This window comes from Streptomyces sp. CA189 (genome assembly GCF_056428985.1).
Genome location: NZ_JBWJVM010000059.1, coordinates 1 through 54,773, shown reverse-complemented (window position 1 = coordinate 54,773; position 54,773 = coordinate 1). Strand labels below are relative to the sequence as shown.

56 protein-coding genes, 2 pseudogenes and 1 riboswitch (1 of these 59 running past the window's edge) are annotated in these 54,773 nt (G+C 71.6%); of the genes and pseudogenes, 30 read left to right on the top strand and 28 right to left on the bottom strand.

Annotated elements, in window-relative coordinates:
* Positions 1-407: the 5' portion of a hypothetical protein gene (locus AC061S_RS32205; protein WP_478689412.1), read on the bottom strand. 547 nt of this gene lie to the left of the window's left edge; the window shows 407 of its 954 coding nt (coding positions 1-407); its start codon is at positions 405-407; its stop codon lies off the left edge, out of view.
* An 86-nt stretch (positions 408-493) separates the two neighbouring features.
* Here AC061S_RS32205 and AC061S_RS32200 point away from each other — a divergent pair, with 86 nt between their 5' ends.
* The 3 genes from AC061S_RS32200 (at position 494) to AC061S_RS32190 (ending at position 5,239) form a co-directional block, all read left to right on the top strand.
* Positions 494-2,983, top strand: a complete 2,490-nt coding sequence (locus tag AC061S_RS32200) for a helicase C-terminal domain-containing protein (RefSeq protein ID WP_478689411.1) — start codon at positions 494-496, stop codon at positions 2,981-2,983.
* A 59-nt stretch (positions 2,984-3,042) separates the two neighbouring features.
* A complete protein-coding gene (locus AC061S_RS32195) occupies positions 3,043-3,657 on the top strand; it encodes a DUF4291 domain-containing protein (protein WP_478689410.1) in 615 nt (204 codons plus the stop codon).
* Positions 3,658-3,970: 313 nt separating this feature from the next.
* Positions 3,971-5,239 carry an LAETG motif-containing sortase-dependent surface protein gene (locus tag AC061S_RS32190; RefSeq protein ID WP_478689409.1) on the top strand — a complete coding sequence of 423 codons (1,269 nt, stop codon included), beginning with the start codon at positions 3,971-3,973 and terminating at the stop codon, positions 5,237-5,239.
* Between the two features lie 229 nt (positions 5,240-5,468).
* On the opposite strand, the gene AC061S_RS32185 is transcribed toward AC061S_RS32190, so the two are convergent.
* Both AC061S_RS32185 and AC061S_RS32180 read right to left on the bottom strand, forming a co-directional pair.
* Positions 5,469-5,966 carry an N-acetyltransferase gene (locus AC061S_RS32185; protein ID WP_478689408.1) on the bottom strand — a complete coding sequence of 166 codons (498 nt, stop codon included), beginning with the start codon at positions 5,964-5,966 and terminating at the stop codon, positions 5,469-5,471.
* Between the two features lie 9 nt (positions 5,967-5,975).
* Positions 5,976-6,575: a peroxiredoxin-like family protein gene (locus AC061S_RS32180; RefSeq protein WP_478689407.1), complete on the bottom strand. Its 600-nt coding sequence runs from the start codon at positions 6,573-6,575 to the stop codon at positions 5,976-5,978.
* A gap of 85 nt (positions 6,576-6,660) precedes the next feature.
* On the opposite strand from AC061S_RS32180, the gene AC061S_RS32175 reads away from it, so the two are divergent.
* The 5 genes from AC061S_RS32175 to AC061S_RS32155 all read left to right on the top strand — a co-directional run bounded on the left by AC061S_RS32175 (position 6,661) and on the right by AC061S_RS32155 (position 11,677).
* Complete coding sequence (locus AC061S_RS32175; RefSeq protein ID WP_478689406.1) at positions 6,661-7,269, top strand: TetR/AcrR family transcriptional regulator; 609 nt, start codon at positions 6,661-6,663, stop codon at positions 7,267-7,269.
* A gap of 7 nt (positions 7,270-7,276) precedes the next feature.
* Complete coding sequence (locus AC061S_RS32170) at positions 7,277-7,933, top strand: HAD family hydrolase (protein WP_478689405.1); 657 nt, start codon at positions 7,277-7,279, stop codon at positions 7,931-7,933.
* Between the two features lie 75 nt (positions 7,934-8,008).
* Positions 8,009-9,028, top strand: coding sequence for a GlxA family transcriptional regulator (locus AC061S_RS32165; RefSeq protein ID WP_478689404.1), 1,020 nt, complete (start codon positions 8,009-8,011; stop codon positions 9,026-9,028).
* A gap of 144 nt (positions 9,029-9,172) precedes the next feature.
* Positions 9,173-9,928 (top strand): MBL fold metallo-hydrolase, encoded by a 756-nt coding sequence (locus AC061S_RS32160; RefSeq protein WP_478689403.1) that lies wholly within the window; start codon positions 9,173-9,175, stop codon positions 9,926-9,928.
* A gap of 105 nt (positions 9,929-10,033) precedes the next feature.
* Positions 10,034-11,677, top strand: a complete 1,644-nt coding sequence (locus AC061S_RS32155) for a DNA repair helicase XPB (RefSeq protein WP_478689402.1) — start codon at positions 10,034-10,036, stop codon at positions 11,675-11,677.
* On the opposite strand, the gene AC061S_RS32150 is transcribed toward AC061S_RS32155, so the two are convergent.
* Both AC061S_RS32150 and AC061S_RS32145 read right to left on the bottom strand, forming a co-directional pair.
* On the bottom strand, positions 11,635-12,399 hold the full coding sequence (locus AC061S_RS32150) for a glycosyltransferase family 87 protein (protein WP_478689416.1): 765 nt from the start codon (positions 12,397-12,399) through the stop codon (positions 11,635-11,637). The two genes, AC061S_RS32155 and AC061S_RS32150, sit on opposite strands and share 43 nt — an antisense overlap.
* A gap of 26 nt (positions 12,400-12,425) precedes the next feature.
* The gene (locus tag AC061S_RS32145; protein ID WP_243339576.1) at positions 12,426-12,611 is read right to left on the bottom strand and encodes a hypothetical protein; all 186 of its coding nucleotides are present in this window, start codon (positions 12,609-12,611) and stop codon (positions 12,426-12,428) included.
* 321 nt (positions 12,612-12,932) lie between these two features.
* Between AC061S_RS32145 and AC061S_RS32140 the strand changes: the two genes are divergently transcribed.
* Entirely contained in the window at positions 12,933-15,044 is a 2,112-nt protein-coding gene (locus AC061S_RS32140) for a HelD family protein (RefSeq protein ID WP_478689401.1), read from the top strand.
* Positions 15,045-15,144: 100 nt separating this feature from the next.
* Here AC061S_RS32140 and AC061S_RS32135 read toward each other — a convergent pair whose 3' ends face one another.
* Entirely contained in the window at positions 15,145-15,840 is a 696-nt protein-coding gene (locus AC061S_RS32135; RefSeq protein ID WP_478689400.1) for a copper homeostasis protein CutC, read from the bottom strand.
* A gap of 110 nt (positions 15,841-15,950) precedes the next feature.
* Here AC061S_RS32135 and AC061S_RS32130 point away from each other — a divergent pair, with 110 nt between their 5' ends.
* Both AC061S_RS32130 and AC061S_RS32125 read left to right on the top strand, forming a co-directional pair.
* On the top strand, positions 15,951-16,637 hold the full coding sequence (locus AC061S_RS32130; protein ID WP_478689399.1) for an HD domain-containing protein: 687 nt from the start codon (positions 15,951-15,953) through the stop codon (positions 16,635-16,637).
* Positions 16,638-16,703: 66 nt separating this feature from the next.
* The gene (locus AC061S_RS32125) at positions 16,704-17,930 is read left to right on the top strand and encodes a Cmx/CmrA family chloramphenicol efflux MFS transporter (RefSeq protein ID WP_478689415.1); all 1,227 of its coding nucleotides are present in this window, start codon (positions 16,704-16,706) and stop codon (positions 17,928-17,930) included.
* A 29-nt stretch (positions 17,931-17,959) separates the two neighbouring features.
* Here the strand turns inward: AC061S_RS32125 and AC061S_RS32120 are convergent, their stop codons facing one another.
* From AC061S_RS32120 to AC061S_RS32110, 3 genes are read right to left on the bottom strand one after another with little or no spacing between them, the layout of a single operon-like run.
* On the bottom strand, positions 17,960-18,490 hold the full coding sequence (locus AC061S_RS32120; protein ID WP_478689398.1) for an SMI1/KNR4 family protein: 531 nt from the start codon (positions 18,488-18,490) through the stop codon (positions 17,960-17,962).
* Positions 18,491-18,538: 48 nt separating this feature from the next.
* Positions 18,539-18,805: a DUF4031 domain-containing protein gene (locus AC061S_RS32115; protein WP_478689397.1), complete on the bottom strand. Its 267-nt coding sequence runs from the start codon at positions 18,803-18,805 to the stop codon at positions 18,539-18,541.
* A 7-nt stretch (positions 18,806-18,812) separates the two neighbouring features.
* Positions 18,813-19,223, bottom strand: coding sequence for a hypothetical protein (locus tag AC061S_RS32110; RefSeq protein ID WP_478689396.1), 411 nt, complete (start codon positions 19,221-19,223; stop codon positions 18,813-18,815).
* Between the two features lie 102 nt (positions 19,224-19,325).
* Between AC061S_RS32110 and AC061S_RS32105 the strand changes: the two genes are divergently transcribed.
* Genes AC061S_RS32105 through AC061S_RS32095 form a run of 3 tightly spaced genes read left to right on the top strand, consistent with a single transcriptional unit; the run spans position 19,326 to position 22,846 of the window.
* On the top strand, positions 19,326-20,288 hold the full coding sequence (locus tag AC061S_RS32105) for a MurR/RpiR family transcriptional regulator (RefSeq protein ID WP_478689395.1): 963 nt from the start codon (positions 19,326-19,328) through the stop codon (positions 20,286-20,288).
* Positions 20,289-20,315: 27 nt separating this feature from the next.
* Positions 20,316-21,242 carry an N-acetylmuramic acid 6-phosphate etherase gene (gene murQ, locus AC061S_RS32100; protein ID WP_478689394.1) on the top strand — a complete coding sequence of 309 codons (927 nt, stop codon included), beginning with the start codon at positions 20,316-20,318 and terminating at the stop codon, positions 21,240-21,242.
* Between the two features lie 59 nt (positions 21,243-21,301).
* Complete coding sequence (locus tag AC061S_RS32095) at positions 21,302-22,846, top strand: PTS transporter subunit EIIC (RefSeq protein ID WP_478689393.1); 1,545 nt, start codon at positions 21,302-21,304, stop codon at positions 22,844-22,846.
* 81 nt (positions 22,847-22,927) lie between these two features.
* On the opposite strand, the gene AC061S_RS32090 is transcribed toward AC061S_RS32095, so the two are convergent.
* From AC061S_RS32090 to AC061S_RS32080, 3 genes are all read right to left on the bottom strand, one after another.
* Positions 22,928-23,509: a hypothetical protein gene (locus tag AC061S_RS32090; protein WP_478689392.1), complete on the bottom strand. Its 582-nt coding sequence runs from the start codon at positions 23,507-23,509 to the stop codon at positions 22,928-22,930.
* A gap of 489 nt (positions 23,510-23,998) precedes the next feature.
* Entirely contained in the window at positions 23,999-26,221 is a 2,223-nt protein-coding gene (locus AC061S_RS32085) for a site-specific integrase (RefSeq protein ID WP_478689391.1), read from the bottom strand.
* Between the two features lie 253 nt (positions 26,222-26,474).
* The gene (locus AC061S_RS32080) at positions 26,475-27,677 is read right to left on the bottom strand and encodes a tyrosine-type recombinase/integrase (protein ID WP_478689390.1); all 1,203 of its coding nucleotides are present in this window, start codon (positions 27,675-27,677) and stop codon (positions 26,475-26,477) included.
* A gap of 11 nt (positions 27,678-27,688) precedes the next feature.
* Between AC061S_RS32080 and AC061S_RS32075 the strand changes: the two genes are divergently transcribed.
* The gene (locus tag AC061S_RS32075; RefSeq protein WP_478689389.1) at positions 27,689-27,871 is read left to right on the top strand and encodes a hypothetical protein; all 183 of its coding nucleotides are present in this window, start codon (positions 27,689-27,691) and stop codon (positions 27,869-27,871) included.
* Positions 27,872-27,984: 113 nt separating this feature from the next.
* On the opposite strand, the gene AC061S_RS32070 is transcribed toward AC061S_RS32075, so the two are convergent.
* Positions 27,985-29,310 carry a lipase family protein gene (locus AC061S_RS32070; RefSeq protein WP_478689388.1) on the bottom strand — a complete coding sequence of 442 codons (1,326 nt, stop codon included), beginning with the start codon at positions 29,308-29,310 and terminating at the stop codon, positions 27,985-27,987.
* 151 nt (positions 29,311-29,461) lie between these two features.
* Here AC061S_RS32070 and AC061S_RS32065 point away from each other — a divergent pair, with 151 nt between their 5' ends.
* From AC061S_RS32065 to AC061S_RS32055, 3 genes are all read left to right on the top strand, one after another.
* Positions 29,462-30,079 (top strand): GNAT family N-acetyltransferase, encoded by a 618-nt coding sequence (locus tag AC061S_RS32065; RefSeq protein WP_478689387.1) that lies wholly within the window; start codon positions 29,462-29,464, stop codon positions 30,077-30,079.
* Positions 30,080-30,217: 138 nt separating this feature from the next.
* Positions 30,218-30,490 carry a CopG family transcriptional regulator gene (locus AC061S_RS32060; RefSeq protein WP_478689386.1) on the top strand — a complete coding sequence of 91 codons (273 nt, stop codon included), beginning with the start codon at positions 30,218-30,220 and terminating at the stop codon, positions 30,488-30,490.
* Positions 30,487-30,900 carry a PIN domain-containing protein gene (locus AC061S_RS32055; protein ID WP_478689385.1) on the top strand — a complete coding sequence of 138 codons (414 nt, stop codon included), beginning with the start codon at positions 30,487-30,489 and terminating at the stop codon, positions 30,898-30,900. The genes AC061S_RS32060 and AC061S_RS32055 overlap by 4 nt, the downstream gene beginning before the upstream one ends.
* Positions 30,901-30,919: 19 nt before the next feature.
* Here the strand turns inward: AC061S_RS32055 and AC061S_RS32050 are convergent, their stop codons facing one another.
* Positions 30,920-31,258 (bottom strand): GYD domain-containing protein, encoded by a 339-nt coding sequence (locus tag AC061S_RS32050; RefSeq protein WP_478689384.1) that lies wholly within the window; start codon positions 31,256-31,258, stop codon positions 30,920-30,922.
* 248 nt (positions 31,259-31,506) lie between these two features.
* Positions 31,507-31,725 (bottom strand): hypothetical protein, encoded by a 219-nt coding sequence (locus tag AC061S_RS32045; RefSeq protein WP_478689383.1) that lies wholly within the window; start codon positions 31,723-31,725, stop codon positions 31,507-31,509.
* A 116-nt stretch (positions 31,726-31,841) separates the two neighbouring features.
* On the opposite strand from AC061S_RS32045, the gene AC061S_RS32040 reads away from it, so the two are divergent.
* Both AC061S_RS32040 and AC061S_RS32035 read left to right on the top strand, forming a co-directional pair.
* Positions 31,842-32,681, top strand: a complete 840-nt coding sequence (locus AC061S_RS32040; RefSeq protein WP_478689382.1) for a helix-turn-helix domain-containing protein — start codon at positions 31,842-31,844, stop codon at positions 32,679-32,681.
* Positions 32,665-32,922: a DUF397 domain-containing protein gene (locus AC061S_RS32035; RefSeq protein WP_478689381.1), complete on the top strand. Its 258-nt coding sequence runs from the start codon at positions 32,665-32,667 to the stop codon at positions 32,920-32,922. Before AC061S_RS32040 ends, AC061S_RS32035 begins: the two co-directional genes overlap by 17 nt.
* Before the next feature lie 18 nt (positions 32,923-32,940).
* Here AC061S_RS32035 and AC061S_RS32030 read toward each other — a convergent pair whose 3' ends face one another.
* Positions 32,941-33,240, bottom strand: coding sequence for a hypothetical protein (locus AC061S_RS32030; protein WP_478689380.1), 300 nt, complete (start codon positions 33,238-33,240; stop codon positions 32,941-32,943).
* 107 nt (positions 33,241-33,347) lie between these two features.
* Here AC061S_RS32030 and AC061S_RS32025 point away from each other — a divergent pair, with 107 nt between their 5' ends.
* Entirely contained in the window at positions 33,348-33,902 is a 555-nt protein-coding gene (locus AC061S_RS32025; protein WP_478689379.1) for a SigE family RNA polymerase sigma factor, read from the top strand.
* Positions 33,899-34,894, top strand: coding sequence for a hypothetical protein (locus AC061S_RS32020; RefSeq protein WP_478689378.1), 996 nt, complete (start codon positions 33,899-33,901; stop codon positions 34,892-34,894). Before AC061S_RS32025 ends, AC061S_RS32020 begins: the two co-directional genes overlap by 4 nt.
* Before the next feature lie 154 nt (positions 34,895-35,048).
* Here the strand turns inward: AC061S_RS32020 and AC061S_RS32015 are convergent, their stop codons facing one another.
* The 3 genes and pseudogenes from AC061S_RS32015 to AC061S_RS32005 all read right to left on the bottom strand — a co-directional run bounded on the left by AC061S_RS32015 (position 35,049) and on the right by AC061S_RS32005 (position 37,272).
* Positions 35,049-35,495 carry an N-acetyltransferase family protein gene (locus tag AC061S_RS32015; RefSeq protein ID WP_478689377.1) on the bottom strand — a complete coding sequence of 149 codons (447 nt, stop codon included), beginning with the start codon at positions 35,493-35,495 and terminating at the stop codon, positions 35,049-35,051.
* 10 nt (positions 35,496-35,505) lie between these two features.
* Positions 35,506-35,781 (bottom strand): annotated as a pseudogene (locus AC061S_RS32010) (MFS transporter); the annotation flags it as partial.
* Between the two features lie 303 nt (positions 35,782-36,084).
* Positions 36,085-37,272, bottom strand: a complete 1,188-nt coding sequence (locus tag AC061S_RS32005; RefSeq protein ID WP_478689414.1) for a S8 family peptidase — start codon at positions 37,270-37,272, stop codon at positions 36,085-36,087.
* Between the two features lie 414 nt (positions 37,273-37,686).
* Between AC061S_RS32005 and AC061S_RS32000 the strand changes: the two genes are divergently transcribed.
* From AC061S_RS32000 to AC061S_RS31990, 3 genes and pseudogenes are all read left to right on the top strand, one after another.
* Complete coding sequence (locus AC061S_RS32000) at positions 37,687-38,043, top strand: protease inhibitor I9 family protein (RefSeq protein ID WP_478689376.1); 357 nt, start codon at positions 37,687-37,689, stop codon at positions 38,041-38,043.
* A gap of 152 nt (positions 38,044-38,195) precedes the next feature.
* Positions 38,196-38,378 (top strand): annotated as a pseudogene (locus AC061S_RS31995) (IS5/IS1182 family transposase); the annotation flags it as partial.
* A 231-nt stretch (positions 38,379-38,609) separates the two neighbouring features.
* Complete coding sequence (locus AC061S_RS31990; protein ID WP_478689375.1) at positions 38,610-39,224, top strand: hypothetical protein; 615 nt, start codon at positions 38,610-38,612, stop codon at positions 39,222-39,224.
* Positions 39,225-39,314: 90 nt separating this feature from the next.
* On the opposite strand, the gene AC061S_RS31985 is transcribed toward AC061S_RS31990, so the two are convergent.
* The 4 genes from AC061S_RS31985 to AC061S_RS31970 form a co-directional block, all read right to left on the bottom strand.
* Positions 39,315-39,707, bottom strand: a complete 393-nt coding sequence (locus AC061S_RS31985) for a Uma2 family endonuclease (protein WP_478689374.1) — start codon at positions 39,705-39,707, stop codon at positions 39,315-39,317.
* A 12-nt stretch (positions 39,708-39,719) separates the two neighbouring features.
* Complete coding sequence (locus tag AC061S_RS31980) at positions 39,720-41,180, bottom strand: alanine/glycine:cation symporter family protein (RefSeq protein ID WP_478689373.1); 1,461 nt, start codon at positions 41,178-41,180, stop codon at positions 39,720-39,722.
* A 110-nt stretch (positions 41,181-41,290) separates the two neighbouring features.
* Positions 41,291-42,154, bottom strand: coding sequence for a haloalkane dehalogenase (locus AC061S_RS31975; protein ID WP_478689372.1), 864 nt, complete (start codon positions 42,152-42,154; stop codon positions 41,291-41,293).
* 75 nt (positions 42,155-42,229) lie between these two features.
* Positions 42,230-43,051, bottom strand: a complete 822-nt coding sequence (locus tag AC061S_RS31970; RefSeq protein WP_478689371.1) for an SDR family oxidoreductase — start codon at positions 43,049-43,051, stop codon at positions 42,230-42,232.
* Between the two features lie 100 nt (positions 43,052-43,151).
* Here AC061S_RS31970 and AC061S_RS31965 point away from each other — a divergent pair, with 100 nt between their 5' ends.
* Complete coding sequence (locus AC061S_RS31965) at positions 43,152-43,727, top strand: TetR/AcrR family transcriptional regulator (protein WP_478689370.1); 576 nt, start codon at positions 43,152-43,154, stop codon at positions 43,725-43,727.
* A gap of 378 nt (positions 43,728-44,105) precedes the next feature.
* Here AC061S_RS31965 and AC061S_RS31960 read toward each other — a convergent pair whose 3' ends face one another.
* Positions 44,106-44,723 (bottom strand): phosphoribosylanthranilate isomerase, encoded by a 618-nt coding sequence (locus tag AC061S_RS31960; RefSeq protein ID WP_478689369.1) that lies wholly within the window; start codon positions 44,721-44,723, stop codon positions 44,106-44,108.
* A 123-nt stretch (positions 44,724-44,846) separates the two neighbouring features.
* On the opposite strand from AC061S_RS31960, the gene AC061S_RS31955 reads away from it, so the two are divergent.
* Entirely contained in the window at positions 44,847-45,437 is a 591-nt protein-coding gene (locus tag AC061S_RS31955; protein WP_478689368.1) for a Uma2 family endonuclease, read from the top strand.
* 108 nt (positions 45,438-45,545) lie between these two features.
* On the opposite strand, the gene groL is transcribed toward AC061S_RS31955, so the two are convergent.
* The 4 genes from groL to thrC all read right to left on the bottom strand — a co-directional run bounded on the left by groL (position 45,546) and on the right by thrC (position 49,764).
* Complete coding sequence (gene groL / locus AC061S_RS31950; protein WP_478689367.1) at positions 45,546-47,168, bottom strand: chaperonin GroEL; 1,623 nt, start codon at positions 47,166-47,168, stop codon at positions 45,546-45,548.
* Between the two features lie 369 nt (positions 47,169-47,537).
* Positions 47,538-47,744 carry a cold-shock protein gene (locus tag AC061S_RS31945; RefSeq protein ID WP_008743607.1) on the bottom strand — a complete coding sequence of 69 codons (207 nt, stop codon included), beginning with the start codon at positions 47,742-47,744 and terminating at the stop codon, positions 47,538-47,540.
* 393 nt (positions 47,745-48,137) lie between these two features.
* Positions 48,138-48,416, bottom strand: a complete 279-nt coding sequence (locus AC061S_RS31940; RefSeq protein ID WP_403717119.1) for a ubiquitin-like small modifier protein 1 — start codon at positions 48,414-48,416, stop codon at positions 48,138-48,140.
* A gap of 37 nt (positions 48,417-48,453) precedes the next feature.
* Positions 48,454-49,764 carry a threonine synthase gene (gene thrC, locus AC061S_RS31935; RefSeq protein ID WP_478689366.1) on the bottom strand — a complete coding sequence of 437 codons (1,311 nt, stop codon included), beginning with the start codon at positions 49,762-49,764 and terminating at the stop codon, positions 48,454-48,456.
* Positions 49,765-49,781: 17 nt separating this feature from the next.
* Positions 49,782-49,940: riboswitch (SAM riboswitch) on the bottom strand.
* A gap of 185 nt (positions 49,941-50,125) precedes the next feature.
* On the opposite strand from thrC, the gene AC061S_RS31930 reads away from it, so the two are divergent.
* From AC061S_RS31930 to AC061S_RS31920, 3 genes are read left to right on the top strand one after another with little or no spacing between them, the layout of a single operon-like run.
* The gene (locus AC061S_RS31930) at positions 50,126-51,142 is read left to right on the top strand and encodes a glucosyl-3-phosphoglycerate synthase (protein WP_478689413.1); all 1,017 of its coding nucleotides are present in this window, start codon (positions 50,126-50,128) and stop codon (positions 51,140-51,142) included.
* Positions 51,143-51,179: 37 nt separating this feature from the next.
* Positions 51,180-53,096: a DUF7927 domain-containing protein gene (locus tag AC061S_RS31925; protein WP_478689365.1), complete on the top strand. Its 1,917-nt coding sequence runs from the start codon at positions 51,180-51,182 to the stop codon at positions 53,094-53,096.
* A gap of 36 nt (positions 53,097-53,132) precedes the next feature.
* Positions 53,133-54,593 (top strand): alpha,alpha-trehalose-phosphate synthase (UDP-forming), encoded by a 1,461-nt coding sequence (locus AC061S_RS31920; protein ID WP_478689364.1) that lies wholly within the window; start codon positions 53,133-53,135, stop codon positions 54,591-54,593.
* Positions 54,594-54,773 lie beyond the last annotated feature (180 nt).

Sequence of the window (54,773 nt, the reverse complement as noted above, 5' to 3'; positions counted from 1 at the left end):
GCGAAGCCCTCCACCGAAGACCCCGGCCCGACCGTCCACCAGTCGGGCTCCAGCCTCTCGCCCTCACCCAGTTCGTCGAGCCCCGCGAGATGCGGCGGCGCCGCCCCCCGCTGCACCGGCACCGCGGGTGCGGAGGGAGCCGAGGCAGCCGCGGGAGCAACATCGGCCGCCGCCGCGCCCGTCGTCGACACCGTGTCCAGGACCTCCTCCGGCGTGCCGATCCGCTCCAGGATGCGCCGTACCGCCGCCGGCGTCTCCGGTTCGTACTTGGCCCGCCGCCGGTCGATCTCGTCCCGCAGCCCCGCCACCAGCCGCATCCGGTCCCCCGACGACAGGTGCCTGCGCTGCGCCAAGTCCCCGACCCGGCTCAGATATTCGTAGACCAGATGGTCGCTCTCGATCCCCACGCCCCGGCTCCTCCCGTGCCACCTCCAGCGAAGGTAGCGCGTGCGCCCGTGGAGCGGCCGGGGGCGCAGCGGATACCGTTGGCCGGATGGGGACCGGCCGACTGACCGGCCGACGCGACCAGGAGGCGACGACCGTGCCTGACACGAGCACCGCGGGAAGCGCTCCGCGCTCCCTCGCCGAAGCGCTGCGCGCCCGCGACGACGAGGGGCTCGGCGCCCTGTTGCGCGCCCGGCCGGACCTGCTGAGCCCCGTCCCCGGAGACGTGACGCAGCTCGCCACGCGGGCCGGGACGCGGGCTTCGGTGGTGCGTGCGCTGGACCGGCTGGACCGGTTCGCCCTGCAGGCCGCCGAGGCCCTCGCGGTGGGCCCGGAGCCCTGCCCGTACGCCGTACTGGAGTCCCTGCTCAGCGGTGACACCGGCACCACCTCCGGCGAGGACAACGGGGCCCGCGCCGAACTCCCCCGGGCCCTGGCGACCCTGCGCGAGCAGGCCCTGGTCTGGGGCGACGACGAGCGGCTGCGCCTGGTGCGCACCGCCCGCGAGCTGCTCGCCCCCTCCGCCACGCGGCCCTCCCCCACCGGGCTCGGCCCGACCGTCGCCGAGGCCACCGCGGGCATGTCGCCGACCCGGATCCAGCAGATCGTGGCGGCCGTCGGGCTGCCCGCGACGCACGACCCGGTGTCGGCGGTGACCGCGCTGACGGCCCTGTTCACCGACCCGGTACGGATGTCGGCGCTGCTGGACGAGGCTCCGGCGGAGGCCCACCAGGTGCTGGGCCGGCTCGTGTGGGGCCCGCCCTACGGGGAAGTGACGCCCCATCCGACGCCCCCGGTGCGCTGGCTGCGCGACCGGGGCCTGCTGCTGCCGGCCTCGGCGCGCACGGTGCTGCTGCCGCGCGAGGTGGCGCTGTACCTGCGCGGCGGGCTCGCGCACCGGGTGACGCAGCCGCTGGCCCCGGAGGTTCCCGCGCACCGCGAGCACCGTCCACAGCTTGTGGACGCGAACGCGGCCGGCCAGGCACTGGCCGCGCTGTCGACGGTCGAGGAGCTGGTGAAGTCCTGGGAGCACGCCGGTCCGCCCGTGCTCCGGGCCGGCGGGCTCTCCGTACGCGACCTGAAGCGGGCCGCGGCCACCCTGGACACCGACGAGCCGTCGGCGGCGTTCTGGATCGAACTGTCCTACGCGGCGGGCCTGCTGGCCAGCGACGGCGAGGCCGACGAGCGCTACGCCCCTACCCCCGCCTTCGACGGCTGGCTCGAACTCCCGCCGGCCGAGCGCTGGTCGGTCCTGGCCGCGGCCTGGCTGACCGCCACCCGGACCCCGGGCCTGGTAGGCGAACAGGACGCGAAGGGCCGCACGCTGTCGGTGCTCGGCGCGGAACTGGACCGCTCCGCCGCCCCCGAGGTGCGCCGCCGCATCCTGAGCCTGCTCGCCGCCCTCCCCGAGGGCGGCTCCCCCGACCCGGCCGTGCTCCTCGCCCGCCTCGCGTGGGAGCGGCCGGTGCGCGGTACGAGCGAACTGCGCTCCCGCCTCGCCCGCTGGATGCTGACGGAGGCCGAGGTCCTCGGAGTCACCGGCCGGGGTGCGCTCGCCGCGCCGGGCCGGGCCCTGCTGGAGGGGCGCGACCCGGCCCCGCTGCTCGCGCCGCTGCTGCCCGAGCCGGTGGACCACGTACTGCTCCAGGCCGACCTGACGGCGGTGGCCCCGGGTCCGCTGCGGCGGGCGCTCGCCGAGGTGCTGGCCGTGCTGGCGGACGTGGAGTCCAAGGGCGGGGCCACCGTGTACCGGTTCACGCCCGGTTCGGTTCGCCGCGCCCTGGACGCCGGCCACACCGCCGTCGACCTGCAGTCCTTCCTCACCGAGCACAGCCGTACCCCGGTGCCGCAGCCGCTGTCGTACCTCATCGACGACGTGGCCCGGCGGCACGGACACCTCCGGGTCGGCGCGGCCTCCTCGTACGTGCGCTGCGACGACGACGGCATGCTGAACGAGATCCTCGCCGACAAGCGGTCCGCGGGCCTCGGGCTGCGCCGCCTCGCCCCGACCGTGCTGGCGGCGCAGGCCGAACCGGCCGCGCTGCTCGACGGGTTGCGGGCCATGGGCTACGCCCCGGCCGCGGAATCCCGTACGGGGGACGTCCTGCTCTCCCGCGCCGACGCCCACCGCACCCCCGCCCGCGCCCTGCCCGTACCGGTCCCCGACGGGCCGCCGGTCCCGAACGCGACGCTGCTCGGGGCAGCCGTACGCGCGATCCGCGCGGGCGACCTGGCGGCGACGGCGGTCCGCAAGGAGCCGGCGGGGCCGTCCGGGGCGAGCGGCTCCGGCGCCCCGGGTGAACTCCCGCGCACGAGCGCGGCGGAGACCCTGGCGACGGTGCAGGCAGCCGCGCTCACCGGGTCGGCGGTGTGGATCGGCTACGTCAACGCCGACGGGGCGGCCAGCCAGCGGGTCATCGCCCCGGTCCGGGTGGAGGGCGGCTTCGTCACCGGCTACGACCACACGGCGGACGAGGTACGGACCTTCGCGCTGCACCGGATCACGGGGGTCGCCGAACTGGCGGAGGACCAGGTCTAGTCGGTGGGGCGGGGGAAATCCCCTGGCCCGGACGGGGCGCGGGCCCACACCCTGGGGGCATGTCCGACGCAACCGCCGCACCCGCAGACCAGGTACCCCGCCATCAGATCCGCGCCTCGCACACCGCCGACACCCTCACCGTGTACCAGGCGTACCACCCGCGGATCGGGGTGCCGGCCGCCCGTGAGGGCCGTTTCCCGCCCGCCTGGAAGCGGGAGCGGATGACCTGGGTGAAGCCGTCGTTCCTGTGGATGATGTACCGCTGCGGCTGGGCCACCAAGGCCGACCAGGAGACGGTCCTCGCCGTCGAGATCACCCGCGCCGGCTTCGACCGGGCGCTGGCCGGCGCCTGCCTGTCGCACTACGTCCCCGGCGTGCACGCCGACCGCGCGGCGTGGACGCGGGCGCTGCGCACCGCCCCCGCCCGTGTGCAGTGGGACCCGGAGCGCGATCTGCACCTGAACCCGCTGCCGTACCGCTCGCTCCAACTGGGCCTGTCCGGAACGGCGTCGCGCGCCTACGCCGACGAGTGGACGGTCGCCATCCGCGATGTGACCCCGCTGGCCCGGGAGGTCCACGAGCTGCTCCGATCCGGCGAACCGGAGGCGGCGCGGGCCCTGCTCCCGGTGGAGACGCCCTATCCGGCGGGGCCGCTGGAGCACTTGGGCGCGTAGCAGCGAAACAGGTCACGAGCATTCCGCTATCTCCGCAGGTCAGGCGGTGGACAGAGCCCCTTTCGGCCTGTTGCACGGCGGTGACATTCCGACGACGGATTGGAGATGTGGTCTGTGTGAAGATCAGTTCATCGCAGCAACGACCGGGGGAAACGAAACCCGGCCGCCGGCGAGAACCAAGCACCACAGGACCGGCGTTCACCCGCCGGCCGCCTCGCCCGGCCCGCTCGACCTCTGCTCGACCTCTGCTCGACCTCTCGGCCTCTCGGCCGCTGCTGCCGTCTGATCTTGATGATTCCTGGGGGAGTCCACCATGTCCGCTCGCACCGCCGCCCTCCGCACCGCCTCCGCCGCCGTCGTCGCCGCCGCCATCGCCGGTACGGTCCTGATGCCGCTGTCGGCCTCCGCCACCGAGGGCAACTACAAGGCGCTGAAGACCACGATGAGCGCGCCGGTCCCGAGCGGCCCGCTGACCCGCGGCGGTGCGACGGAGACCTTCGACCTGACGGTGACGAACACGACGGACAAGGTCTCCTCCTACCACCCGTGGATGCTCCTCGACACGCCCGGCAGCACCATGACGCTCCAGCAGAGCGACGTGGTCTTCAAGGTCGAGCCGCTGAGTGCCCCCGCGACCACGTACAACATCGGCCAGCAGGACGGCGAGTGGCAGGGCCTGTTCCGCCCGGCCGCCGGGGACGGCAGTGAAGGCTTCTCCATCCCGGCCGGCGGGAAGATGAGCTGGAAGATCACGATGGGCCTCGGCAAGGGCTACCCGACCAACACCGGTGACTTCACGCTGCGCTCCTCGTCCTACGCGAACGAGATCGCCGACGGCGGCGAGTCCTCCCTGACCTTCAAGACCTCCCCGGCCGTCATCCCCTGGAAGCTGGACACCTCGTTCGCCAACGTGGGGCCCTGCGAGGGCAGCACGGCTCCCGACTGCCGGGAGATGGACCTGCGCTACCGGGTCAACGGCACGAACACCTTCGACTACGGCCTCGCCACCTTCATCGAGCTGAACGCACCCAACGCGATCACCCCGTACCAGGCGCGCGTCAAGGTCGACGGTGCATGGAAGGACCTGGGCCAGACCAGCAACTTCCACCTTCCCGTCATTCCGAAGGGCTTCGGCAACACCTCCGGCGAGCGCGTCGTCCGCCTTCAGATCGCCCTCGGCTCGAAGTCGCCGCAGAAGGCCGCCAAGGTCCTGGTGGGTGCCTCGGTCGGCTACGCCGAAGGCAACGGCCGCCCCTTCGCGGGCACCGAAGTGACGATCGACCTCGCCCCGAAGACCGCCACCACCCCGCCCACCTCCCCGGCGCCCACCTCGCCGGCCCCGACCTCCCCCGCGCCTACCACCCCGGCGCCCACCACCCCGGCCCCGACCGCCCCCGTGACCACCGCTCCGGCGGCCACGACGACCCCGGCCACGGGCAACTCCCCCAAGCCGACCGGCTCCCTCGCGCACACCGGCTCGGACTCCAACACCGCCCTGTACTCCGGCCTGGCCGCCGCGCTCATCGGCCTCGGCGGCGCGGCCGCCTGGTTCGCCCGCCGCCGGCGCACGGTCCGCGGCTAGTGCTGTGACCGGAAGGGTTCACCGTGTCACGGCGCCCGGCACGGCACCTCGCCGCGTTGTCGGACCACGACGGTACGTCCAGTACGAGTCGCGGTCCTCCGCCTTGCGATGCACCGCACCGGACACCGCGACCCGGCAAACCTTTCCGGCCACAGCACTAGTCACCCCGTACGACGACCCGAAGGGGCCCGGTCCACGCACCGCGTGGGCCGGGCCCCTCCGGCGTTGCTCACCTCGCCGCGTAGTCGATGCGCTCCGCGTCGAACGGCCAGGCCTCGGCGAGCCAGCGCGTGACGGCCTCGTACAGGGCCTTGTCGAGCGCGGCCCGGTCGCCTCGCACCCAGGAAGTGACGTGCACGCGCCCCGGTTCGTCCTTCGCGGGGTAGATGTAGAGGCACCCGATGACCTCGCCGCCCCCGTCCCCCTCCTCCTCGCCCCGCTCCGCCTCCAGGACGCTGTAGGTGAATCCCCGCCGTTCGGCGAAGTCCCGCGCGTGGCGCACCAGGTCGGCGAGGTTCGCCTCGGGGCTCATGCCCTCCAGCGGAGGCCAGTCCCCCAGGAACCCGGGCGTCGCGCGCACGTGCGCGATGCTCCCGCTCCAGGCGGCGAGGTCCCTCTCGTTGTGCTCGGGGCCGAGGGGCTCCAGCCGGAAGCCCTCCCCGACGAGCCGGACGGGCACGTCGAACTCCTCGGCCGGCGGCACGAAACCCTGCTGATCAGTTGTCATGCGGCGACCCTACGCAGCCCCGCCCCCGGCGCCCACGGGATATCGGTCCGCCGCCAGCCGGAGCAACTCGTCAACGGACCACTGGTCGTTGACGTGCTCTCCGTACCGTACGGCCAGCACCCTCCCGTCCGGCCCGATCAGCAGGTCGGCGGGCAGCCCGAGCCGCCCGCCCGGCTGCCGCGGGGAGGGGAGCCGCTCCCGGCCCCGCACCACCTCGACGGCCGACCGGGCGATCGCCCACACCACCGGGCCCCAGGCGCGCGGGTCCAGCAGGGAGCGCGGGGAGGACTCGACGCCGAACTCCCGGTACAGCCGCTTCTCCGGGTCGGCGATCACGGCGAAGGGGAAGTCGGCGGTGTGCCGCCGCAGTTCCTCCGCGGAGGAGTGGAAGAGCACGACTTCGCGGATCCCGGCGGCCTCGATCTCCGCGTGGCGCCGGACGACGGACCGCAGGTGGAGGTGGCAGACGGGGCAGCCGGCGAAGCGCCGGAACTGCAGATGGACGAGCCGCTCCGGGTCGGGCACGGAAACGGCCCCTCCCCCGACGGACGCGCCGGACGTGACGGACGTGAGCAGGCGTGCGGGCACCACGGAACCGGGTTCGAGCATGGGAAACCCTTCCCTCGACAGGCGTAGGCGTATGTCGTACGCCTACCTCCCCAGCGTAGGTGTATCCCGTACGCTGTCAACCGTCATGCCACGCCCCCGCTCGCACACCCCGGACCAACTGGCCGCCGCCGCCCTCGCCGTCATCGACCGCGACGGGCTCCCCGGCCTCTCCATGCGCGCCGTCGCCACCGAGCTCGGCATCAGCCCCATGGCCCTGTACCGCTACGTGCGCGACCGCGAGGAACTCGAAGCGCTCGTCGTCGCGCTCGTCCTCAGCGGTGTCGACACCACCCCGCCGCCCCCCGGGCCCTGGCCCGGACGGATCACGGTCCTGGCCTGCCGCCTGCGCGACACCATGAGCGCCCACCCGGCGACGCTGCCGCTCACCCTGACCCACCGGCACCGCTCGCCGGGCGGCCTGCGCTGGTCGGAAACGGTGCTCGGCGTCCTCACCGAGGCCGGCATCGAGGCCGAGGAGCGGGTGCTCGCGCTGCGCGCGCTCATCGCCTACGTGATCGGCGCCACCCAGCTGGAACACCTCGGGCCGCTGGCCGGACCCGGAACCACCGCCATCGCCGGCCTCCCCCCGCACGAGTTCCCGTACATGACGGCCACCGCCCGCGACGCCCGCTCGGTCACCCCGGACCGGGAGTTCGAGGGCGGTCTGAAGCTGCTCCTGCGCGGCCTGGCATGATCCGCCGGTGACCAACGCAGCCACCCCTCCCGTCCCGCCCGCCCGGTACGTCCTGTTCGACGTCGACGGCACACTCGTCGACGCCGTCGCCAACCAGCGCCGGGTCTGGGCGACCTGGGCCGCCCGCCACGGACTGGACCCGGACGCCGTGTACGCCGTGGCCCTGCGGACCCGCCCGATGGAGACCTTCGCGGCCGTCGCCCCGGACCAGGACCCGCAGGCGTGCCTGGCCGCGCTGCACGAGCTGGAGGACGAGGACGTCCGCTCCGGCGACTACGCCGCCTTCGACGGCGCCGCCGCGCTGCTGGCCGCCCTGCCCCCGGGGAGCTGGGGCCTGGTCACCTCGAACTACGAGCACCGGGTGCGCGGCCGCTTCGACCGCACCGGCCTGCCCGTGCCGCCGGTACTCGTGGACGCCGCCTCCGTCACCGAGGGCAAGCCCTCGCCGGTCCCGTACCTGCGGGGCGCGACCCTCCTCGGCGCCGACCCCGCCCACTGCCTGGTCATCGAGGACGCCCCCTCGGGCGTCCGGTCGGGCCTCGCGGCGGGCATGACGGTCTGGACGGTCAACACCCCCGGCCCCCACCCCGGAGCCCACCGCCACTTCCCCACCCTGCGCGCGGCCGCCCCCGAGATCCTCGCCTTCGCCGCCGGGCGGGCGTAACACCGCTCCCGGGGTGGCCGGATGTGACAGAACCTCGTCATTGCAGCCATCGCGGCCGGGCGAAATGATCTGCACATGCCCGCAGCCGCAGCCGCAGCCGCACCCACAGCCACAACCACAACCACACCGCACAGAGTCGTCATCGTGGCCTTCTCCGGTGTGGAACTGCTGGACGTCACCGGCCCGGCCGAGGTCTTCTCGGTCGCCACACGGGTCGCGGGCACGAACCACCCCGGCTATCTCGTCCAGATCGCCACGCCCGACGGCGGGCCGGTGGCCACCTCCAGCGGCGTCCGGCTGCTGGCGGACCTGGCCCTCGACGAGGTGCGGGGCCGGGTCGACACCCTGCTCGTGGCCGGCGCCGTCGATCTGGTCGGCGACGGGGTCGAGCCCGTCATCGACGGCGAGGTCACCGGCTGGCTGCGCGAAGCGGCGCCGACGGCGCGCCGGACCGGGTCGATCTGCGCGGGAGCGCACCTGCTGGCCGCGGCGGGCCTGCTGGACGGCCGGTCCGCCACGACCCACTGGCTCACCGCCGCACGGCTGGCGGCCGACCATCCCCGGGTCGCCGTCGATCCGGACCCGATCTTCATCCGGTCCGGGAGCGTGTGGACCTGCGCCGGTGTCACCTCGGGGCTGGACATGGCCCTGGCGATGGTCGCCGAGGACCACGGCCAGGCCCTTGCCCTGGCCACCGCGCGGATGATGGTCATGTACGTCAAACGCTCCGGCGGGCAGAGCCAGTTCAGCGTTCCGCTCTCCGCCCCGGCCACGTCGGGCGACCGGATCGACGAGCTGCGCGTGTGGATCGCCGACCACCTCACCGAGGACCTCACCGCAGAGGCCCTGGCCGCCCGACTGCACCTGAGCGTGCGCCACTTCTCCCGGCTGTTCCGGCTGCGCACCCACGGCACGGCCGCCGCCTACGTGGAGTCCGCCCGCCTCGAAGCCGCCCGCCGGCTGCTGGAGGAGAGCGACGGCAGCCTGCCGGACATCGCCGCGGCCAGCGGCCTCGGCTCGGTGGAGACCTTGCACCGCTCCTTCCAGCGCCGACTGGGGACCACTCCCGCCGAATACCGCCGCCGATTCCGCTAAGACCCGCCCCGGCCCCGGCACGTCCCCACCCACACCCGCACCCCCGCACCCCTGCACCCCTGCACCGACCATCCGCCGGCAGCCCGGCGGATCCCCGGCATGCCCGCACGGGCAGCAGCCGTCCGTCACCTCATGGAGGACGCCATGTCCCGCACGAAGGTCATCCCCATCCCCGTCATGGGCCGAACGGCCATCAACGCGTACCTGCTCCTGGGCCGCCGGCCCGTGATCGTCGACGCCGGGACACCCGGCAGCGGCCGGAAGATCTACGACCGGATCACCGAGCACGGAGTGGACCCCCGCGACGTTTCGCTGATCTTCATCACCCACGGGCACATCGACCACTTCGGCTCCGCCGCCGAACTGCACCGCCTCACCGGCGCGCCCGTCGCCGGCCACATCGCCGACCTCGGGCCGTACCGCTCCGGCCGGGTCCGCGAACCGTACCTGCCCACCGGCCCGATGGGCCGCGTCATGGACCGGAGCAAGGAGCTGCACGCCCAGGCCGAGCCCCTCGACCCCGATGTCCTGATCCGCGGCGAGACCCCCCTGGAGGACTTCGGGATCGCCGCCCGCATCATGCCCACCCCCGGACACACCGCCGGATCGATCTCGGTCCTCACCGACGAGGGGGACCTCGTCGCCGGCGATCTGGTGGCCAACTCCTTCATGGGCCTCATCCCGGGCAGGCCGGCCAATCCGCCGTTCCACGACGACCCGCGGCGCAACCTCGCCAGCCTCCGCGACATGCTCGCCCTCGACCCCACGCGACTCCACGTCGGCCACGGCTCCCCACTGGAACCCGACCGGGTGCGACGCTGGGCCGACCGGGAACACGACCGCCTGTCCCGACGCGGAGCGGCCGGCCGCCTCACCACCCGCGCCGAGGAAACGACCTGACCGCCGCGGCCCCCGCACCACCCGGGACCGTCCGAGCGCCATGTTCCTGAACATGCGGCGATGCGGCACACTGGAGGTTTGGCCAGATGAAACGGGGCGCTGCGTGTGAATGGTCCACTGATCGTCCAGAGCGACAAGACGCTCCTCCTCGAGATCGACCACGAGCTCTCGGCGGCCGCGCGGCGCGCCATCGCGCCCTTCGCCGAGCTGGAGCGTGCTCCCGAGCACATCCACACCTACCGGATCACGCCGCTCGGCCTGTGGAACGCGCGGGCCGCCGGGCACGACGCCGAGCAGGTCGTGGACGCGCTCGTGGAGTTCTCCCGCTACCCCGTCCCGCACGCGCTGCTCGTCGACGTCGCCGAGACCATGGCCCGGTACGGCCGGCTCACCCTCTCCAAGCACCCCGTCCACGGGCTGGTCCTGACCAGCACCGACCGGCCGGTGCTGGAGGAGATCCTGCGGTCGAAGCGGATCGCCCCGCTGGTCGGCGCGCGCCTCGACGCCGACACCGTCGCCGTACACCCCTCCGAGCGCGGGCAGATCAAGCAGACCCTGCTCAAGCTGGGCTGGCCGGCCGAGGACCTCGCCGGGTACGTGGACGGCGAAGCGCACCCCATCGAGCTCGACGAGACCGGCTGGGCGCTGCGCCCCTACCAGCAGCAGGCCGTCGAGGGCTTCTGGCACGGCGGCTCCGGCGTGGTCGTGCTGCCCTGCGGCGCCGGCAAGACGCTGGTCGGCGCGGGCGCGATGGCGAAGGCCAAGGCGACCACGCTGATCCTGGTCACGAACACCGTCTCCGCCCGCCAGTGGAAGCACGAGCTGATCAAGCGGACCTCGCTGACCGAGGAGGAGATCGGCGAGTACTCCGGCACCCGCAAGGAGATCCGGCCCGTCACGATCGCCACGTACCAGGTCCTGACCACGAAGCGGAAGGGCATCTACCCGCACCTGGAGCTCTTCGACTCCCGGGACTGGGGCCTGATCCTCTACGACGAGGTGCACCTGCTGCCGGCTCCGGTGTTCAAGTTCACCGCGGACCTCCAGGCGCGGCGGCGGCTCGGGCTGACGGCGACGCTGGTGCGCGAGGACGGGCGCGAGTCGGACGTGTTCTCGCTGATCGGGCCCAAGCGGTTCGACGCCCCGTGGAAGGAGATCGAGGCGCAGGGCTACATCGCGCCGGCCGACTGCGTCGAGGTGCGGGTCAACCTGACCGAGTCGGAGCGCCTCGCCTACGCGACCGCCGAGACGGAGGAGAAGTACCGCTTCTGCGCGACCACCGCCACCAAGCGGAAGGTCACCGAGGCGCTGGTGCGCAAGCACGCGGGCGAGCAGACGCTGGTCATCGGGCAGTACATCGACCAGCTCGACGAGCTCGGCGAGCACCTCGACGCGCCCGTCATCAAGGGCGAGACCTCCAACGCGCAGCGCGAGAAGCTCTTCAACGCCTTCCGCGAGGGCGAGATCAGCGTGCTGGTCGTCTCGAAGGTCGCGAACTTCTCCATTGACCTGCCCGAGGCCACGGTCGCCATCCAGGTGTCCGGCACCTTCGGCTCCCGCCAGGAGGAGGCCCAGCGGCTCGGCCGGGTGCTGCGCCCGAAGGCCGACGGCCACGAGGCGCGCTTCTATTCGGTGGTCGCCCGCGACACCATCGACCAGGACTTCGCCGCGCACCGCCAGCGCTTCCTGGCCGAACAGGGCTACGCCTACCGGATCATGGACGCCGACGAGCTGCTGGCCGACGGCTGACGGACGAGGTGGCCGAACACTACGCTGGTCGTATGACGCACCAGGAGATCTACGAGGTCCTCTTCACGGAGTCGGCGGGCCGCGATCGGGACCGGTTGGAACCGGTGCGGCGCGCCTCGTTCGACAAGGCGCTCGACATCCTGGCCCGCGATCCGTACACGGAGCTGTCCCGGCCGATAGGAGCGGGTGAGCAGGACCGCGAGATCCGGCTCACCTCGCAGATCGTGGCCGAGTACATGGTGTCGCGCGGGCGGCTGCTGCTCGTGGTGCTGCGGGTCTTCGACGACACGGACATCCTGCTGCCCGAGGGGTGACCGGCGGCGCAGGGCGGCGGCGAGCAGGGCCGTGAGCAGGGGGACGGTCAGCCCGGCCCTGATCCGGCCGGTCAGCAGGAGGTACGGGATCAGCAGCGCCGGGGCAAGGGTGATCCCGGCGGCCGTGCCCAGCGCGAAGCCCTTGCCGAGCGCGCCGCTCGGCCGGTGCAGGTCCCACAGGACGGGGCAGGCCAGGGCCAGGGCGATCTGGGCGGACAGCGGGGTCTGGAACAGCGGCTCCACCCACAGCCCGGCGACGGTGGCGGCCAGGACGGCGCCCGGCCGGGCCCGCAGGCCCGCCAGCCGGCAGGACAGCAGGATCAGCAGGGCGAACAGGCCGGCGCTGCCCCACACCAGGACGGCCTTCAGTACGCCGGTCGGCAGCCAGGCGGCCGGGGCGAAGAGGATGGCCGCGATCAGTGCCTCAGTGGCCCTCAGTGTCGTATGACGCCCGCGTCCTCGGAGTATTCACCGAGGACGACCACGCTCACGGCGGTCGCCGCGAAGACCTTGGCCGCGCGCAGGACGCTGCCGACGCTGTGGCGGGGGCGGGAGTCGGAAGTGGCGGTGGCGCCGCGAGGGCGGCGACCCTGGACCGGGGTGTAGGTTGCGGTGCTCATGTATCCATGGTCGGTTTTCGACCGGCTTGTCACATCGCCCTGAGGGCTGAACCTCCACGTCTCCGGCCTCCTCCTCCTGGCCCATGCCTCCCCCTACGGGCTCTGTCCGAAGGAGGACACGGACCGAACAACCCCCGTACGGGGTCACCGCCCCGAAGGACTTTCGGCCCTCTTTATCCATTCGCGCAGCGCCTCCGCGATGGCTAGAATCTCCGCTCTTGCCGCCTCCCGCCGCGTCACCGGGAGCGCCGCCCGCCGCTCGGAAACCGGCGGGCCCGTCCGCCCGCATCACGCAGGTCCTCAGCAGATGGAGGCAGTTCCGTGCCCGCGCACGCCCACGTCACCGACCCCGACGCCGACCCCGACGTCGACCCCGACTCCGACGCAGCCGCGGCCCCCACCGACCCGCTGGGTCGCGAGCGGGCCCACCTCGCCTCTTCCCGGTCCGCGCTCCGCGCGATGCGCGAGGACGTCGAGAACCTCGACATCCGCGACGTCACCGCGAACTGGGTCAACGCGATCGTCCTGCAGGCCCAGATCGACGACCGGATCAAGGCCCTCGCCGACCTCGCCCACACCCCCCTCTTCTTCGGCCGCCTCAACTACCTGCACGCGCCCGGCGCGGAGCTCGCCGAGGGCGCGGAGGGCGAGCAGTTCTACATCGGCCGCCGCCACGTCCACGACGCCGGCGGCGACCCCATGGTGATCGACTGGCGCGCGCCCGTCTCCCAGCCCTTCTACCGGGCCTCCAAGAACGACCCGCAGGACATCGCGCTGCGCCGCCGCTTCGGTTACACGGGCGGCGAGCTGACCGCGTACGAGGACGAGGACCTCTCCGACCCCGCCGAGGCGGCGGCGGTCAGCAAGCTGCTCCAGCAGGAGATCGAGCGCCCGCGCGTCGGCCCCATGCGCGACATCGTGGCGACGATCCAGCCCGAGCAGGACGAGATCGTCCGTTCCGGCCTGTCGGGCTCCGTCTGCGTGCAGGGCGGTCCCGGTACGGGCAAGACGGCCGTCGGCCTGCACCGGGTCGCGTACCTCCTCTACGCGCACCGCGACCGCCTCGCCCGTACCGGCACCCTGGTCATCGGGCCGAACCGTTCCTTCCTGCACTACATCGAGCAGGTCCTGCCCGCCCTCGGCGAGCTGGAGGTCAAGCAGGCCACGGTCGACGACCTGGTCGCCCGCGCGGACCTGGAGGTGCGCGGCGCGGACGCCGCCGAAACCGCGGTGGTCAAGGGCGACGCCCGGATGGCGGAGGTACTGCGCCGCTCCGTCCACTCCCATGTCAGCGAGCCCGTCGAACCGCTGATGGTGGTCCGCGGATCGCGCCGCTGGCGGGTGCCCGCGTACGAGATCGCCGAGATCGTCGCCGAGCTCCAGAACCGCGACATCCGCTACGGAGCCGCCCGCAACGCCCTCCCGCAGCGGATCGCGCACGCGGTCCTCGTACGGATGGAGCAGGCGGGCGAGGCGCCCGACGACCGGGTCCAGGACGCGGTGGCGCGCAATCCCGCCGTGAAGGCCGTGGTCAAGGCGGTGTGGCCGCTGGTGGAACCGACCAGGCTGGTGCTGCGGCTGCTCTCGGACGCGGAGTTCCTCGCGGAGCACGCGGAGGGGATCCTGTCGGCGGAGGAGCAGGAGCTGCTGCTGTGGGCCAAGCCGGCCCGCAGCGTGAAGTCGGCGAAGTGGTCGGCGGCGGACCTGGTGCTGATCGACGAGGTGACGGACCTGGTGGAGCGCACGCACTCGCTCGGCCATGTCGTCCTCGACGAGGCGCAGGACCTGTCCCCGATGCAGTACCGGGCGGTCGGGCGGCGCTGCACGACCGGCTCGGCGACGGTCCTCGGGGACCTCGCGCAGGGCACGACCCCGTGGGCGACGCGGAGTTGGGACGAGGCGCTGGGGCATCTGGGCAAGCCGGGCGCGGTGCTGGAGGAACTGACGGCGGGCTTCCGCGTGCCGCGCGAGGTGATCGCCTACGCCTCGCGGCTGCTGCCGGCGATCTCGCCGGGCCTGGCTCCGGTCGCCTCGGTCCGTGAGACCCCGGGCTCGCTGGTGGTCTCGCCGGTCACCGATCCGACGGGCGCGGCCGTGGACGCGTGCCGGGCTTCGCTCGTGTACGAGGGGTCGATCGGGCTGATCGCGGCGGACGTGCGGATCCCGGAGCTCGGGGAGGCGCTGCTGGCGGCGGGCCTGCCCTACCTCTCGCCCGGCGAGGAGACGACGGCGGAGTCGCGGCTGACGCTGGTGCCGGCGTCGCTCGCGAAGGGTCTGGAGTACGACTACGTCGTGCTGCACGAGCCGGCGGACGTGGTGGCGGGCGAGCCCGACGAGCGCACCGGCCTGCGCCGCCTCTACGTCTGCCTCACCCGAGCCGTCTCGGGCCTGACCGTCCTCCACGCGAGCCCTATGCCGGGGGCCCTGGCGTAGCCCTGCGGGGCTGTCCCCTACCCTCCCCCGGACGGAGTCTGGGGGAGGGTAGGGGACTCCGCCCCGCAGGCCGCCCTCACTCACCCCCGGTCCGGGCAGGTCAGGCCAAGGCCGAGCGCCACTCCGCGACGGCCGCCGCCGACACCGACCGGTCCCACCCGGAAGGGCGGGCCGCGCCGCCGATGTGGAAGGCGTCGATGCCCGCTTCCCGCAGGACCGGGAGGTGGGAGAGGGCCAGCCCGCCGCCCACCAGGATGCGCGGCTCGTAGCCGGGGGTGCCGGCCTTCGCCGCTTCCGCCAGCAGCACCGGCAGGCCCTCGTCGACCCCGCCCGCCGCCCCGGCGGTCAGGTACGTGTCGAGCCCGGGCAGGTCCGCGACCGCCTTGCGGAGCTGGTCACGGTCCGCCGCGCGGTCGATCGCGCGGTGGAAGGTCCACCCGCAGCCGCCGAGCTCCGCCACGACCGCCTCGACGGCGGCGAGGTCGGGGCTGCCGTCGGGGTTCAGGAAGCCCAGCACGAACTCCTCCGCCCCCTCGGCGCGCAGCGCCCGCGCCTCCTCCACCAGGCGTTCCACGTCCTGCGCGGAGCCCGCCGAGAAGCCGTCCGCCTTCCGGAGCATCACGCGCAGCCGGATGTCGACCGCCGCCCGGATCGCCGCGAAGGTCTCGCGCGGCGGGGTGAGCCCGTCGGCGGCCATGTCGGTGACCAGTTCGAGTCGGTCCGCCCCACCGGCCTGGGCCGCGACCGCGTCCTCCACGTCGAGGGCGATCACCTCCAGGAGCGCACGGTTGCTCATGTAATCCCATCCTTCGTCCCACATTGGAAAATAGGTCTAGTCCAATATCCAGGGTACGGGCCTTCGCCCACCCTTCACCAGCACAATCACGCCACCACCACAATGTGCGCATGACATCCGCCATGACGTCCGACACGCACCGCGAGCAGGACCTCCGCGCCCGCTGGCACGCCACCACCGCCGCCGCCGGAGCCGCCGACAACCGGGACCCCGCCCCGTACGCCGACCGCCTCCTCACCGCCTGGGCGGAGCCGCAGCGCAGGTACCACACCACCGCGCACCTGGCCGACGTACTCGCACGCATCGACGTGCTCGGCGGGGAGGAGGAGGCAGCGGCGGCGGACCGTGCCGCCGTCGAGCTCGCCGCCTGGTTCCACGACGCCGTCTACCGGCCCGACCGCTCCGAGAACGAGGAGCGCAGCGCCGCCCTCGCCGAGCGCGCCCTGCCCGAGCTCGGCATCGACGGCGCCCGCACCGCCGAGGTGGCCCGCCTCGTCCGGCTCACGATCACCCACGACCCCGCGCCCGGCGACGCCAACGGCGAACTGCTCTGCGACGCCGACCTGGGAGTCCTGGCGGGCACGGCGCAGGAGTACGCCGCCTACGCGGCAGCCGTGCGCGCCGAGTACGGCTTCGTCCCCGACGAGGCCTTCCGCGCCGGCCGGGCCGCCGTGCTGCGGCAGCTCCTGGAGCTGCCCCGCCTCTTCCGCACCGCGTACGGGGCCGCGCACTGGGAGGCCCCGGCCCGCGCGAACCTGGCCGCGGAACTGGCAGATCTCGGCGAGCCCTCCGATTAGCCGGGAATGTGATCCCCTTCGTCATGGTTGAGGTAGTTCATGCCCGCCGCAGCCGAACGCACCCGCATGCCCGTCGCCGTCTACATCCTCGGCCTCTCCGTCTTCGCACTCGGTACCAGCGAGTTCATGCTCTCCGGGCTCCTGCCACCCATCGCCGAGGACATGGGCGTCACCATCCCCCAGGCGGGCCTGCTCATATCCGCCTTCGCGATCGGCATGGTCGTCGGGGCGCCCCTGCTCGCCGTCGCCACGCTGCGGCTGCCCCGGCGCACCACGCTGCTCTCGCTGATCAGCCTCTTCGGCCTCGGGCAGGTCGCGGGCGCGCTGGCCCCCTCGTACGAGCTGCTCTTCGCCTCCCGCATCGTCTCGGCGCTCGCCTGCGCCGGCTTCTGGGCGGTCGGCGCCGCCGTGGCCATCGCCATGGTCGAGCAGCACCAGCGGGCCCGCGCGATGGCCGTCATGATCGGCGGGCTGTCGATCGCCAACGTCCTGGGCGTGCCGGCCGGCGCGTTCCTCGGTGAGCACCTGGGCTGGCGTTCCGCGTTCTGGGCGGTCGGCGCCGCTTCCGCCGTCGCGCTCGTCGGCATCCTCGCGCTGATCCCCAAGATCCCGCTGCCCGCCGAGAAGCCGTCCCTCGCGCGCGAGCTGCGCATCTACCGCGACCGCCAGGTGTGGCTGTCGATCGGCATCACGGCGCTCGCCGCGGGCGGCGTCTTCTGCGCCTTCAGCTACCTGTCCCCGCTGCTCACGGACGTGGCCGGGCTCGGTTCGACGTGGGTCCCCTGGATCCTCGGCCTCTTCGGGATCGGCGCGCTGGTGGGCACCACGGTGGGCGGGCGGATCGCCGACGCGCACCTGTTCGGGGTGATGCTGTGGGGCATCACCGCCTCCACCGTCTTCCTGGCGGCGCTGGCCCTGCTGGCCTCCACCGCGGCGGCCGCGATCGCCCTCTCGTTCCTGCTCGGCTTCTCGGCGTTCTTCACGGCCCCGGCGCTCAACGCCCGCATGTTCAACGTCGCGGGCGCCGCCCCGACCCTGGCGGGCGCGACCACCACGGCCGCGTTCAACCTCGGCAACACCGGCGGACCCTGGCTCGGCGGCACCGTCATCGACGCCGGATACGGCTACTCCGCCACCGCCTGGGCAGGCGGCGCGATGACCGTCACCGCCATCGCCCTGGGCCTCGCGGCCCTCCGCCTGGACCGCCGTACGGTGGTCCCCACGCGCCTGGTGACCGGCTCGGCGTCGGCCCTGCCGGCCACGGCGCGGGCTGCCGCGGATCAGGCGGGGTAGGCGAGGTAGGCGCACCCGCCAGGTGCGGGTCAGCGGCAGAGCTCGTCGAGGTCCGCCTCGAAGCTCGCGAACTCCGCCCGCGCCTCGGCGACGATCTCCAGAGCGGGCCTGCGCGGTGCGGTGGCGTGCCGCCCGGCCATCTCCGCGAGGGCCGCGTCCGGCCGCGCCGCCCGCTCCGCGTACAGGGCCGCTTCCCGTGGCCCGAAGCCGTCCGCGAGCACCCACAGGAATCCGGACAGGTCACCGGCGACCAGGCCGACCTCGCCCTCCGACCCCATGAACACCACGGGCTGACGGTCGAGGGGCTGCCCCGGACGGACGCACCACACAGCGGCGAGGCCGCCGGAGCCGTCCTGGCCGAAGACCCGGTACGCGTCCCCCTCGAGCTCGTGGTTCCCCGTCCAGTGGCGCAGCCAGTCCGTGGTGTCCTCGGCGGACACGAAGGCCTCGTAGGGCTCGAAGTCGACGCCCTCGCCCTCGTCCCCGTAGTCGAACTCGACCCGGGCCACCTCGGCCAGGGCAGCGGGAAAGCGGCGGTCGTCACCGGGCATCACGATCATTCCCGGAGGCTAGCCCCCGCCACCGACAACCGGCCCCGCACGCCAGGGCTACGCCGGCCGCCCCTTGGGCCTCCGCAGGCCGGCGGCCGTCAGCCGCCGGACCAGCTCCTTGCTGCCGATCTCCACCGCGCCCGCGCCCACCGCGTCCGCGTAGCGGTGCTCCGGGACGTCGTAGTGGTCGCGTTCGAAGGCCTTCGGCGGGCAGCCGATCGACGCCGCGAAGGCGTGCAGTTCCTCGAACGAGGCGTCGCTGACCAGGTGCGACCACATGCGGCCGTGACCCGGCCAGTCGGGCGGGTCGATGTACACCGTCACCGGCGGCTCATTCGCCGTACCCGACGGCCGAACCGCTCCCGGAGCCGAGGCCGCCGAGGACCGGTCCCAGGCCGCCCACCGGCGCCACCCGCACGCCGGCCTCCGAGCACACCCACATCGGGTCCGGTCCGAGCTCGGGCTCCACGTCCAGCGCGTGCGGCTCGCCGTGGCCGCAGACCGGGCACAGCGGCCAGCGCCCGTACTTCTCCAGCAGCGCGTCCTTCACGTCCTGGGCGACGAGTCCGGCGAGGTAGTCGACGCCTTCCGGCCACTCCTCCACCCACCAGCGGCGGTGCGTGACCGCGTCCTCGACGAGGGAGACGACATCGGCCTCGGCGACCTCGCCCGCGACGAGATCGGCGAGTACCAGGGCGCGTGCGGCGTGCAGCGCCTGTTCAAGGGGGGTCGCGTGGTCCATGGACACATTGTGGACCCGGACGGGCCGTGTGGCGAAGGTCCTCTTCCGCCGGTGACTTATGGCGTCTTGACGTTCCCACCCCTCTGAAAATAAGTTTCAAGGGTGAGCAAGAACGTGAAAGAAACCTTCAGTGGCGGCGCGGGCGCGACCGGCGTCCCCGTCCCCGCCCCCGCCGCCCTGCGGGCCCGCGTCCGCAGCCTCGGCCCCTCGATGACCCGCTCCATGCAGGCCGTCGCCGAGGCCGTCGCCGAGGACCCCGCGGCCTGCGCCGCGCTCACCGTCAGCGACCTCGCCGCCCGCACCGGCACCAGCGAGGCCACCGTCGTCCGCACCGCCCGCCTCCTCGGCTACCCCGGCTACCGCGACCTGCGCCTCGCGCTCGCCGCGCTCGCCGCCCAGCAGGAGTCCGGCGCGGCCCCCGCCGTCACCGTGGACATAGCCGTCGACGACTCCCTCGCGGACGTGGTCGCCAAGCTGGCCCAGGAAGAGGCGCAGACCCTCACCGACACCGCCGCCGGACTCGACGTCGCCGCCCTCGGCTCGGCCGTCGCCGCCCTCGCGGCCGCCCGCCGCATCGAGATCTACGGCGTCGGCGCCTCCGGCCTCGTCGCCCAGGACCTCGCACAGAAGCTGTCGCGCATCGGCCTGATCGCCCACGCGCACAACGACCCGCACCTGGCCGTCACCACCGCCGTGCTGCTCCGCCCCGGCGACGTGGCCGTCGCCATCACCCACTCCGGCGGCACCGGCGACGTCATCGAGCCCCTGCGGACCGCCTTCGAACACGGCGCCACCACCCTCGCGCTCACGGCCCGCGCCAACTCCCCCGTCGTCCACTACGCCGACCTCGTGCTGGCCACCTCGGCCGCCCGCGAGACCCAGCTGCGGCCGGCGGCCATGTCGAGCCGGACCAGCCAGCTCCTCGTCGTCGACTGCCTCTTCGTCGGCGTCGCCCAGCAGACCTACGAGACGGCGGCGCCCGCGCTCGCGGCCTCGTACGAGGCGCTCGCGCCCCGCCACCACACCCCCGTACCCACCGCCAAGCGCAACAGCACCACCCGCTAGCAGCCCGTACCTCAGGAGCCGAAGCCCATGACCGCGTACGCCGAACTCCGCGCCCAGCTCGCCACCTTGACCACCGAGGCCTTCCGCCCCGAACTGGCCGAGATCGACCAGCTCTCCACCCTCGAGATCGCCCGCCTGATGAACGCCGAGGACGCCACCGTCCCGGCCGCCGTCGCCGGTGAGCTGGAGACGATCGCCGCCGCCATCGACGGGATCGCCGAGCGGATGGCCCGCGGCGGGCGCCTGATCTACGCGGGCGCCGGCACCGCCGGCCGGATGGGCGTACTGGACGCCAGCGAGTGCCCGCCCACCTTCAACACCGACCCCTCCGAGGTCGTCGGCCTGATCGCGGGCGGCCCCTCCGCCATGGTCAAGGCCGTCGAAGGCGCCGAGGACTCCAAGGAACTGGCCGCCGAGGACCTGACCTCGCTGGCCCTGACCGCGGACGACACCGTCATCGGGATCTCCGCCTCCGGCCGCACCCCGTACGCGATCGGCGCCGTCGAGTTCGCCCGCGACCGCGGCGCGCTCACCGTCGGCCTGTCCTGCAACGCCGGCTCCGCGCTCGCCGCGGCCGCCGACCACGGCATCGAGGTGGTCGTCGGCCCCGAACTCCTCACCGGGTCCACCCGGTTGAAGGCCGGCACCGCACAGAAGCTCGTCCTCAACCTCATCTCGACCCTCACGATGATCCGGCTCGGCAAGACCTACGGAAACCTGATGGTCGACATGCGCTCCTCCAACGAGAAGCTGCGCGCCCGCGCCCGCCGCATCGTCTCGCTGGCCACCGGCGCCCCCGACGCCGAGATCGAGGCCGCGCTCACCGCCGCCGACGGCGAGGTCAAGCAGGCCATCCTCGTCATCCTCGGCGGAGTCGACGGCCCCACGGCCGCCGAACTGCTCACCGCCTCCCGGGGCCACCTCCGGGCCGCCCTCACCCAGACCCCGCGCTGACCCACCCCTGCCCCCCCTGCCCACCCCCGCCGCCCCCCAGCAGCAAGGCGAACCCCACGATGTCCACTGACAAGAACCGCGCCACAGCCGCCGCGATCCTTCCCCTGGTCGGCGGTCCGGACAACATCCTCTCCATCGCGCACTGCATGACCCGCCTGCGGATCACCCTGCACGACCGCTCCCTGGTCCAGGACGAGGCCCTCAAGGCCCTCCCCGCCGTGATGGGCGTCGTCGAGGACGACACGTACCAGATCGTGCTGGGACCGGGCACCGTCGCCCGCGTCACCCCCGAGTTCGAGGCCCTGGTCGCGGAAGGCCGCTCGGCCTCCGCCGCCTCCGCCACCGCCCCGGCACCCGCCGGGACCGGCGCCGGCCACACCGCCGAGGAACTCGCCGCCCAGGGCGCGGCCATGAAGAACGCCCAGAAGGCGAAGAACTCCACCCCCTTCAAGCTGTTCCTGCGCCGCATCGCGAACATCTTCGTCCCGCTGATCCCGGCCCTGATCGGCTGCGGCATCATCGCCGGGCTCAACGGGTTCCTCACCAACATGGGCTGGGTGCCGGCCGTCGTCCCGGCGCTCGCCGCGATGGCCTCCGGGTTCATGTCCCTGATCGCGGTGTTCGTCGGCTACAACACGGCCAAGGAGTTCGGCGGCACCGCCATCCTCGGCGGCGCGGTCGCCGCGATCATCGTCTTCCCGGGCGTCGCGAAGATCGACGCCTTCGGCCAGCAGCTCTCCCCCGGCCAGGGCGGCGTCCTCGGCGCACTGGCGGCCGCGCTGCTCGCCGTCCAGGTGGAGAAGTGGTGCCGCAAGTGGGTCCCGGAGGCCCTGGACGTCCTGGTCACCCCCACCCTCACGGTGCTGATCTCCGGCCTGGTCACCATCTTCGGCCTGATGTTCGTCGCCGGTGAGGTCTCCAGCGCCATCGGCACCTTCGCCACCTGGCTGCTCGCCACCGGCGGGGCCTTCGCGGGCCTGGTCCTCGGCGGACTCTTCCTCCCGCTGGTCATGCTGGGCCTGCACCAGGCCCTGATCCCCATCCACACCACCCTGATCGAGCAGACCGGCTACACCGTCCTGCTCCCCATCCTCGCCATGGCGGGCGCGGGCCAGGTCGGCGCGGCCATCGCCGTCTACTACAAGCTCCCGCACAACCGCTCGATCCGCGCCACCATCAAGTCCGCCCTCCCGGCCGGCTTCCTCGGTGTCGGCGAGCCCCTGATCTACGGGGTCTCCCTGCCCCTGGGCCGCCCCTTCATCACCGCCTGCATCGGCGGCGCCGCGGGCGGAGCCTTCGTAGGCCTCTTCAACCAGCTCGGCACCGCCTTCGGCTCCACCGCCATCGGCCCCTCGGGCTGGGCGCTGTTCCCGCTGCTGGACGGCAAGTCGGGCATGGGGATGACCATCGCGATCTACGCGGGCGGCCTGGCGGTCGGCTACCTCGTGGGCTTCGCCGCCACCTACTTCTTCGGCTTCACCCAGCTTCTCTGCACTTCACTCAATCGGGAGGAGGGCGACGAGGAGCTGACGGCGGAGGTACCCGGTGCAGCCCCGAAGCAGGCCGGTTCCGAGGCCACGGATTCAGGTGTCCTCGTTCGCTGAAAACCCTGGCGGACTCTCCGTAGCCCTAGAGAACCGGGGAGGGGCGGCGCCTTGTTGCTCCGCCCCTCCCCGGAATCTGCGCTACTGCATGATCGTCCGCGGAAGGTGGGACGGCGTGCTGACGCACCTGTAGATCTGAAGGGTGTAGCCGCGTCCGATGGTCACCAGGGTGGGGTCATGCGCCTTCCGGTACGGATTCGGGGCCTTGTCCTCGCCGTCCTCGACAGGACGCCAGCTGCCGCTCGCGCCGTCCCACTCGCTGCTGTCGACGGTGAGAAGCGCCTCAACGGGCCCGCCGCACTCGCCGCAGTGCAACTCGTCGGACTCTGCCGGGTCGCGGAAGGTGAAGTGTGCGGGCCAGCCGCCCAGCTTCCAGCCCGGGGCTACAGACAGATCCCACCAGTAGTCCACCGATCGCCCTTCCACCCAGGCACGCAGGCCCTTCTCCTGCGCGTCGTTGAGGATGTGAGTCGGAGGGAATTCGCGAACTCGCTCCGGGTGCAGGGCACACGGTGCCGGCACGTGCTCGCTCTGGTCGACGTACACGGGCTCGGGCGGCTCCACCAGGGCATCCTGTACGTCGCATGACAGTCGCCATCGCAGCTGCACGGCTTCGGAGCACCCTTCGATTTCCTCGAACGGCGCCCACAGGACCTGGAGCATGTCCGTGCCCTCCGGGCATTGGAGCCCTGGGACGTCGCGGGCATAGAACTGCGCGACCGGGATCAGCGGGAGTGGACCCTCCGGCAATAGCTCCGGTGAATACCCGGCACTGATCCGGTTGATGACCTCCTGCTCCTGTGCGGTCAGCAGGTTCTCGCGTGGCCCACGGGGCCGTGCCCACGCAACCGTGAGGATGTCCCTCCGTGTACGTATATCTGCGAGTGTGGTCAGCGGCCCATAGGGCCGGTATGTCGGCGCGTACGTCGGCCACGGCTCGTCGGCCGGCCACAGCAGGGGCCCACCCACCGAGCTGTCGTGAATGGTGGGGTCTCCCGGGCGCGGGTGCAGCCGGGTGGCCGTCCTGGCCAGGCCCGCCAAGTCCGGAAGGTCGGCGGCCACGTCCAGCGGGCGCGGTGGTGTCGTACGTGTCACGTTTCCCCCTCAGCAAGACCGATGACGTATCCAAACACGGGTCACTGACAGGTCTGATCACCGGCTGCGCGGCCGGGGAAGCCCGAGGTCGACGACTGGCCGTCCTGTCAGCCTGGACGCCTCAGCCTGTTTCGTGCGGAGGAACGTCAGCGTCAGATCGATGCCGTCGATCTCACCGAGCCACTGCTCCTCCTCCGCCTTCTTGCGGCGGAGGAGAAGGTCCTTCTCCAGCTCCGCGAGCCTAGGCAGCATCTTGGGGTTGATCTGGAGCATGGGGCAGCGGATGCAGGCATGCTCGTGCTGGCATGGCGTCCCGTAGGGCCGCGCGCAGTTGCCCAGCTCCACCTTGCGCTTGTCAAAGTGCTCCTCGAACTCGTTCCATTCCTGTGGGGTGACCTCGCCGTATTCCACCTCGGGCCTCAGAGACCGCCGGTGGTTGAGGAAAGCCTGGTAGTGGCCGACCACATCCTCGGCGAACACTGCGACGTATCCCTGCGTCGTCTGCAGATTCAGGTGACCAAGCAGGGCAGCTCCGATGTGGATCGGCAGACCACCGTTGACAACCTCGGTGGCGAACAGCCGACGGAAGTCATGCGGGGTGAACGTCAGACCCTCAAAGGCGCGGTTGGTCTTGGCCAGCTCCTTGCAGCTGCGGCCAAGCATGGCCAGCACCGTTGCGCCAGACATAACACCGATCGCAGTCCCGAGGTGCCGCTGCATGAGGAAGGGCATCCGTTCCGACCACGTCCGTTCATGCGGGTCGTACCGGGTCACCAAGGGGACGGTCCTGCCATTGCGTGTATGGCGGCGAAGGATTTGCGCAACGGCGTGGAACAGCTCGGCCGACATCGGAATCACTCGCTCGCGCTCGCTCTTTGACGGCGCGACCACCAACAGGGCGATGACCTCGCCGTTAGGCCGTTGGTACTGGCGGATGCTCAAGTGCGTGAGCTCGCAGAGTTCCTCAACCCGGACACCACTGTGCCGTAGTACCTCGACCGCCGCCCACTCCCAGAAAGCGGATTCCTCGGCAACGGTCACGTTGATCCGCTCGCCCGATCCTTCGTCCGTGATCCGCACCGCCGGCTCCGCCTCCGCCACAGCCATACGCCGGTCGTACTGGGAGTCCCGGCGCCGGTAACGGCGTCCTTGATGGACGAACTCCTCACCGAGCGCGATCGGACGAGCGGCATCCAACAGGCCGGCGTAGAACTCGTGGCGTGCTTCGACGTGGGCCACCAGTGCGGGCAGGAGCGGCTGCCGGACACGGACCCGGTCCGCCATTCGCCGGTTGATGTCCCGCCTGCGCTTCCCGAACCCCTTCACATCCTGTGGACGGATGGGACACGGAACGACCCACTGCGCCCACCGCTCCGGCTCTTCGACGGCCCAGCTATGGAGGTCGACGTAAAGGCCGCGAACGGCAAGGAGGATGGATTCCGGGTCCAGGCGCTTCCGGAGCTCCTGGCCGCCACCAGTGGTGCACGTCTGGAGCTCGGCTCGCCACTGGTCGTAGAGGTCTTGGCCGAGGGCCAGGTCAGGGTGTCCTGGGCTGAGCTCCTCGATCTTGGCCCAGAAGTGCTTGGCCAGGTTCCGGGTAAGGCCCTCGATAGTGATGTAGTCCGTCTCCGCCCGCCTGCGGGCCAAGTAGTCGATCAACAGCCGTCGGACAGAGAGGTTTTCGATCGCGTAGCGGTCCACCAGCTCCTCGATCGTCCGCTGACCGCGGTACACGAACGTCCTGAGCGTCGGTGGCGTCTCAGCCGGAAAGTGCCCCATTGCGTGGAGCACCTGCCAGGCACCGAGGGCAGCGAAACAGTTGCGATTCTTGTTGGCCCCGTGGGTCAGCCCGAGACGCTTCGACTCCAGTGAGTAGTGCAGCAGAGCCGCAGGCGTCAGATGTTCGAGTGCGATGCCCTGAGTCGTCAGCGCGCAGGTGAGATCGAACTTCGCACGTGACTTGTGGACGTGTCCCATCGTGGAGTGTCCGTCAACGACCTCGAAGAACCGGTCCAGGAGTGGGTCGTTCTGGATCTCCCGGAAGGGCTCGGCGTACCGCGTGAACTTGTTGGCGCGGAAGCCGGACACAGACGGCTGGATCACCCGAAGACAGAAGGCCATCTTGGCGGCTGTGATCAGGTCGAAGCCGTCGTACTGAAAGCCCTCACGCGCGAGGATGTTGACCGAGGGTGCGTTCTCGCCGTCGAAGCCGCTCACCTCCCACCGCTGCTGCCAGGTCTCCCCTGGCAGCGTCTCCAAGTGGGCAAGCAGCAGGGTCATACCCCGGCGCCGCTTGTTCGCGTGGGAACGGTCCGAACGACCCTTAAGCGCTCCTGTGGCGATCTCCCGAACCTCCTCCAACGTCGCCCGGGAGAGATCCCCGAACGGTGCCGGTGAGACCTCTGGCCGCGGTGCCGGTGCGGCCTTCACTGACGCCGTGGAGAACCGGCTCCTCGGCGCCTCTGACCGTGCCCTCTCTCGGTCTGAGGCGATGCGGCGGTTTCGCGCCGTGTAGGTGTCGGGAGTGTGGCGGTTAGGCACCGAACACCGCCTTGAAGTCGTCCGCGTCGTAGCCGGGCGCAATACTGCGCACGGCCTTCGGCCGGTTGTAGTGCTCCTGGAGGGCATCGAAGAGGTCCTCGACGCGAGCGTTGAGGTAGCGGCCCGTGGTCGCCAGGTCGGAGTGCCGGAGGATCGCCCGGACTTCGGTCAGGGTGAGGTTCGGGTCGTTCGCCATACGACTGGCTGCCGTGTGGCGGAGATCGTGCAGCGTCCAGTTCGTGCCGATCTTGGCGTTGGCCCGCTGGATGACCCGGCGCATCGCCCAGTAACTCAGCGGCTTGTCGGGGCCGCGCCGCGTCCGCAGTGCCGGCTCGTGGGCGGCGGGCAGTCCGATGGAGTCGAGGTAGGCCGCGAGCACGATCAGGGCCTGCGGGCTGGCCGGTACGGGGTCCCGTTCCCTTGTCCCTTTGGAGATCACGTGGAAGACCTGCCCTGACCAGTCGATATCGGCCGGGGTGACCCCCAGCAACTCCTCGGCCCTGGCGCCGCTGGAGACGTAGAGCAGGACAGCGGCCCGGTCCCGGTCATGGGTCATCGCTGCGAAGAACTCGTCCCACAGAACGTCGGAAATCGCCCTTGGGTCGCCCTTCGACACTCGCTGCCGCAGCCGGGCCCGCCGGAACGGCTGCGCCGGCTCGGTGGGGCTTCGGTGTGCCAGCGCCCTTCGTTGTGCGACGGAATCCGGAACAGGGTTGGTCAGCGGGCCACGTCCGTAGTGGCGGTGGAAGGCGTAGAAGCTGCTGACCACGGTCAAAGCGTGGTTGATCGTGCTCGGCGCATAGCCGGCCTGGAGGTACCGCTTACCCGTGCGTGGGTTCGCCGACCCAGGCGGGGGCGAGTCCAGGTTGCTACGGCGACGCTGCGGATTGGGCGCCGTACGAAGCCACCCCACGAGTGCGGCGGCCTCTGCCTCTGACGCCTTGTCCCACGACAGGTCGAGAAACCACAGCAGCCGGAACCAACGCAGAAGGTCATGTGCGTAGCTACGGCCGGTCAGCGGGCTGTTGTCGCTGAGCGCGAGATCACGAAGGTACGAAAGGACGGGCTCGACTACCTCCCCAGACGCGTTGAGGACGGCGTAGGGCGGATGCTGGGTCTCCAGCTTGGCCACCGAACCGAGACGAGGTACATCGGCCCGACCCTCGATCAGGTCGTGGTGCAGGTTGGGTTCCACTCGGGCTCTCCTTGAGCGGGGGACACGTCGCCCTGCCCAACGAGCCAGAGAAGGTGCAGTTAACACACCAGATGCTGACCGAGTTCAACGCCGCTCCGGACGCGGAAACAGCCCCGGAGACCGCGTCGGCGGCGACCCCGGCCACCGAGCCCGCGCCCGCCGCGGACGCGGCCCCGGTCCCGGTCGGCCGCTGACCCGGTCGGCCGCTGACCTGGGCGGCCCCCACGTACGAAGGCTCCCGGCCGGTGTGGTCCACCGGCCGGGAGCCTTCACGTACTGCTCGGATCTCGCTCAGAGACCCGTCACGTCACGGGCAGTTCGACGGAGCGGGCCTGCCCGCGAAGCGGTCCGCGATCCAGCCCAGGTACTCCGGCTCCGCGACGTTGGGGATCGTCTGGTGCGTCGCCCCCTGGTACTTCGTGTACTCGACCGGCTTGCCGAACCGGCAGGCCCGCTTCACGTACTCGTCGGTGGAGTTCGGGTTGATGACGGTGTCCGCCGTCCCCTGCATCACCAGGACCGGCGCCACCGAGGCGACCAGGCCCGCGGTGTTCTCGCGGAAGCGCCGGTGCCAGGCCTCCGGCACCACCGACAGCGGCTGGAACAGCGTGTCGAGCTGCCCGGCGTTGCCCACGTTGTTCTGGATCACGTCGGCGAGGTGCTCGATGCACATCACCCCGTCACCGCGCAGCGCCTCCAGACCGGCCGGCTTCAGCACGTCCTCGGCCTTCAGCTCGGGGTAGGCCGCGAGGAAGCCCCGGTAGACGTTGATGCGCAGCGCCGCGTTGTGGGAGGGCGAGGTGGCGGACGTCGGGCCGGGCAGCACCAGGCCGCGGAAGTCCGGTCCCAGGTTGGCGGCGGGCGCCAGCGCCGCGATGCCGACGAGCTGGGTCTCCGGGGTGTACGCCTTGTAGTTCTGGGCGATGAACGCCGCCGCACCGCCGCCCTGCGACCAGCCCAGCACGGCCGCCTTGCCGTTCGCATGCGTGTCCGTGATCTGGCGGGCCGCCCGCACCGAGTCCAGGACGTTGTTCGTCTCGGTCACGGCGACCGTGTACTGGTGCACGCCGGGGGTCCCCAGGCCCTGGTAGTCCGTACCGACCACGACGTCCCCGGAGTCGAGGAACTGCGTCAGCGCCGGCACGCCGACGTCGATGCCCCACGGGCTGTCGTAGGTGTAGTAGCCGACGAGGTCGGTCGCCGGGTTCGCCGCCGCGGAGGGCGCGCACTGGCGCGGTCCGCCCACGGTCCCGTGCGCCCAGGCCACGACGTTGCGGCCGCTTCGCGGCGCGGGGGCGTCGGGCCAGGCCACGATGCCCGAGACGGCGACGCGGGTGCCGTTCTGCAGGGTCGAGAGGTACAGGATCCGGCAGGCGCGCGCACCGTCGGGGGCGTCGACTCGGCGGGCCCAGATCAGGTCACCGTGCTCCCCCTCGGGCAGCGGCGACGGCGGATCGTAGAACTTCTCCCCTTCCGGACCGACCGGCACGCCCGGCGCACACAGGCCCTTGCCGCCCTTGCCGCCGTCCGGGTTCGTACCCGCGGCCTCGGTCGCCGTCGCGGCCGTCCCGCCGCCCAGCGCGAGGATCGCGGCCACACCGGCCGCGGTGATCGCCAAAAGCCGTCGTCTCATCTCATCGTCCATTCGCTCGGTACCGGGACGTGAGACTAGGAAGAAAGGGATGAAATGTCGCATACCGTGACGAGATGTCCGCCAGTTGTTACGGCCGCTGAAGCGACCGGCCCCCGATGGCGGCACCACGGCCCGGGCCGATGATGACGGCATGACCGACTCACCGCCCGCCGTGCCGATCATCCCGCCGACCGCCCCGATACCGCCCGTGGTCCCGTCGGGCCGGATGGCCGCCCTCGCCCAGCCCTCGTACGCCCTCCCCTGCGGGATGCGCCTGCGCCCCTGGGAGTCCTACGACGCCCCCGCGCTCGTGGCCGCGTACGCCGACCCGGACATCCGCCACTGGAACCGCCCGGACCCCCTCACCGAGGCCCGGGCCGTCACCCGCATCGCCCGCTGGCGCGAGCGCTGGCACACCGAACGCTCGGCGGTCTGGGCCCTGGCCCCCGCGGCCGGAGGCTCCGCGGTCGGCCTGATCGGCCTTGCCGACCTCGACCTGCGCGGCGGCAGCGGCGAGTTCGTGTACTGGCTCCTCCCGACCGCCCGCGGCACCGGAGCCACCGCCGAAGGCCTGTCCGTCCTGACCCGCTGGGCCTTCGACGACCTCGGCCTGCACCGGCTGCGCATCACGCACTCCGTGGCCAACCCGGCCTCCTGCCGCGTCGCCCAGAAAGCCGGCTACCCCCTGGAGGGCACCATGCGCGGCGCTCTCCTCCACGCGGACGGCTGGCACGACGAACACCTCCACGCCCGCCTGAGCACGGACTGAGGGCGGGCCCACCACCCCATCGAGCGAACCCGCACGAAAAGTCATCCACGGGCATGCATATGCCGAAAGCCTATGCACATGTACCTCCACGCCCCACACGCCGAACGCGGCGGTAGCATCGGAAGTAGCATGGGTGGCATGAGCGAGCCCACCCAGAAGTACTCCATCTCCATGCCCCGCGACATCGCCGAGGCCGCTCGCGCCCGCAGCGGCCCTTCCGGCCTCTCCGCCTACGTCACCGCCGCCGTGGCCCGCCAGATCGAACGGGACAACCTGGCGGAGCTCGTCGCCGTCGCGGAGGCGGAGCACGGACCGATCACCGCGGAGGAGATCGACGCGACCCGGGAGGAATTCCGCCGCGCCCACGGAGGGCAGTCCGCCGGCGACACCCAGCAGAAGGACGTCGCATGACGCTGAAGCCCAGCAAGCCCGGAGGCACCCTCGTGCTGGACAGCGAGGGACTCTCGAAGGCCGTACTGCGGGACCGCACGATCACCCGCTGGCTCGCCCTCGCCCTCGCGGACGACATGCGCGTCATCACCAGTACGGCCACCCTCGTCGAGGTGGTCCACCCGAAGATCAACATGCCCGCCCTCATGTGGGCACTGTCCCGCGTAGTGGTCGAGCCCGTCACCGAGGAGATCGCCCACGCCGCCACGACCCTGCTCCGTGAGGCCGGCCTGCACGGGCACAAGTACGCCATCGACGCGATGCTCGCCGCCACCGCACTCGCGGCGCCCGGCCCGGTCACCGTCCTCACCTCGGACCCGGAAGACCTCACCGCACTCTGCGGCACGCGCCTCGCTGCCGTGAAGGTCTAGAGGTCTTCCATCGCCGGGTTCACGCGGTACCGGACGCACCCGGCGGCCGGTACCGGATCTGCTCGGCCTTCCGCAGGGCGTCCAGCGTGTCATCGACGCTCAGGAGAACGGTCGTCTCGAACGAGCTGAGCGCCCCGCCTCCGCTGATCGCCAGGGCGACCGCGGCCATGGACACGTCGTCCGGAGCCTCCCAGAGGTTGTAGCCGTCGTGCGCGCCGAAGGCGTACCAGAAGCCGTGCAGCTTCCCGCCGACGGACTCGATGTACGACCGGGCGGCCTGTGCCCGGTCCTCGGGGTGGGCCATCAGCCTCGCCCAGGTCTCCGGCGTGTAGCTGAACCTCGACAAATAGAGCGGCATCGCGTCCCTCTTTCGTTTCGTCGACGATGCCCACGCCGGGCTCCAGAAGGGGCGGACCACGTCCGCGTTTCCCCCGAACGGCCGGGGACGACGACCGCCACGGCCCAACGGCGCTCAGGCCACCGGCGCCGGGGTGTGGATCCCGGCGGCACCCGCCGACAGGGCCCGGTGGGCGGCGGCGAGGCGGCGGACGGCCTCGGTGAGCCGGGTCGATCCCGCTGCGCGAGCTCCCCGGGCTCGACCGCCCCTCAGGGATGAGCCCGCTCGTGCAGTACGGCGGCCAGCCGGAGCGCGGTGTCCAGGTTGCAGCGCCCCAGATCGACCAGCGGCAGCCCGTACGACCCCGCCGCCGACACCCCGTCCACCCCGAGCGAGGGGAACACCACCCCTACGTCCGTCAGCGCGGCCTTCAACTGCCCCACGGCCTCCTCGGCCGCCAGCATCCGCTCCTTCGGTGTGAGCGCCATTTGCCATGTCACCTTTCGCTCTGAGTAGTCGAGTTCAGCACTCAGAGTGGCGACGGGCTGGCTAGCCTTCAAGGGGCCAGGCTCCAACAACCAAACCTGTTGGAAGGGGAGTTGCCATGCCAGATTCCGGGGACGTAGACCCGTTCTCCTCACCCCGCACCATGCTCGGCGCCGAACTGCGCGTCGCCCGCAAAAGGGCCGGCCTCAGTCAGGACAAACTCGGCGAGCCCCTCTTCGTCAGCGGCTCCTTCATCGGCCAACTCGAAGCGGGCACACGCCGGATGACGGTGGAACTCGGCCGCGAGATGGACAAGATCCTCGGGACGGACGACTTCTTCACCCGCAACTGCCAAGCCGTGACGAAGTTCAAGTACCCCGACCACTTCACGGAGGCCGCCGAGGCCGAGGGCCTGGCGAAGGCCATCCGCGAGTACGCGCCCCTGCTGATCCCGGGCCTGCTCCAGACGGAGGCCTACGCCCGAGCCGTCTTCCGCGCGTACCAGCCGACGGCCACGGAGGCGGCCATCGACGCCCTGGTCGAAGCCCGCTTGGTCCGCGCGGCGCTGCTCGCAGATCCAACAACCCCGTTGTTGTGGTGCGTGCTCGACGAGGCGGTACTCCGTCGGGTCATCGGGAGCCGGTCGGTGATGGCCGAGGCGTCGCGGCATCTCGCGGACCTGATCAGGGCCCACCGGATCATCGTCCAGGTGCTGCCGTTCAGTGCGGGTGCTCATCCAACCCTGGACGGCCCCCTCAAGTTGATGTCGTTCGACGACGCACCCCCGCTCGCCTATCTCGCCGGCCACACAACAGGGCTGCTGGTAGACGATCCAGCCACGTTGGCACGCCATTTCCTGACCTACGATCTCCTCACCGCCAGCGCGCTGGCACCACGTGAATCACTGGCCTTGATCGAATCTGTGGCGGAGGATTACGCACATGACGAGCAGGCCTGAATACGACATCTCGACTGCCACGTGGCACAAATCCAGCTACAGCGGCGGCGACGGCGGCGACTGCCTGGAGATGGCGACCTGGCGCAAGTCCACCCACAGCGCGGGCGACGGCGGCGACTGCCTGGAAGTCGCCGACGGCCACCCCGGCATCGTCCCCGTCCGCGACTCCAAGGACCCCGAAGGCCCCCACCTCACCTTCGGCGCCCCCGCCTGGTCCACCTTCGTGGCCACCCTCCACTAGCCGAGGGGGCGGAAACGCTCAGCGCGCGTCGAACGCCGCCTGCAGCGCGTCCGCCGTGGGAACGATGACCACCGCGTTCCCCTGAAGCTCCGAGGGAAGGTGGCGGCTCTCCTCCTCTTGGAAGATCAGCGTGTCACCGGCCTGCGGGACGATGGCAGCCCCGAGGGCTGCCGCCAGCCGGGCGAGCACGCCGAACATCGCGCCGCGGGCGAAGTGTGTCGCCGTCACGCACGGCGCCGTCACCTGCCGGAACCGTTCGGTGTCCAGCGCGACGACCTCTCCGTCCGCGAACCGGAGCAGGAAGATGCTGTAACTCACGGACACACTCTGCCATCACCATGATCCGCCCCCGGCAGATTTCCTGGTGCTGCCGGGCAACCGAATGCGGGCGGGTGGTGGTCAAGGGGGCGAAGGAGGGGGTTGAGATGAACGCCGAGCATGAAGCGCACTTCCAGGCCTTCGTCGCCGCGCGGTGGACCACTCTGGTGCGGACCGCATACCTGCTCACGGGCGATCCGCACGATGCGGAGGACGTGACCCAGACCGCGCTCGCGAAGGCGTACCGGTCCTGGCGGCGGGTGGCGCGCAGCGACAGTCCGGAGGCGTACGTCCGCCGGATGCTGGTCAGTTGCAACCACGACCGCTTCCGCAAGCGGCGGGTCGCGGAGCGGCTGACGGGCTCGGTACCGGACACCTCGGTGCGCGAGAACGCCGTGGCCCGGGCCGATGAGCGCAGCGCGCTCATGGCGGCGCTCGCTCAACTGCCCGCCCGGCAGCGGGCGGTGGTGGTCATGCGGTACTGGGAGGACCTCTCGGAGGCCGAGACCGCCGACGTACTGGGCTGCTCCCCCGGCACCGTCAAGAGCCAGGCGTCCAAGGCGCTGGCGAAACTCCGCGCGTGGCCCGGGCTGGAGCAGGTCACGGCGGAGTACGACACGAGAAGCGAAAAGAACGAGACGGATCAGGGGGCGCTCCGGTGAACGGGCGGCAGTACGGGGAGCAGGACGGCGGGTTGGACGTCGAGCGGGGCGCCGGGGGCGACGGGACCGCCGGGCAGCGCGGCTTCGAGTCCGACCTGCGGGTGCGGATGGCGCAGGGCGTGGCGGGGGTGCGGCCCGGGGCCGTGCCGTACCAGGCGATCGTGCGGCAGGGCCGCGCGGAGCTGCTGCGGCGCCGGCTGGCGGTGGCGGGGGCGGCCCTGGTCGCGCTGGCCGTCGTACCGGCCACGGCGATCGCGTTCACCGGGAGCGGTGGCGGCGGCGCGGACGACGGCGCCGGACCGGCGAGCCGGGTGGTCGTCACGGACGACCCGTCACCGAGCGAGGCCGCGCGGACGCCCGCGCCGGCCCCCGGGCCGACTCCGCCGGAGACCCGCGAGCAGCTCGCCGACGGCATCACCTACGCGGCCGCGGCCGCCGGGCTGGAGCAGTGCCTCGACTTCGACCGGGCCCACCCCACCGGCTCCCCCCGGGGCGGCCTGGGGCAGGCCGCCGAGTACCGGATCCTGCTCGCGCACCGCAGTACGGGCAACGACAACTCCCCGGGCAACGGCCAGTACATCGTCGCCGTGAAGGACGCCCCGGAGGCCGTCCGGATCATCTGCAGCATCAAGGACGGCCGGGCGAGCGGCATCAGCACCTCCTCCGGGGGGAGCTCCGACCCCACCGCCGGGGCCGTCGCCCCCGACGACAACGGGGGCAAGCTGTACCTCCAGCGGCTGCGCCGGGAGGGCGCGTGGCAGCTCCCCTTCCGCTGGGGCAGCATCGGCACGGTCACCCCCGCCGTCACCCGGGTCACCGTCACCTATGGCGGCACGACCGTCGAAGCCGCGCTCGACCACGGCCACTTCGCCGCCACCGGGATCCTGGAGCGCGCCGTCACGCAGGCTCCGCGGATCCGCGGCTACGACGCCCGGGGCACCCAGGTCTACGACTCCGACCGGGACCGGTCCTACCAGAAGCCCATCCCCTAGCCGGGGAGGGGGAGCGGGGTCCCGTCGCCGTACAGGGGTCGGCGACGGGACCCCGCTCCGCACCTCGGGCCGGGGTTCGGCAGTGGGAAGACCGCGAACCGGATCCGGGTCACCCGACCGCAGGGCGGCCACCCGGGGGCCCGTCCCGACCAGGTCAGCGGCGACGGGGCTCGCGCACCATGAACACGTCCACCGGATCCTCGGCCTCGAGTCGGAACCCGTGCCGCTCGTACAGCCCCCGGGCCGCACTGCCCTGGAGCACGTTCAGCCGGACCCGGGTGCCGTTGCGGTCGCGCTGCTCCAGCAGTCCGCGCAGCACGGCCGCACCGATGCCCCTGCCCTGCACCTGTGGGGCCAGGTAGAAGTGCTCCAGCCAGTGGGCGTCCTCGGCCGGTCTCAGCGACACGCAGCCGGCGAACGTACCGTCCACCTCGATCACCCAGGTGTGCGCCGGCTCGAACCCGTCCCGCAGCCGCTGCCGCACCCGCTGCTCGTCGTACCGTCCGAGCCGCTCCAGATCCGCCCGCAGCACCACGGCCCTCAACTCGGCCACTGCCTCGACGTCCGCCACCAGAGCCGGCCGCACCTCCCAGTCCCCCATGATCGAAAGGCTATCGCGCCGAGTTCGGCGCGCTCCGCGAGAAGTGGCGGGCCGTCGGTACCAGGGCCGCCGCCGGTACGAGGAAGTCCAGCGAGGAGACCCGGGCCAGCCGGTCCGGGGCGACTTCGCGCTGGGTGGCGGTGAACCAGGGCACGTTGAAGAGCTCGATCCCGATCCCGATCCCGGCGACGGCGTGGGCGGCCACGACCACGCCCGGGTGCACGGGCAGCACGAGGCTCAACGGGGCGAAACCGTACGCCGCCAGTCCCGCGAAGGCGGCCCAACCGCCCTCGCCGGCCGTGTCGACCTGCTGCGCCGGCACGCGGTGTTAGCCGGCCTGTCGACCGGCGCCTGCTACCTCGCGGCGCGGCACGAGCGCGAGCGCTCACCCCACCGCACGGTCCTCTTCATCGCCCCGGACACCGGCCACCGCTACGTCGGACACCGTCTACGCGAGGCACCGCGAGGCCGCTCCGATCGCGGACCTCGCCCCGCGCGAGGTGACCGACCGGAGCGAGCCGGCCCTGCCGTGGTCGCGGATTCGGTGGAACCGCGCCGCTGCGTGAGCGCCACGTGGTCGTGTCCGCCGTCAGAGGCCGTTGGTGAACAGCAGCTCGTTCGGGGTGCCCTTGCTGATGCTCTTCAGGACGTCCTTCGTGGACTCGTCCCGCAGGTACTCGACGATGTCCTGCGGCGTCGCGGACGGGTTCGCCTGCTTGTAGAGGACGGCCACGCCGGTGACGTGCGGTGCGGCCATGGACGTGCCGCTCTCGGCCCTGCTGCCGCCGCCCAGCTTGGCGGAGACGACCGCCTCTCCGGGCGCGTACAGGCTCACGCACGTACCGTAGTTGGAGAAGCTGGTCTCCTCGTCCCACCGGTTGCTCGCCGCGACCGTGAGCACCTTCCCCGCCGACGCGGGCGAGACCAGGCAGGCGTCCTTCGAGGAGTTGCCCGCCGCGAAGACCGGCAGGACGCCCGCGTCCGTCACGGCGTCCGCAGCCTCGTTCAGCACCTGGGACTTGTCGCCGCCCAGGGAGCCGTTGAGGACGGCGGGCTGCTTGGCGTTCTTGGCCACCCAGTCCAGGCCCGCGATGATCCCGGAGAAGTCGCCCGTGCCCTCGCAGTTCAGGACGCGGACGCTGACCACGTTCGCCTTGCGCGCCACCCCGTACGTCTTGCCGGCGACCGTGCCCGCCACGTGCGTGCCGTGGCCGTTGCAGTCCTGGCCGTTGCGGCCGTCGTTGATCGCGTCGAAGCCGAAGGAGGCCCGCTCGCCGAACTCGTCGTGCTTGTAGTCGATGCCCGTGTCGAGGACGTACGCGGTCACCCCGGCGCCGTTGCCCTGGGTGGTGAAGGTGTTGTCGAGCGGCAGGTTCTTCTGGTCGATCCGGTCCAGGCCCCAGGAGGCGGACGGCCCGCGCAGGGCGGTGGCCGTCGTCGCCGCCCTCGACGGCGCCGAGACCTTCGCGTCCGCCTCCACCGACTTCACGCCCAGGCTGACGCGGGCGATCTCCAGCTGGAGCTTGGTCATGGGGACGGCGAAGCCGTTCATGGCCCTGGTGTAGAGGAACTTCGGCTTGAGGTTCAGCCGCTCCGCCACCTTGGCCGGGTCGTAGCCGGGCTCCAGGGTCACGATGTACTGGCCGGGGATGGCGTTGGCCGAGACGGTCAGCGGCACCGGGGTGGGCTCGGGCGCGGCGTCGGCGGACGCGGAACCGACGGCCACGGGGGTGACGGCGAGCAGGGCGGCGGTGGCGGCGCGGGCGAGCAGGCGCATGGACATCGAGGGACTCCCGAACGGTGGAGGGCGGCATGCGGAAGCCGCCCTCCGTTCGGCGGGAACACCCATGCGGAACCCGTCCCGGAGTGCGGCCCTCCCGTTCATCGGCTGGCCGGCCGCGTGCCTTGACCGGGCGGGCGCGCCCGTACGGACGCGTGCCGGGCCCGCGCGGGCTGATTCTCGTACCGACTGAAGAAAGGATTCCGTCCGCTGGTCTCCCGGCCCTCCCCGCCTGCGCGGCCGACCTCGCGCCCGTGCGGCGCGGGCCGGCAGGTTCACCCGTACGGAAGGCACCGCGCGCGCATCCGGCGAGGGGCGCACTCACGGTTCCCGCTGTTCGCCCCCCGCCCGCGACCGGCGCGCCGCCGAAGGTCGTTGACCGGACCGGCCGTACGTGGTGGCCTCGCCGTCATGCGTACCCGTACGAGCTGGACCCTGCCGACCACCCTCGCCGCCCTCGCCCTGGCGGCCGCGGCCGCCCTGCCCGCGCACGCCGCCGCCCCCTCCCCCTCCACCGTCCCCGCGACTCCCGCGTCCCGTACGGCCCCGGCCGAGTGGCCGACGTACATCGTCACCGTGCACCGCGGCCTCGACCCGGCCGCCGTCGCGGACGCCTACGGGATCACCCCGGTCCACGTCTACCGCCACGCCATCAACGGCTTCAGCGCCCGCCTCTCCCCCGACCAGGTCGAGGCGTTGCGGGCGACGGCGGTCGTGGACTCGGTGGAGAAGGACGGCCCGGTCGCCGTCTCGGGCCCGGCGGTCTAGGGCGTTTCCTTCGGATCATCTGATCGCTGGTTGACGTGTGTCGTTGACTGCCGCGCAGTGGGCGCGGATCGAGCCGTTAATGCCGGAGCGGACACCGAAACGGGGTGGGCGGTGGCGTGATCACCGGCAGGTGATCGACGCGATCGCGTTCAAGTACCGCGTTCCCACAGATCATGGCCCGATTACGAGTTCCGCGGCCGGTCGGCAGACCGAGAGTGGCACCGGACGTGGTGCTGGCCGACAAGGCCTACTCGTCCCGCGCGATCCGCTCCCACCTGCGTCGGCGCGGGATCCGGGCGGTGACTCCACAGCCCTCCGAGCAGGCCGCCAACAAGACCGCCACCATCTACCTCGCCGGACTCCACCTCGCCGCCATCCGCATCTGGTCAGCCAGGTGATCCGAAAGAAGCGGCTTAGCCCGCTCGGCGGGGGCCGGACGGGGGCTTGTGTACGGCAGACGAGGTAACTATGGGTAGATAATATGAAACTGACGGTTGCTCTGGGTAGCGCTCAGGACCGACGGGCCCTCGACCCGGTCCGCGTTCGGCAACCGAAGGACAGCACCCATGAACATCCTCCGCACGGCACGCATCGCCGCCCCCGCCCTGGCCGCCCTCACGCTGACGCTGGCCTTCGCCGGCCCCGCGTCCGCCGCCCCCGCGTTCGTGATGCGCAGCGGAAGCCAGATCAACTTCGCCGCCCTGCCCGGAGAGTCGAACAACGTAACCTTCAGCGTCAGCAGCGGATTCCTTACGGTGAGCGACGCCGTGAACCCCCTGACCCCCGGCCCCGGCTGTGTCCAGTTCGGCAACCCCAACACCGTCCGCTGCGGTTCGGCGGGCGGGGTGACCCGTATCCAGGCGTCGATGGGCGACCGCGACGACGTGGCCACCAACAACACCGCGATCCCGAGCGACCTCGTCGGCGGGGAGGGGGACGACATCCTCGTCGGCGGCAGCGGTGCCGACCGGCTGACCGACTCGGACGGCTGGAACGCCTCGCCCGGCAGCACCCTCACCTTCAACGGGCGAGGCGGCAACGACACCGTCCTCAGCCGCAACGGCGGATTCGATCGCATCAACTGCGGTGAGAACGCCGGCGACTTCGACATGCTGCTGGCCGACTCTGCCATCCTCGACGCCGTGGTCCCGGGCACGTGCGAGTTCGTGCAGCGCTTCTAGACCGCCCGCCGGGCGGCGGTGGGGCGGGCCCGCTCCGCCGCCGCCGGGGGCCTGACCGGCAAGATCCGAAAGAGACGCCCTAGCCCCGGATCAGTGCGGGAAGCTCCCCGTGTCGAGCGTCAGCGCGAAGGGCTCGGGGAGCCGCAGCGCGTCACCGAAGGCCACCCGGACGGCGTGTTTGTACGCGCCGTTCTGCGGTTCGGTGAACAGGGTGGCCGTGGGGCCGTGCTCGTCGAAGCGGTCGATGAGGAGGTAGACCGGCACGGGGGCGTGGGCGTAGGCCCAGAGCTTCTTCTTCCGGTCGTCATCGGCATTGCTCCGGGAGGTGATCTCCACGACGAGCAGCGCCTCGGCCGCGTCGACCGGGTCAGAGACCTCGGCTTCCACACCCCTGACCAGAACGGACGGAACGACGACCAGGTCAGGCACGTAGAGCTTGTCCAGTGGGGCGATGTGGATGCCGAGCGTCTGGTAGAGACCCACTCCGACAGCCCGCTACACCCGTTCCGGGGCCTGCGCCGACGGGACCGTCGTGCGGACCGGGTCCCAGCACTGGACGCCCTTCAGGTCCGGCATGCGGTCCCGGGTGAAGACCGGCTCCAGGCCCGCCCGGCGCTGGGCGAGGTAGTCGTCCAGGAGGCGGAAGGCGATGGCCGACAGCGGGATGATCGCGGCGAGGTTGATCAGAGCCATGAGGCCCATGAACACGTCCGCCAGGTTCCAGACGACCGACACCGAGCCGAGCGAACCGAGCACGACCGCCGACAGGACCAGCACCCGGTATCCCGGCAGGACCCACCGCTTGCGGGTGATGAACTGGATGTTGGTCTCGCCGTAGTAGTAGTTCCCGATCATGCTGCTGAAGGCGAGCATGAAGACCACCACGGTCAGCAGGTGGCCGGCCCAGCCGCCCAGCGTGTCGCTCAGCGCCGTCTGCGTCAGGTCGGCGCCCTGGCGGCCCGACAGCTCCGGGTTGGTGACGAGGACGATGAAGGCCGTCATCGTGCACACCAGGAGGGTGTCGAAGAAGACGCCGAGGGACTGTACGAGGCCCTGCTTGACCGGGTGCGAGACCTCGGCGGCCGCGCCCGCGTTCGGGGCCGAGCCCAGGCCCGCCTCGTTGGAGAACATGCCGCGCCGGATGCCCTGCTGGATGGCCGCGCCGATACCGCCCGCCGCCAGCTCGCGGAAGCCGAAGGCGCCACCGACGATGTCCGCGATGACCCGGGGGAACTCGGTGATGTTGAGGAGGACCACCGCCGCGCCGAGCAGCAGGTAGACGATCGCCATCACCGGCACCAGGACCGTGGTGATGGACGAGATCCGCTTGACCCCGCCGAAGACGGCCAGGCCCAGCAGGGCGGCCAGCAGCACGCCCAGCGAGGGGCAGAACCAGTTCGATCCGTCCGCGTCGGCCAGCGACCCGGCGGCGACGGCGGTGATGGTGTTGGCCTGCACGGCGTTGAAGACGAAGCCGAAGGTGACGGTGATCGTCACCGCGAAGAGCACCCCGAGCCAGCGTTTACCGAGCGCCCGCTGCATGTAGTAGGCGGGGCCGCCCCGGTAGGCGCCGCTGGAGTTCCGCACCTTGTAGAGCTGGGCGAGGGCCGATTCCACGAAGGCGGAGGCCGCGCCGATCAGCGCCATCATCCACATCCAGAAGACGGCGCCCGCGCCGCCCAGGGTGATGGCGGCGGCGACACCGGCGATGTTGCCCGTACCCACGCGCGCGGCGGCCGAGATCGTGAAGGCGCCGAAGGACGAGACCTGCTTGCGGCCGTCGGCGCGCGGCGGGGTCTTCTCCTTCACCACCCGGAACATCTCGGGAAGCAGGCGCAGCTGCACACCCCGGGAGCGGACCGTGAAGTACAGGCCCGCACCGACCACCAGCGGAATCAGCAGGTAGGTCCAGAGGTGATCGTTGACGTTGACGATCACCGAATCCAGAGTGTCCATGTTTCGAAGTCTCCCCGGGGCGGAAGGCCCACCGACAGGGACCTACGTCCGCCGCCGGGGGGACGGAAGACCCGAGCCGCCCGCCCTTCGCCCCGTCTCGGCGACCGGGCTCACCCCCACAGCCCGTGCCGCCCCGCCCAGTCCCGTACCGCCGCCGCGACCAGCAGCGGGTGGTCCTCCGGGGTGTGGTGCCCGGCGAGCACGTCGTCGTGCCGGGCCAGTTCCAGGGCGGCCATGTTCGCCACGCACCAGTCGACGGTCTCCGGTCCCGTCATCGCCCCGGGCCCCTGGGCGAAGGTCAGCAGCAGCTTGGGCACGTCCGGGCTCGCCGCGAGCCACTCCCCGTACGCCGCCACGCGGGCCACCACCTCGGCGGGCTCCCCGCCCAGCGGCATCGACCGGGCCCACTGGAGCAGCGGGCGCCGGCTCTCCCTCGTCGGGTACGGCGCCCGGTAGACCTCCAGGGCGCCCGGGCCGAAGGTTCCGGGCAGCGCCTGCTCGATGAAGGCGTTCTCGTCGAGGATCATCGCCTCACCCACCCCGGGCGTCTTGATCGCCCGGAACAGCTCGCGGCCGCCCTCCGGGAACTCCTCCCAGCTCATCGGCTTGACGATGGTTTCGGTGAACGCGATCCCGCGCACCCGCCCCGGATGCCGGGCAGCCCGGTCGAAGGCGAGCGCGCCTCCCCAGTCGTGCCCGACCAGCACCGCCTCGTCTAGGCCGAGCGCGTCGAACCAGGCGTCGAGGTAGCGGGCTTGATCGGCGAAGGTGTAGCCGACGTCGGGCTTGCCCGAGTCCCCCATCCCGATCAGGTCCGGCGCGAGCAGCCGGGCCGGGCCGCCGACGGCGGGGAGGACCTCCCGCCAGAGGTGGGAGGAGGTCGGGTTCCCGTGCAGGAAGACCACGGGCACACCGGTACGCACACCGGCCTCCCGGTAGTGGATCGTCGAATCGAGTACGGGCTGTACGGGCATGGCTGCTGCTCCTGGGAGTTGGGAACGAGAAAGAGGGGACGAGAAAGAGGGGGAAGGGGAAGGGGCCGGGGCCGGTCAGCGGAAGGCCGCCGCCGAGCGGTCCGCCCAGGCGGCGAAGGGGCGCGGGGACCTCCCGAGGATCCGCTCGACGGCCGGGCTGACGGCCCGTTCGGCGGCGACCGGCGCGCCCAGGATCGACAGCGTGCCCTCCACCGCCGGCTCGGGCATGAAGGTCAGCATCTGCGCCCGGGCCTCCTCGGGGCTCTGCTCCACGAACCGCACCGGCTCGCCGATCGCCCCCGCGAGCGCCTCGGCCCGCTCGCGCGGGGTGACCGGCGCCGGGCCGGTCAGGTCGTACGTGTGGCCCGCGTGCCCGGAGCCCCGCAGTACGGCCGCCGCGACCTCGGCCACGTCCGCCGGGTCGACCGTCGGCAGCCCGACGTCCCCGAAGGGCGCGGCCGCCGTGCGGTGCGTACGGATCGACTCGGCCCAGGCGAAGGCGTTGGAGTCGAGCCCGCCCGAGCGCAGGACCGTCCACTCCAGGCCGGACCGGTGGACGGCCTCCTCGAAGTCGGCGGGGTGCCGGTACTGCTCGGGCCGGGTGCCGACGCCCTGCGAGGACAGCAGTACGACCCGGCGTACGCCGGCCTCCGCGGCCAGGCCGAGGACCCCCTGCGGCTCCTCACCGGCGACGAGCAGGAACAGGGCCCGGGCCCCGGCGAGGGCGGGCCGCAGGCTCTGCGGCTCGGCGAGATCGGCCCGATGATGGCGGACCCCCTCGGGCAGGGCGCCCTCCGGCGCCCGGCGGGAGACGGCGGTGACCCGTTCCCCCGCCGCCGCGAGGATCCGTACCAGCTCGCTGCCGACGTTTCCGGTCGCACCCGTGATGACGATCATGAAAGGCTCCCAGCTCCCACCCGCGAAGTGAGTTAGCCGACTGACTAACTCCTGGGACGACCATAGCCCTCCAGGGCGGCGCCCGTCTACACTTAGTCAGGTGACTTACTCAGGTACGAAGCGCGGGGGCAAACGCGAGCGCCTCGCCGCGGCCGCGGCCCAGGTCCTGCACGAACAGGGCATGGAGAAGACGACGATCGCCGACATCGCGCGCGCGGCCGACGTCCCGCTCGGCAACGTCTACTACTACTTCAAGACCAAGGACCAGCTGGTCGAGGCGGCCATCGACGCCCACGCCCAGACCCTCGCGGGCATCATCAGCGCCCTCGACGAACTCCCCACCCCCCAGGACCGGCTGAAGGCCCTCCTCGCCGGCTGGGTCGACCAGCGCGAGCTCACCGCCCGCTACGGCTGCCCCACCGGGTCCCTCGCCTCCGAGCTCGACAAGCGCGACGACGGCCTCGACCAGACCCTCGCCAAGGTCATGCGGGTGCTGCTCGACTGGGCCGAGCAGCAGTTCCTCGCCTTGGGCCGGACCAGCGACGCACGCGAACTCGCGGTCGCCCTGATCGCCTCGTACCAGGGCATCTCGCTGCTCACGAACACCTTCCGCGACCCGGAGATGATGGCCTCGGAAGGGCGTCGCCTGGAGCGCTGGATCGACTCGCTGGCCTAGGTCCTCTGTCGTGACGGCGGTGGCGCCCGGGTACGAGAAGGTGCCCGCGGGCAGGCAGCCGGCCCCCGGTCCGTCCCGAGGCCGTCGCAGTGCTCGTCCTTGAGGGTGAAGAGGACGGTGTGCGGGTACCGGCCGAGGTCCGGCGCGACCCTGGCCCGCTCCTCCTCGGCGTAGATCTAGCGGGCCGTGGCGGTCTGCCGCGGGTGGCTGGACCCTGCGGGGCGGAGTCCCCTACCCGCCCTTCGCCCGTTCCCAGGGCTCTGCCCTGACCCGGTCCTCACACGCCGGACGGGCTGGAAGGGGTCCGGGCTGCGCCCGGACCCCCCTCGAACTCCGCGCCTCACGCGCCGGACGGCTGAAGACACCCAGCCCCGACCCTCAGACCCGGCGGGACCCCGCACTCCGGGCCGCCGTGATGAAGGCGCGGATGAGGTCCGGGGACTTCACCCCGCGCTCGCTCTCCACGCCGCTGGAGACGTCGACACCCCAGGCGCCGGTGACCGTGAGGGCCTCCCCGACGTTCGCCGGCGTCAGCCCGCCCGCCAGCAGCCAGCGGCCCGCGGGGGCGGAGAACTCCGCCGAGCCCCAGTTCCACGGCTTGCCGGAGCCGGGGTCCGGGGCGTCGAGGAGCAGCAGGTCCTCGCCGTACTCCCCGCAGCGCTCCACGGGCCGCGCCGTGGCCCGCAGCAGGGTGCGGCCCTCGGCGCGCAGCGCCGCGAAGTCCTCCGGGCCCTCCTCGCCGTGCAGCTGCACGCCCCGTACGCCGCTCTCCTCGGTGAACCGGCGCACCTCCGCCACGGACTGCCCCCGGAACACCCCTACGGTGAGCACCCCGTCCGGTACGTGCCCGGCGAGTTCCCGTGCCGTCTCGGCATCGACGGTACGCGGGCTGCCGGGCGCGAACACGAAGCCGACGGCATCGGTCCCGGCCGCCACGGCGACCTCGACGTCGTGCGCGGTCCTGAGCCCGCAGATCTTGACGAACACATCAGTCATGTCTGCAGTCAACCAAAGGTCGGGGGGCTGGGGCGGTCCGTCCCATAGGCCGGGCACGGCGGTCTGCCCGCCGCTAGCCTGGGACGAGGCACACATTCAGGGGCACAGCACGCCATCCGGAGGATGACGGTGACGATCATGACCGAGCGGGCCACACCCATAGAGACGCTGTCGGGGCCGCCGACATTCGAGGAGCTCCTGCAGACGGTTGCGGAGATGAACACGCCAGACGGCTTCAAGGCCGAGCTCATCCGGGGGAAGATCGTCGTGTCGCCGTTTTCCAAGCTGCGCTACTACCGGCCCATGCGTGCGCTCCGGAAGCAGATCGAGGCCCACGCCCCCGAAGGACACGGTGCGGACACCTCACCCTTCCTCTTCCGGTTCTCGGCCTCCGAGCGCGCCTACGGGCCAGACCTGTTCGTTGCGGATGAGGCGGCCTTCGAGGGGGAGGGCCGACACGCGGACGGTGCGGCTCTGTCCCTAGTAGCCGAGTTCACCTCGGTGTCCACGAGAGACGCCGACTGGAACGAAAAGCTGGACGTGTACGGCCTGCTCGTCCCCGTCTACCTGGTCGTCGACATGCAGGACTCGGAGATCACCTGCTTCTGGGACCCCTCCCCGCACGGATACCGCTCCCGTACGACGGTCTCCTTCGGCCAGCCCCTGCACGTCCCGGAGCCGTTCGGCTTCGACATTGACACCACCGGCTTCTAGGGCCGCGCAAACGCCCGAGGGCGGTACCCCCTCCGTCAGGAGGGGGTACCGCCCTCGGTACGTGATGCGAACAGCCGATCTACCTTCGGGCCGGAGCCCGGGGGCGGATCAGAAGTCCATGTCGCCGCCCGGCATGCCGCCGCCGCCAGCGGCGCCGGCCTTCTCGGGCTTGTCGGCGATGACGGCCTCGGTGGTGAGGAAGAGGGCCGCGATCGACGCCGCGTTCTGCAGGGCAGAGCGGGTGACCTTCGCCGGGTCGATGATGCCCGACGCGATCATGTCGACGTACTCGCCGGTCGCGGCGTTCAGGCCCCAACCGATCTGCAGGTTGCGGACCTTCTCCACGACGACGCCACCCTCGAGACCACCGTTGACGGCGATCTGCTTGAGCGGGGCCTCCAGCGCGAGCTTGACGGCGTTGGCGCCGGTCGCCTCGTCGCCGGTGAGCTCGAGCTTGTCGAAGACCGAGGAGGCCTGCAGCAGGGCCACGCCGCCACCGGCGACGATGCCCTCTTCGACGGCCGCCTTCGCGTTGCGAACGGCGTCCTCGATGCGGTGCTTGCGCTCCTTGAGCTCCACCTCGGTCGCGGCGCCGGCCTTGATGACCGCGACACCGCCGGCGAGCTTCGCCAGGCGCTCCTGCAGCTTCTCGCGGTCGTAGTCCGAGTCGGAGTTCTCGATCTCGGCGCGGATCTGGTTGACGCGGCCCTGGACCTGGTCGCTGTCACCGGAGCCGTCGACGATGGTCGTCTCGTCCTTGGTGATGACGACCTTGCGGGCGCGGCCGAGCAGGTCGAGACCGGCGTTCTCGAGCTTGAGGCCGACCTCCTCGGAGATGACCGTGCCGCCCGTGAGGATGGCGATGTCGCCGAGCATGGCCTTGCGGCGGTCGCCGAAGCCCGGAGCCTTGACGGCGACGGACTTGAAGGTGCCGCGGATCTTGTTGACGACGAGGGTGGAGAGCGCCTCGCCCTCGACGTCCTCGGCGATGATCAGCAGCGGCTTGCCGGACTGCATGACCTTCTCCAGGAGCGGCAGCAGGTCCTTGACCGAGCCGATCTTGGAGTTGACGATCAGGATGTACGGGTCGTCGAGGGACGACTCCATGCGCTCCATGTCGGTGGCGAAGTACGCCGAGATGTAGCCCTTGTCGAAGCGCATGCCCTCGGTGAGCTCGAGCTCCAGGCCGAAGGTCTGCGACTCCTCGACCGTGATGACGCCTTCCTTGCCGACCTTGTCCATGGCCTCGGCGATGAGCTCGCCGATCTGGGTGTCGGCGGCGGAGATGGAGGCCGTAGAAGCGATCTGCTCCTTGGTCTCGACATCCTTGGCCTGCGCCAGCAGGGCGGCGGAGACGGCCTCGACGGCCTTCTCGATACCGCGCTTGAGGGCCATCGGGTTCGCACCGGCGGCCACGTTGCGCAGGCCCTCGCGGACGAGCGCCTGGGCGAGAACGGTGGCGGTGGTCGTACCGTCGCCGGCGACGTCGTCCGTCTTCTTGGCGACTTCCTTGACCAGCTCGGCGCCGATCTTCTCGTACGGGTCCTCGAGCTCGATCTCCTTGGCGATGGAGACACCATCGTTGGTGATCGTGGGGGCGCCCCACTTCTTCTCAAGGACGACGTTGCGACCCTTGGGGCCAAGGGTGACCTTGACGGCGTCGGCGAGCTGGTTCATGCCTCGCTCGAGACCGCGCCGGGCCTCCTCGTTGAACGCAATGATCTTGGCCATCTGAAGTGGTCCTCCCGGACAGCGGTGGATTGCTCCCGGACCGCGCCCGCGCCCGCGACGGACGGCCTGCGTGCCCGGCGGTTTCTTCCCGCCGGACCCTGCGGGCCTCACTGACCCGGTCCTCGTATAGGTAGCACTCTCACCAGGAGAGTGCTAACGCCAATGATTAGCACTCGACCCCCCCGAGTGCAAGCGGCTTCGGGTAACCCGGGATGAACAGCCGGACGCCGCAAGGGCGCCGGGGCCGCCACGCACGAGGGGCCCGCATCCCGTGTCCAGGATGTGGGCCCCTCGTACATATGCCGTTGTGCCGTCGTGCGCGGCCGCTGTGCGCGGCCCCGTACGTGTCGGTGGTCGATCGCGGTCGGACTAGCCGGCGGCGAGCTTGACCATGTCCGCCTGCGGACCCTTCTGGCCCTGCGAGATCTCGAACTCGACCCGCTGACCCTCTTCAAGGGTGCGGTACCCGTCCATCTGGATGGCGCTGTAGTGGACGAACACATCCGCACCACCGTCGACCGCGATGAAGCCGTAGCCCTTCTCCGCGTTGAACCACTTGACGGTGCCCTGAGCCATGCCTAACTCCCCTATTACTGGCCCTTGCGCAGGACCGCACTTCGCGGTCCCGGGTCAGAACTTGCGCCGGAACGCCTCGACCGGGGCTGAATGTATCCGCACCGCTGCTGTCTGCAACAGGTCATTCCGACGAGAATTCTGGACACGGCGAAAGATTGAAATAGGGTGAAAACCCAGAATATTCCAGGGCAACTCGGGCCGGACAAACTTCGCCAAGGACCCATAGCGCACTTGCATGTTGACTCAATGTCAACCCTGTCGCGGCCCGCTCATATGCGGCGGGCAAGAACAGCGGAGGGGACTTCCCCAACTCTACCGCGCCCAACCAAGCAGAATTGCCCCCTCCGTTTAGTAACGGAGGGGGCAATTCAGTTTCTACGAGCCGTTGGCTGCTCAGCAGCCGCCCGCGACAGCGGGGATGATCGAGATGCCGGCGCCGTCCGGAGTGGACGTCTGCAGCCCGCCCTCGAAGCGCACGTCGTCGTCGTTGACGTAGACGTTGACGAAACGGCGCAGCTTGCCCTGGTCGTCCAGGACGCGCGCGGCGATGCCGGGGTGGCTCGCCTCCAGGGACTGGATGACCTCTTCGAGGGTCGCGCCCTCGGCGGAGACCTCGGCCTGGCCGCCGGTGTAGGTGCGCAGGATGGTGGGGATGCGGACGTTGACGCTCATGGCGCTACTGCCTTTCCGGGGTGCAGGGAGAAGAGGATCAGGCCAGGTTGGCGGCGCGGAACGCGTCCAGGCTGGGGCGGATGGTGGCGGTCTGGCCGCTGTCGGCGGCCACCGCCTCCAGGGTCTTGAGGCCGTCACCGGTGTTCAGGATCACGGTGGTCAGCGTGGGGTCGAGCTGCCCGTTCTCGATGAGCTTCTTCGTCACGCCGACGGTCACGCCGCCCGCGGTCTCGGCGAAGATGCCCTCGGTCTGGGCGAGGATCTTGATGGCCTCGACGACCTGCTCGTCGTTGACGTCCTCGACGTAACCGCCGGTGCGGCGTGCGATGTCCAGGACGTACGGGCCGTCCGCCGGGTTGCCGATGGCCAGCGACTTGGCGATGGTGTTCGGCTTCTGCGGGCGGACCACCTCGTGACCGGCCTTGAAGGCGGTCGAGACGGGCGAGCAGCCCTCGGCCTGGGCACCGAAGATCTTGTATGGCTTGTCCTCGACGAGGCCGAGCTTGACGAGCTCCTGGAGACCCTTGTCGATCTTCGTGAGCTGCGAGCCGGACGCGATCGGGATGACGATCTGGTCGGGCAGCTGCCAGCCGAGCTGCTCGCAGATCTCGTACGCCAGGGTCTTGGAGCCCTCGCCGTAGTACGGGCGCAGGTTGACGTTGACGAAGCCCCAGCCCTCGCCCAGCGGGTCGCCGATGAGCTCGGAGCAGAAGCGGTTGACGTCGTCGTAGTTGCCCTCGATGCCGACCAGGTCGCCACCGTAGACACCGGCCATGACGACCTTGCCCTGCTCCAGGTCGTGCGGGATGAACACGCAGGAGCGGAAGCCGGCGCGGGCGGCCGCGGCGCCGACGGCGCCGGCCAGGTTGCCGGTGGAGGAGCAGGAGAGGGTGGTGAAGCCGAAGGCGCGGGCGGCCTCGACGGCGATGGCCACGACGCGGTCCTTGAAGGAGTGCGTCGGGTTGCCGGAGTCGTCCTTGACGTACAGCTTGCCGGTGACGCCGAGCTCCTTGGCCAGGTTGGCCGCGTCCACGAGCTTGGTGAAGCCGGGGTTCAGGCTCGGCTTGGAGGCCACGTCCGCCGGGACGGGCAGCAGCGGCGCGTAACGCCAGATGTTGTTCGGGCCGGCCTCGATGGCGGCGCGCAGGGCTTCCGGGTCGCCCAGCGGCAGGTCGTAGGCGACTTCGAGCGGTCCGAAGCACTCGGCGCAGGCGAAGATCGGGCCGAGCTCGAAGCGGGTACCGCACTCACGACAGGAAAGGCCGGTGGCGGGACCGAGATCGACAGAGGTGCTCGAAGCGGTGTTTTCAACGGTTTCGGCAGAGGTTGCGACAGACTGTGCAGCCATGATGGCGAGGCCCTTTCTCCTCATCTTCCCCATGGCGCACTTCGCCATGAGACGGAATTGGCACCTTCCCTAGCCGGGGACCTCGCTGGCGGCGCTGGAATGCGCGATCGCGAGAACCGACTGGAGGGTTGCCGGGGCTTCAACGGGCCGTGTCCCTCTGCCCCTCTGGATGAGCGGTATGGCACCGGCACACGCGCTCTATGGCGCGCCGGTGCGTTTGTACGCGGGCCCCCCGGCATGCGGTGGACCTTCGCGTTGTTCAAGACTGTAACCGAAGGCCCGGGTGGTTGAGACAGCCGTCCGAACCGCGAGATGGATCACATTTCGGTCCAAACCAGTGAAGAACCAGGGAGTGCTGAAGGTGCTGGAAGAGGTGGAGCGCTGGCTGGCAGACCGCTCCTGGTCAGCCGCCGACCGACCGCTCGGCCAGTTGCTTTCCGCCAAGCGGGCAGCGGGCACCACGGTGAGCGTGGTGCTGCCGGCGCTGAACGAGGAGGCGACGGTCGGCGAGATCGTCGAGGTGATCCGGCGCGAGCTGATCGAGGGCCTGCCGGTGCCCCTGGTGGACGAGCTCGTCGTGATCGACTCGGGTTCCACGGACCGCACCGCGGAGGTCGCGGCCAAGGCCGGGGCCCGGGTGGTGCACCGCGACGAGGTCCTGCCGCGGATCCCGGCGCTGCCCGGCAAGGGCGAGGTGCTGTGGCGCTCGCTGCTGGTCACCAGCGGTGACGTCGTCTGCTTCGTGGACGCCGATCTGCGCGATTTCTCGTCCACCTTCGTCTCCGGGATCGTCGGACCGCTGCTGACCGATCCGGACGTGCGGTTCGTCAAGGCGATGTACGACCGCCCCCTCGGCCCGGAGTTCGGCGGCCCGGAGTTCGGCGGCCCGGAGTTCGGCGGCCCGACCGCCCCGGCCTCCTCCAAGGCCCACGGCCAGGGCGGCCGGGTCACGGAGCTGGTGGCCCGCCCCCTGCTCAACCTCCACTGGCCGCAGCTGGCCGGCTTCGTCCAGCCGCTGGGCGGCGAGTACGCCGTGCGCCGCGAGCTGCTGGAGCGGCTGCCGTTCCCCGTGGGCTACGGGGTCGAGCTGGGCCTGCTGGTGGACGCGCTGCACACGGCCGGGCTGGACGCGCTGGCCCAGGTGGACGTGGGCGTCCGGCTGCACCGGCACCAGGACGGCCAGGCACTGGGGCGGATGGCCGCGGCGATCTACCGCACGGCGCTGGCGCGGCTCGCGCGCGGGCACCTCGTACGCCCCGAGCTGACGCAGTTCGAGCGCGGCCCGGAGGGGTTCGTACCGCACACCTACGCCGTGGACACCGAGGAGCGGCCGCCGATGCGGGACATCGAGGAGTACGCGCGCCGTCGCGTGGCGTAACGGCCGAATCGGACCCTATCGGTCTAATTTCCCTTTCATGGGGTTTATACGTTTCAGACATGTATGGGGAGCTGCCCTCGCGACGGCCGGGGGTGCGGCGCTGCTGTTCGGCTCGCTGAGCGGACCGGCCGTCGCGGAGGTGGTCTCCCCCTTCGAGAAGCGGTACGACGAGGCGCTCTACGGGGACTTCGTCACGCTGGGCAACACGGTGATGGGCTGCCCGCAGGCACCGCCCGCCGAGGCCGCCGAGTGCGCCGAGGTCCAGCGGGGCGGGGGCACGAAGAACAACAACGACTTCGTCGCACGCCCGGTCGACGCGGCCGGGCTCCGGACGGACACCGGCACCTCCAGCACCGGCCTGCTCACCGTGCCGCCGGGCGCGGAGGTGGCGTACGCGCGGCTCTTCTGGGGCGGCAACAACGGCGCCTACAAGCTCGGCTCGAACCTCATCAAGCGGTGCGACGTCTCCGGCGAGGACGTGGAGCGCGCCCCCGGGGACCCGCTGACCACCCGCCCGGTCGTCAAGGTCGGCTCGGGCGCCGCCCGGCCGGTGACCCCGTCGGACATGGTCGAGGACCCGGCGCGGACGGGCGGCCCGCACTACTACACGGGCGAGTCCGACGTCACCGCCGCCTTCGCGGACGTGGCCACCGGCTCCCCGGTGACGGTGGCCGTCGGCAACATCTGGGCCCCGCAGGGGCGCGGCTGCGTCGCCGGCTGGTCCCTGACGGTCGTGTACGCGTACCCCGGCCCGAATGAGCACGCGCCCGAGCGGCGCAACGTCTACGTCTACGGCGGCCACGTCCTCCAGCGCTCGACCAGCCCGGACACCACCGTCAAGGTCTCGGGCTTCTACCGCACCGGCGACGGCCCGGTCCGGGCGAGCGCGACGGCGTACGAGGGCGACTGGAACACCGAGGGCGACCGGTTCCGCGTGAACGGGGCGAACATCGCCAACCCCGCCAACGGGGCGGCCGACAACTTCTTCACCAGCTCGGCCGACGGCGCGCTGCAACCGAAGCACGCCAACAACCTCAGCATCGACGCGAAGTCCTTCGACATCCCGGCGGCCGCGCTGCCGGCCGGAGCCACCTCCGCCGACCTGACGTTCCGCACCCGCGGGGACACGTACGTCATCTCGCAGTTCGCGCTGGCCGTGCCGGTGCCGGACCTGGAGGTGAAGAAGACGGCCTCGCCCGCGAAGTCGGTCGCGCCCGGCGACACGGTGACCTACACGATCACCGCGAAGAACATCAGCAGCCTGGACTACCCGAACGCGAAGCTGACGGACGACCTGACGGAGCTGCTGGACGACGCGTCCTTCGACGGGGTGGTCACGGCGGACCTCGGTTCGGCCTCGTACACGGCGCCGAAGCTGTCCTGGACGGGCGACGTCCCGCAGGGGAAGACGGCGACGATCACCTACGAGGTGAAGGTCGACGACCCGCTGACCGGCGACGGCAAGCTGACGAACAACGTGGTCGCGGAGAGCGGCCGCACCAACTGCGAGGACGGCTCGAAGGACCCGGCGTGCGCACCGGTCCCGCCGGTGATCACCATCCCGGACCCGTCGCCGTCGCCGTCCCCGTCGCCGTCGACCTCTACGCCGACCAGCCCGTCGCCGTCGCCCTCGACGTCCGCGTCGCCCTCGCCCTCGCCGTCGACGTCCGCGTCGCCGAGCACCTCGGCCTCCCCGTCGCCGTCGACCTCCGCGTCGGCGACCCCTTCACCCACCACCGTCCCCTCCCCCTCGTCCACGCCTCCCACGACGCAGCAGCCACGACCGCTGCCGGAGACTCCCGTGGATCCGGTGCCCCCGAGCCCCTCGGGCGGGAACCTGGCCACCACCGGCTCTGACGGCCGGGAGCTCTGGATGATGGGCACGGCGGCCGCCACGCTCACGGCACTCGGCGGTGTGGTCTTCCTCTCGGTCCGGCGGACGCGCAGGCGCTGACGTTTGACCGGAGGCGAGGCGGGCTAGGTTCGCCGCATGGCTTCCCAGGTGCTCGTCGCCGCGAACCGCGGCCCCCTCTCGTACGCCCTCGCCACGGACAGCACGCTCAGTGCCCGCCGCGGCGGGGGCGGCCTCGTCTCCGGCCTCTCCGCCGCCCTCGCGGAGCAGCCAGGGGCGCTGTGGATCTGCGCGGCGCTGTCGGACGCGGACCGGGAGGCGGTACGGCGCGGGGTCGCCGAGCCGGGCGTACGGATGCTGCCGATCGACCCGGCGGTCTACGACGACGCGTACAACGGCATCGCGAACTCCGTGCTGTGGTTCCTCCACCACCACCTGTACGAGATCCCGCGCGAGCCGGTCTTCGACGCGGAGTTCCGGCGGCAGTGGGGCTCGTACGTCACGTACAACGAGGCCTTCGCGGCGGCGCTGGCGGAGGAGGCGGCCGAGGGGGCGACGGTCCTGATCCAGGACTACCACCTGGCCCTGGCCCCCGGGATGCTCCGCGAACTCCGCCCTGACCTGCGGATCGGGCACTTCACGCACACGCCGTGGGCGTCGCCGGAGTTCCTGGGGATGCTTCCGGAGGACATCCGGAGCCAGTTGCTCTGGGGGATGCTCGGGGCGGACCGGCTGGGGTTCCACACCCGGGAGTGGGCGGACAACTTCATCAGCGGCGCGATGGCGGACGACGTGCGGGGCATCGCGCAGGGGTGGATTCCGACCGGCCCCGAGCGTGGCGTGCAGCACCGCCGGAGGACCACGGACGGGGACTGGCGCGGGGAAGCCCGGTTCACGCACGTGACCCCGTACCCCCTCGGCGTGGACGGGGACGAGCTGCGCGCGCTCGCGCACCGGCCGGAGGTGGACGACAAGCTGGCGGCGCTGCGGGCGGAGGTCGGCGGGCTGAAGACGATCGTCAGGGTGGACCGGACGGAACTGTCGAAGAACATCCTGCGGGGGCTGCTGGCCTACCGGGAGCTGCTGACGGCCCACCCCGAATGGCGCGGCCGGGTGGTCCACCTGGCCTCCGCCTATCCGTCCCGGCAGGACCTGACCGTCTACCGGGAGTACACCGAGTCGGTGCGGGAGCTGGCGGCCGCGGTCAACGCGGAGTTCGGCACGGCCGACTGGCAGCCGGTACTGGTCTCCGTAGAGGACGACTTCGCGCGGTCGCTGGCCGCGTACCGGCTGGCGGACGTGGCGCTGGTCAATCCGGTGCGGGACGGCATGAACCTCGTCGCGAAGGAGATCCCGGTGGTCTCGGAGGCGGGGTGCGTGCTGGTGCTGTCCACCGGGGCGGGGGCGTACGAGGAGCTGGGCGCGGATGCGCTGACGGTGAACCCGTACGACGTCACGGCGACGGCGGAGGCCCTGCACGCCGCGCTCTCCATGCCGGCGGCGGAGCGTGCGGACCGCACGAAGCGCCTGGCAGTGGCCGCCACGGCCCTCCCCCCGGCCCAGTGGCTCACGTCCCAGCTGGACGCCCTGCGCACCTGAGCGCGCCGCTGCGCGGGGCGAAGTCCCCTCCCCGCCCTTCGCCCGTTCCCCGGGCTGCGCCCGGACCCCTGGGGCTCCGCCCCAGACCCCGCGCCTCAAACGCCGGCGGGGCTGGATGTATCCAGCCCCGGCGACGGCGGCGCGCGGCTAGTCCGAGAGCCCTGCCAGGTCGCGGAGGCG

Excerpts from the sequence above, each read along its gene's own strand:
- AC061S_RS32050 (WP_478689384.1), bottom strand. The coding sequence starts at position 31,258 with ATGCCGCTCTATTTGTCGAGGTTCAGCTACACGCCGGAGACCTGGGCG.
- AC061S_RS31975 (WP_478689372.1), bottom strand. The coding sequence starts at position 42,154 with ATGCCCGTACAGCCCGTACTCGATTCGACGATCCACTACCGGGAGGCC.
- AC061S_RS32195 (WP_478689410.1), top strand. The coding sequence starts at position 3,043 with ATGTCCGACGCAACCGCCGCACCCGCAGACCAGGTACCCCGCCATCAG.
- thrC (WP_478689366.1), bottom strand. The coding sequence starts at position 49,764 with ATGGCTGCACAGTCTGTCGCAACCTCTGCCGAAACCGTTGAAAACACC.
- AC061S_RS31925 (WP_478689365.1), top strand. The coding sequence starts at position 51,180 with ATGGGGTTTATACGTTTCAGACATGTATGGGGAGCTGCCCTCGCGACG.
- AC061S_RS32065 (WP_478689387.1), top strand. The coding sequence starts at position 29,462 with ATGACCGACTCACCGCCCGCCGTGCCGATCATCCCGCCGACCGCCCCG.
- AC061S_RS32040 (WP_478689382.1), top strand. The coding sequence starts at position 31,842 with ATGCCAGATTCCGGGGACGTAGACCCGTTCTCCTCACCCCGCACCATG.
- AC061S_RS32045 (WP_478689383.1), bottom strand. The coding sequence starts at position 31,725 with ATGGCGCTCACACCGAAGGAGCGGATGCTGGCGGCCGAGGAGGCCGTG.
- AC061S_RS32200 (WP_478689411.1), top strand. The coding sequence starts at position 494 with ATGGGGACCGGCCGACTGACCGGCCGACGCGACCAGGAGGCGACGACC.
- AC061S_RS32190 (WP_478689409.1), top strand. The coding sequence starts at position 3,971 with ATGTCCGCTCGCACCGCCGCCCTCCGCACCGCCTCCGCCGCCGTCGTC.
- AC061S_RS32130 (WP_478689399.1), top strand. The coding sequence starts at position 15,951 with ATGACATCCGCCATGACGTCCGACACGCACCGCGAGCAGGACCTCCGC.
- AC061S_RS32015 (WP_478689377.1), bottom strand. The coding sequence starts at position 35,495 with ATGGGGGACTGGGAGGTGCGGCCGGCTCTGGTGGCGGACGTCGAGGCA.
- AC061S_RS32070 (WP_478689388.1), bottom strand. The coding sequence starts at position 29,310 with ATGAGACGACGGCTTTTGGCGATCACCGCGGCCGGTGTGGCCGCGATC.
- AC061S_RS32025 (WP_478689379.1), top strand. The coding sequence starts at position 33,348 with ATGAACGCCGAGCATGAAGCGCACTTCCAGGCCTTCGTCGCCGCGCGG.
- AC061S_RS32000 (WP_478689376.1), top strand. The coding sequence starts at position 37,687 with ATGCGTACCCGTACGAGCTGGACCCTGCCGACCACCCTCGCCGCCCTC.
- AC061S_RS32060 (WP_478689386.1), top strand. The coding sequence starts at position 30,218 with ATGAGCGAGCCCACCCAGAAGTACTCCATCTCCATGCCCCGCGACATC.
- AC061S_RS31940 (WP_403717119.1), bottom strand. The coding sequence starts at position 48,416 with ATGAGCGTCAACGTCCGCATCCCCACCATCCTGCGCACCTACACCGGC.
- AC061S_RS32120 (WP_478689398.1), bottom strand. The coding sequence starts at position 18,490 with ATGATCGTGATGCCCGGTGACGACCGCCGCTTTCCCGCTGCCCTGGCC.
- AC061S_RS32035 (WP_478689381.1), top strand. The coding sequence starts at position 32,665 with ATGACGAGCAGGCCTGAATACGACATCTCGACTGCCACGTGGCACAAA.
- AC061S_RS31970 (WP_478689371.1), bottom strand. The coding sequence starts at position 43,051 with ATGATCGTCATCACGGGTGCGACCGGAAACGTCGGCAGCGAGCTGGTA.
- AC061S_RS32090 (WP_478689392.1), bottom strand. The coding sequence starts at position 23,509 with ATGCTCCAGGTCCTGTGGGCGCCGTTCGAGGAAATCGAAGGGTGCTCC.
- AC061S_RS32180 (WP_478689407.1), bottom strand. The coding sequence starts at position 6,575 with ATGCTCGAACCCGGTTCCGTGGTGCCCGCACGCCTGCTCACGTCCGTC.
- AC061S_RS32135 (WP_478689400.1), bottom strand. The coding sequence starts at position 15,840 with ATGAGCAACCGTGCGCTCCTGGAGGTGATCGCCCTCGACGTGGAGGAC.
- AC061S_RS32125 (WP_478689415.1), top strand. The coding sequence starts at position 16,704 with ATGCCCGTCGCCGTCTACATCCTCGGCCTCTCCGTCTTCGCACTCGGT.
- groL (WP_478689367.1), bottom strand. The coding sequence starts at position 47,168 with ATGGCCAAGATCATTGCGTTCAACGAGGAGGCCCGGCGCGGTCTCGAG.
- AC061S_RS32145 (WP_243339576.1), bottom strand. The coding sequence starts at position 12,611 with ATGAGCACCGCAACCTACACCCCGGTCCAGGGTCGCCGCCCTCGCGGC.
- AC061S_RS32165 (WP_478689404.1), top strand. The coding sequence starts at position 8,009 with ATGCCCGCAGCCGCAGCCGCAGCCGCACCCACAGCCACAACCACAACC.
- AC061S_RS32055 (WP_478689385.1), top strand. The coding sequence starts at position 30,487 with ATGACGCTGAAGCCCAGCAAGCCCGGAGGCACCCTCGTGCTGGACAGC.
- AC061S_RS32005 (WP_478689414.1), bottom strand. The coding sequence starts at position 37,272 with ATGCGCCTGCTCGCCCGCGCCGCCACCGCCGCCCTGCTCGCCGTCACC.
- AC061S_RS31990 (WP_478689375.1), top strand. The coding sequence starts at position 38,610 with ATGAACATCCTCCGCACGGCACGCATCGCCGCCCCCGCCCTGGCCGCC.
- AC061S_RS31955 (WP_478689368.1), top strand. The coding sequence starts at position 44,847 with ATGACGGTGACGATCATGACCGAGCGGGCCACACCCATAGAGACGCTG.
- AC061S_RS31945 (WP_008743607.1), bottom strand. The coding sequence starts at position 47,744 with ATGGCTCAGGGCACCGTCAAGTGGTTCAACGCGGAGAAGGGCTACGGC.
- AC061S_RS31980 (WP_478689373.1), bottom strand. The coding sequence starts at position 41,180 with ATGGACACTCTGGATTCGGTGATCGTCAACGTCAACGATCACCTCTGG.
- AC061S_RS32095 (WP_478689393.1), top strand. The coding sequence starts at position 21,302 with ATGTCCACTGACAAGAACCGCGCCACAGCCGCCGCGATCCTTCCCCTG.
- AC061S_RS32185 (WP_478689408.1), bottom strand. The coding sequence starts at position 5,966 with ATGACAACTGATCAGCAGGGTTTCGTGCCGCCGGCCGAGGAGTTCGAC.
- AC061S_RS31960 (WP_478689369.1), bottom strand. The coding sequence starts at position 44,723 with ATGACTGATGTGTTCGTCAAGATCTGCGGGCTCAGGACCGCGCACGAC.
- AC061S_RS31920 (WP_478689364.1), top strand. The coding sequence starts at position 53,133 with ATGGCTTCCCAGGTGCTCGTCGCCGCGAACCGCGGCCCCCTCTCGTAC.
- murQ (WP_478689394.1), top strand. The coding sequence starts at position 20,316 with ATGACCGCGTACGCCGAACTCCGCGCCCAGCTCGCCACCTTGACCACC.
- AC061S_RS32085 (WP_478689391.1), bottom strand. The coding sequence starts at position 26,221 with ATGACCCTGCTGCTTGCCCACTTGGAGACGCTGCCAGGGGAGACCTGG.
- AC061S_RS32110 (WP_478689396.1), bottom strand. The coding sequence starts at position 19,223 with ATGGACCACGCGACCCCCCTTGAACAGGCGCTGCACGCCGCACGCGCC.
- AC061S_RS32160 (WP_478689403.1), top strand. The coding sequence starts at position 9,173 with ATGTCCCGCACGAAGGTCATCCCCATCCCCGTCATGGGCCGAACGGCC.
- AC061S_RS32175 (WP_478689406.1), top strand. The coding sequence starts at position 6,661 with ATGCCACGCCCCCGCTCGCACACCCCGGACCAACTGGCCGCCGCCGCC.